The sequence below is a fragment of the Coprococcus eutactus genome, assembly GCF_001404675.1.
GTDB classification, from domain to species: domain Bacteria; phylum Bacillota; class Clostridia; order Lachnospirales; family Lachnospiraceae; genus Coprococcus; species Coprococcus aceti.
Map to the genome: position 1 here is coordinate 173,014 of NZ_CYXU01000004.1, position 57,671 is coordinate 230,684.

Here is a 57,671-nt window from a genome sequence, read left to right on the forward strand (position 1 = left end):
ATTATGTGAAGTATATGTCCGGAGAGACTGTGTCGCTGGAGGCACAGCAATCCGAGGGAACGGTATCCAACAACTAGATATAAAATATATAAGTGGACGGAGGATAGAATCCCCCGTCCACTTTATTTTTTATTTTACTGTAACTTTGCATCTGGCAGATATATTGCCGGAAGTATATGTCTTTTTCTCAGTGCTGTTTGAAGGTGTGAAAGTTTATTTCTGCACGGCAAGGGACAAGGATTTTTACGCGCAGCTCATGCGTGATGGAAATGTTGCGGTGACGGGCATGAACAGAGAATATCAGATGATAAGGCTGAGCGGAAAGGCGCACAGACTGGATGATCAGAAGCTGTGGATCGACAGGATATTTGCGGAGAATCCATCTATGAACAGTGTGTACCCGGATGACAGCAGATATGTGCTTGAGCCGTTCTATTGATACAGGATGAATACCTGACACAGGTAAATGATGAGAAAGGCATAGTAAACGCTGCAAACAGCGGTATGACTGGATGTTATGTGCCATGCCACAATTGTATCGATAACTGTATCCACGCTGTCCTGTCTGCGGGGGTTCTATGGACATGAACCTCCGCAAGGATGGTTATTTTGTTCAGGACAGCGCCTGGTATGAGGCAGAGCGGTGCTTCGGTGATTTTGTCTCCAGATCCCTGGACAGGAAGCTTGTGCTCCTTGAGCTGGGGGTTGGATTTAACACGCCAACCATAATCCGATTTCCTTTTGAAAAGCTGACACGAGAACACGATAACATAACCCTTGTCAGGTTAAATCTCGATCAGGCTGTGATTCCGGAAAGTCTTGGAAACAGAGCTATAGGGATAAATGCGGATATGGCGGAGAGTATAAGTGATATACTCAACGTTTCAGTATCGCATCCATATCCTGCTCAGGAGCAGTGATCGGGTTTAGCTTATAATTTTCCACCAGATATTTAATCACGGTCTCAGACATGAACGCAGGCAGTGTCGGGCCGATATACATGTTGCGCACGCCCAGCGACAGCAGGGTGAGAAGTATGCAGACAGCCTTCTGCTCATACCATGACAGGACAAGGGTGAGTGGGAGGTCGTTTATGCTGCAATTAAATGCATCAGCCAGAGCCAAAGCAACCTTGATGGCACTGTAGGAGTCATTGCACTGACCCATGTCGAGTATTCTAGGAATCCCGTCAATTTCGCCGAGGTCGAGATCGTTGAAACGGTATTTGCCGCAGGCGAGGGTGAGGACAAGGGTGTCCATCGGAGTCTGCTTTACGAATTCGGTGTAATAGTTGCGTCCCGGATGTGCGCCGTCGCAGCCGCCAACGAGGAAAATGTGTTTGATATGACCAGCCTTGATTGCATCTATGATCTTGCCAGCCTGTGACAGAACTGCGTTGTGGCCAAATCCGGTCGTCAGCATATGGCCGCCGTTTATGCCGCTCATGCTCCTGTCGTGTTCATAGCCGCCAAGCTTCTGTGCGTGCTTGATCAGAGGGGTAAAATCTTTCTTCCCTGCTCTTGTACCTGAGATGTGAACCATGCCGTCATAACCCACGACTGATGTGGTGTAGATCCTGTCCTTGTAGCTCGGCCTTGGCGGCATGAGACAGTTGGTGGTAAAGAGCACCGGCGCGGGTATATTTTCGAATTCTGTCTGCTGGCTCTGCCATGCGGTTCCGAAATTGCCCGCCAGATTATGGTATTTGTTAAGCTCCGGATAGCCGTGCGCAGGCAGCATCTCGCAGTGGGTATATACATTTACTCATGTCTTTTCAGTCTGCTCAAGGAGCTGTGACAGGTCGTTCAGGTCGTGACCGGAGACCACGATAAATGGCCCTTTTTTGATGTCAACATTTACTCTCGTAGGCACAGGATTGCCAAATGATTCAGTGTTGGCTTTGTCCAGCAGCTCCATGCATTTGAAATTGACCTGGCCAAATTCCATGATGAGTTCTATCCATTCGGTGACGTTGTGCTCCCTGTTAACCTCGCACAGTCCCTTGTAGAACCACTTCAGAACCTCATTATCTGTGTAGCCGAGATTCATGGCGTGATGGGCGTATGCCGCCATACCCTTGAGTCCAAACAGCAGGGTGGAACGCAAGGACACTATATCGGTGTCACCATCCCATAGGTCGATCACCTGTATCTTTTCAGCCTCAGATCTGCTGACCTTGTTCTGCTCGTTTTTAACCCTTCCCATAAATTCTTTTATTGCATTGTCGTCAAAGTTTACATTTGTCAGGGTTGTGAAAAGACCGTCTATGATAAGTCTGTCGGCGACCGCGCTGTGTTTATTCTCATTTTTTGAGAGTTCTGCAAGTTTTATAAGCTCACACACAAGCTCGTCCTGTAGATTAGATGTGGATGGCTGCTTGCCGCACACTCCAGTATTGATACATGCGGATCCCCCCGCTGTTTGCTGACACTGAAAACAAAACATATTTGACATGTACTGTATACCTCCTGAAATTATGAATCTATCTGAAAAAACTGGTGACTGCCTGGCAGTCTGTGGATTTTCTTCTAAATAGAGTATGGACAGTGAACAGGAGTTTTATACTCAAATTTGCTAAAGTATATCTGTGAAATAACATTTAGGGGGATAAAAAGCTTTCGTTGCTCAGATAGAGGCGCCCTGAGAAAAAATGGAGACAGAGGTGGGGACGGAGGTACCTGTCCCCTCCGTCCCCGCCTTCATTTGTGGGATGCGGAGTCGCCGGTTATGTTATATTGAGCAGATAAGTGCCGTCTTGCACGCATTTGACTGAAATTTTACACGGCGCTGATAGTGGACAGATGTGAAAATGTTTTATAGTAAATCAAATAATAGTTGATCTGGACGGGGATAAAGGAGAAATCACGGATGAAAAAGGAACACGGGGACAGACTGGCCCGCGCACTTGAATTTGCAAATGAATCAGCTGAGTATCATGTCAGAAACTATGCGGGTGGGACGCTTATGCCCGGAGATGCATATGCCGATCTGCCGATAGATGAGAGAGACCGGGTGTATCTTGGACCGGATGCCGGAGCGCCTAACATGTATTCCAGAATATACCGCAGTCAAAGAGAGAAAGAGATGCGGGAGCAAGGGATGACAAATGAGCAGATAAAGCTGAGGTGGGAAGCGCTTGATGCCATGTGGCGCCGGGAGATAGAGGAGAGGCTCTACGGGGAAACCAGACAGAATGACCGGTCAGAGGATGTTATATCAAGATACGAGAATGAAGGATTGCCCAGTGATTTTCAGAGAAGAAGCGATCAGGCGGATGCGAAGAGAAGGGCAAAATGGCTCGGGATCCGAATAGTGCTCATAACCGTAGTAGTGGCGATCATAGCGTTCACGATACTTAACGAGGCCGGGCTGATAGACGGTATAAGTATAACTGAGCAGATATTTGACAGGATAGAGCAGATATTTGGCGGTATGGACAGCATATCGTCAGGCAGTGCGGGAACTGGTGTTGGAACAGATTCAGAAAATCCCGGCGGGCTGGTGATCGTATACGGGGTAGTTATCTTCCTTATATTCAGATGGGTGAATAAGAGCAAAAAGAAAAAGGTGGATATTCCAAATTCCGGTGTGATTTACACGGAGCTGATCCCACAGATTATCAGGAGACGTTATGGGGAGGACAGCGTATACAGACATCAGGGCGGACTTCCTGATGAACAGATGAGGAGACTGAACTGTTTCGGTGGCAGACCATTTACACTTGATGGACAGCCTTTGCCGGTTATCGGACGTGACATGGTGGAGGGAACATACAGAGGTGTCCATTTCAGGTGCAGTTATGAGTACATGGAGTACGAGTATTATTACGAGGACAGCGATGGTGACAGAGAGAAAAAGATCGACAAATTATTTGGCGGGCTGGTTGTTGAGATACCATATAGAAAAAGTTCATCGGCTTTGCTGGGAGTCATGGGAAACTCCGAACTGGAGATGAAGAATATATTGAAGTGCGGTCTGGAGCGTGGCGCAGTGGGAAGAATAGAAAAGACAGAAAACGAGAACTTTAATCTGCTGTTCACTATAAACTGCAATGACGAGGAGAATATATTTTATATGCTTACACCGGATGTCATGGAGAGGCTGGCGGCACTTTATCCAAAGGAGAAGGCCTCTCTCCATGTGACATTCGATGGGGACAGATTGTACATGTGTATAAGCAAGAGTGATAAATACATGGTATTTGACGAGGAGAAAAATATAAAAAGTATGAGTGATGTGGAGGCTTATCTGGACAAATACCTGCGCATGCTGCAGGAGACGATGGATGCGGCTCTGTTACTATAGAAGAGAAATTGTGAAAATGAGCAAAAGTACACGGAGGGAAATGTATGTTTACAATATTATTTAGCAAAGGTGTGTTCGTATTTTGTGTGTTGGTGGTAATAGTTTTGATACTTTTAGCGTATGCGATAAAGACTGCAAATGCTCTGAAAGCAGCGGAAAATAAGGTGAGAGAGCTGGACTCGGATGTGGATATTGCTCTTGCAAAGAGATATGATCTGCTCACAAAACAGTATGCGATGGTAAAGACTTATATGTCGTATGAGAGCGAGAATCTGATAACAGCGATAAAGCTCAGAAAAGGCATGACACCTGATGAGAAGACCGGGGTAGAGAAACTTATGAAAAATGCCTCGGATCAGATAAATGCAGTTGTGGAGGCGTATCCGGAATTGGCGGCGGGCAAGAATATAGAGGTCCTTCAGAACAGCTGCACAAATGCGGAGGAGCACATCCAGGCGGCAAGAAGACTGTACAATGCAGGTGTGACAAATTATAACAATCTGTGCAGCCAGTTTCCTTCTTCGGTGGTTGCGGCCATAACGGGTCACAATATGGTGGAGTATTTCAAGACTGATGCGGATAAGAGATCAGATGTGATATTTTAGCAGGGAATCCAGATGCTTTTGTGCATAAAAAAATCGGTGCGACGGGATTCGAACCCACGACCTCTTCGTCCCGAACGAAGCGCTCTACCAAGCTGAGCCACGCACCGAGTGTGTTTATCAACACTGCCATAATAGTATAAGAAGATTCTGGAAAAAATGCAAGGAGTTTTCTAAATAAATTGTCAAGAAATTCACCCAGGAATATCCGAGAAACTTTTGTGAAACTGATAATCAATCAATGACAGATAACTATCCGTTTATGGGGGGACCGTAGATACATTTTTGGGGTGCCCATAGATACAATTTATATAATATTTAGATTTGTTACAACGAAAATTTATAAGTGTATGGCAGAGTAATAACCAGAAAGTAGTTGATATGAGGATAAGGTGCAGGTGGTGATGGACAGAATGAAAGCCGCCTGAAATAGAAGGAGACGATAGATCATGAAGATACTTATTACTACGGACTGGTATGAACCTGTTATAAATGGAGTTGTGACATCGGTTGTAAATCTGTCAAATGAACTTAAGAAAAGAGGACATGAGGTAAAGATACTTACACTCTCGAGAAATCACCACACATATATAGTTGGAGATGTGATATATGCGGCGTCAGTAGGTGCCGGAAAGATTTATCCGGAGGCGAGGCTTAAGATGCCTGTTATCAAGGCGGTCATAGACAAACTCATAGAATGGAAACCAGATGTCATACATTCCCAATGCGAGTTCTCAACCTTCTTCATGGCGAAGAAGATAGCAGATGAGACAAATGCGCCGATAGTGCACACATACCACACGATATACGAGGATTACACTCATTACTTTTCGCCAAATGCAGCGTGGGGACGCAAAGTTGTGCAGAAACTTACCAGGATGTTATCATCGAGGGTCGATGCCATGATAGCACCAAGCAGGAAGATAGAGGATGTGCTTAAAAAGTATGATGTGTTATGTCCTGTTGAGGTGATCCCCTATGGAATCGACATGAATAAATTCGGAAAATACATTGGAACGGACAGCAGACACAGAATCAGAGAGCAGTACGGACTCAGTGATGACCAGACAGTTCTTCTCTATGTTGGCAGATTGGCGAAGGAGAAGAATATCCAGGAGATACTTAGATGCCAGAAGAGAGTGCACGGGTATGGTACAATCCTCATGATAGTTGGAGACGGACCATATAGGGCGGAGGTAGAGGAACAGGTAAGAGCGCTTGGAATCTCAGAGAGTGTGATATTTACAGGCATGATCGAGCCTGATAAGGTGGCTGAGTATTATCAGGTTGGTGACTTCTTCGTAAGTGCATCCACGAGCGAGACTCAGGGGCTTACATATGTAGAAGCTCTGGCAGCGGGAGTGCCGCTTCTGTGCAGAGAGGATCCGTGCCTTGTAGATGTGGTTGATCCGGGAAAGAATGGCTGGAAATTTACTGATGAGGAAACATTTGAAACTGCGCTGGTGAAGTGGCTTGATATGAGTCCTGCTTTAAGGCATCAGCTCAGACGAAATGCAGTGCAGTCGGCATATGAATTCTCCACATCGACATTTGCAGACAGAGTTGAGAAGCTTTATATGAATGTGTGCGAGCTGCAAGCACTGGTGCTGAGGGCTTGTTAGAAATTTAATTTGTATGAATTCTCTAGTGGCTGTTGGGATAACAAGGGAAAAGATATAAAATTATCTCCAAATAGATGAAAAAGCTCTAAAAAAGAAAAAATTTTAAAAAATTATCCGTAGGACACAGAATAATGTGTTTTATGGATAATTTTTTATCTTTTAAGTGAAAACATTGTATATGAGATAAAATGTAGGTAATAAGCAAAGATGGCGAGATGACCTGATGCATGAGTTACTATCTAGATGACAAAAAACTAAAAAAATATGCTTTATTTAAAAATACAGTTGACAACACCATGATACTAGTGTACTATTCAACTAGTACAGAGGTACAGAAGAGCTAGACAACATACAAGGAGGAGGTGTGTGATGGAATTTAAGACGAATATCCCCATATATCTTCAGGTCATAGAGGATATAAAGCAGAAGATCATAGCGGGCACACTGCCTTTGGGATCTAAGCTTCCGTCATCAAGAGAACTTGCCATAGAATACCAGATAAATCCGAATACTGCAGCGAGGATTTACAGCGAGATGGAGTCTATGGGGTTGTCCTATACCAGACGTGGAATAGGAACATTTGTGACGGAGGATGACAAGGTCATAGACGACCTGAAAAAGGAGAGAATAGAGGAAATCATACAGAGCTTTGATGAACAGCTCACCGGTATGGGGTTTTCACAGGACGAGATCCTTGAACTGCTAAAAGAACACTTTGAGAAGGAAGTAAGAAGTAATAAAAAAGAAGGGAAATGATACAATGTTAAAATGCGAACATCTTGTTAAGAAGTATATCACCACCACAGCGATATCCGACCTGTCGCTGGAGATAGAGCCGGGACACATATATGCGCTGCTCGGTCCAAATGGAAGTGGAAAGTCAACACTTATGAAGATCATAGCCGGCCTGGTCAAGCCGGACTCAGGAACTATCACAATAGATGGAGTGCCTATGACATACAGGTCAAAGAAGGACATAGCTTATATGCCGACGGAGGCGTTCTTCTTCGGATATATGAACTGTAAGGACATAGGAAAGTATTACAAAGATTTCTTTGATGACTTTGACTATGACAAATACATGGGACTGCTTGCTGAGATGGAGCTGAATCCGGATCAGAAGGCGAAGAGCATGTCTTCAGGAATGCTGGCAAAGCTCAAGATAGCGGTTACTCTGTCCAGAGACAGCAGGATCGTTATGCTTGATGAGCCACTGAATGGAATAGACATCATAGCTAGGGAGAAGATCATCAGCACGATTGTCCGGAATATATCGGATGACACAGCCGTGCTCATGTCAAGCCACCTTGTGGATGAGCTTGAGAGGATCGTGGATCACGCATTCTTTATCAAGAATGGCACCTGTGTGCTTCAGGGTGATGCGGAGGAGCTGCGAGTGAGCAGGGGCAAGTCGATAGTTGATATGTATAAGGAAATATATGCTTAGGAGGAACCGCTATGAACGAAGTTCATAATAGGAATCGGTTCCGACGACCTGCCCCGCTCGTGTGAGCGAGAGGAAGCACCATGCACCGAAGGTGCATTTCGCAATGGTGCTGACGACTTGCCTTCGAACGAATGTGAGGAGGCGGTACTAGTAGGGGCGATACATATTGGATAGTTAAATTTGTTGATGAAGGAGAGATAGATATTATGTTAAAGATGATGAAATATGAATACAGACGTGGAGTATTTTCACTTCTGGTGGTTATAACGGCTCTTGCGGCAGCAGAATTGCTGTTCCTGATTGGAATATTTGCAGAAAAAGATCTGCTAACTGGACTTGGTATCACCTTCCTTGTGCTGGGAGGCTGGGCTTCGTTTATGTTCGTCTTGATATATGGTGTGATAATATACAGTCAGGATCTGAAGAACAAGACTGGGTATATGGTGTTTATGACGCCAATTTCAAATTACAAGATTATCGGGGCAAAGCTGCTTTCAATCCTGCTCACCGGTGCGACACTCGTGGCCTTTCTTGGACTGCTTATAGTTGTTGATTATAACCTGCTTAAGTCACATAACGGCGGTGTAGCTGGTGCTGAGATTGTGCTGGATGAAATTCTGGGGACAAGAGGATTATCAATAGGAAGTGTCATTGCAAATGTTGCAGGGCTTATAGCAATAGCACTTATTCAATTCTATACAATGATCACTATAGCGTACCTTGCAGTGTCACTGTCTTCAACAGTACTTCAGAACAAGAAGATAAAGGGTGTTGTCAGCTTTATACTTTTTGTGGCTCTTTATGTGCTGGTGAGCTACATAGCATACAAGCTTCCGCACCTTGGGAAGAACGTGCAGGTGGAGACTATGCTTGACGCGATGTATAAGAACATACCGCAGCTTATTCTCTATGTTGTATGCATGATCGGCAGTTATATAGGAAGTGCGACACTGCTTACTAAGAAGATCAGCTTATAATGTAATGAGAGGAATGCATTAAGATGGCAGTAGATATGAGGAATGGTGATGTGATGAAATGGTTTAGATACCTGGTTACAGGAGTCTGCACAGGAGTCTGCACAGGAGTCATAGTAGTGCTCCTTGTACCTGTGGCTGTGTGTGGGATCTGTGCATATGGTGTGTGGCGGCTGCTCAATATGGTAACAGGCGGAAATAAAGAGCCACGCAGGACGATGATAAAGCAGAATTTATAAATGTATATTTTTAATCAACAAGATAACCCGGAGTGAGAAAATGTCTCACTCCGGGTTATTGACGTTCGGGGAGGAATCATGTAGTATTTTCACTAGAGTTAGACAAGGCTAACCAAACCTATTTGCCACAAGGAGGTTTTGTATGAGTGAAAATACATGGGAGATCATGAAGGGCATGGAGCTCGGTGACGTGGAACTTCAGATGGCACTTCAATGTGCACCGGTGATAACGGGTGTCAAGGTGTCAAATCTGCTGAACATAGAACTCAGCGGATATCGTCAGATGGTGGAGATACTGAAGGACAGTGATATATGTATGTACACACTGGGAGCAACCTGTGGCAGGGTAAATGTATTTATCTACAATGCGGCAAAGCTCAGGGCATTTGTCCGGAGGGATGATGTGCAAAGACTTATGTCTGAGCTGGGATATGAGGACATGGAGCTTTCTGAGATACTTGCGGTGTTTCGTGAAAAATATCAGCAGTACTTAAAGAGCAGAGGAAGATTCACCTCAAAACAACCGGCACATGAAGATCAGGCTTGTGGCGATGGAGCTCTTGGCAAGGAGTGGTTTCCACATGAGATGGGCTTACTGCTTGGATACCCACCGGAGGATGTGGAGGGATTTATTCTGCAGAACGGAAGAAATGCACTTTGCTCCGGTTATTGGAAGGTATATGAGAATGCTGAATCAAAGCGGAGAACATTTCATATATTTGAATGTGCGGAAGAGAGACTTATTCAATTTCTTTCAAATGGACTGCATATGAGGGATATCATGGGGATGTACACGGCGAGCAGAAACGCGGCGTAGAAGTATATGGAAAGATGCAGATAAACACAGTTTACAAGGATGTATAGGGAAAGCCCCCTTTTACATATAATTTCATAAGGAGGATTATTATGAGCAAAATTAATATCGTATTCTGGACACAGGGCGGAAATACACAGATGATGGCGGAGGCTATTGCGGATGGCGTGAGAGATGCCGGAAAGGAAGCGGAGGTAGTATTTGTAAGCAGCATCACACCGGATGCACTCAAGGATGAACCAGTATTTGCACTTGGATGCCCGGCTATGGGAGCTGAGGTGCTTGAGGAGGCTGAGATGGAGCCATTTGTTGCTGAGGTTGAGGGATTTGCTTCAGGCAAGAAGATCGCACTCTTCGGTTCATACGGCTGGGGAGATGGCGAGTGGATGCGCGACTGGGAGGCGAGAATGCAGTCAGCAGGCGCAGAACTCGTAGGCGGCGCCGGACTTATGTGCCATGAGACACCTGACGCAGAAGGCCTTGAGGAGTGTAAGGAGCTTGGACGCCAGCTGGCAAATGCCTAATTGACGGACGGCACGGACGATAAAAAATAATCATATATATGCAGTCACGTTCGGCTTCCATTGATTCGACCAGTTACATATGCATGCGGCTACGCAAACGATAAGGGCGTTGTTTGCTTCGCCTTAGCAGGTAACTGATCGAACCAATGGAGCCTTCACTACCGACTGGCATATATATGGTTATTTTTTATCTGCGTGCCTGGTCGTGGGGAAAAACACTTTAGTGTCCTGCGTACTGGGCTTTGTGGCTGCCGTGGCGCTTTATGTGCGCTATTATGTATGGAGCTATTGTAACATGTTTGTCCATGGCGTTTCCAACTATGGCGATTCCCTTGCCCATGGTGAATGCAGCAAGAACTGTTCCGATTCCCAGGCCGTAGATATGACCGAGGATAAAACCTGTCATGGCAGCTGTCGTTGCAAGGCAGATCACATCAAACGAAATCTTAACCTTGGAATATTTTGCCGATATAATCTCAGACAGCTCTCTTGGGAAAAGGTCTGTCGGGATGATCGGAAGTCCACATCTGTTGGACAGTGCGATTCCGATACATATCAAAATGTAACTTATCACAAAGTAAAGGATTCTCCATGGGAGGGCAGTTGGCAAAGCCCCGATCCACATCTCATGGATATCCAGCATCTTGCCAAATACGAAACCAACTATGAAACTGCACAGGTACTGGGGGACAAATTTCCTTCTCATGATCATGAGAGTGAGAATAAGTACGCCCTGAAATATGTATGTCCAGGTTCCGAGAGTCAGTCTTGGAAGAACCAGCGAGAATGCGTATGGCACGCTGGATATTGCCGATATTCCTGCTGCAGAATAGAGCATGAGAACCACTCCGAAACTGTTGATGGTGACTGCTGTTATCAGGGCGATCTCGCCCCACATGTTATGCAGATGTGCATTTCCTGATTGAGTATTCATTTTCTGCTTTTCCTCATTTCTTTCATATATGATGCGTTTTATAACATATACTTTGATTTCCCCAGCATCAGGGGAGCTTTAATTGTCTAAGACTTCATATATATATCCCTGCGGTTTTTGATTGTAGCACCGACAACATCATATAACAAATAAATAGTTTTTATGGTTTGATAGATTTTGTCTATAAAAAATATTCGGATTGTATTAAAATATGAATAGGATCATGTATAAATAATGAAAAGGGGGAGTTATAAGTGAACCTGTCATATATTAGATATTTTGTTGAACTGGCCCATGTTCAGCATTATACAAATGCGGCCAGAAATCTGAATATAACGCAGCCAAGCCTCAGTCACGCAATATCCCAGCTTGAGGAAGAACTTGGGGTAATGCTTTTTGAAAAGAATGGGCGCAATACGGAGCTCACTGCATTTGGCAGAGAATTCCTTGCATGTGCAGAGCGTTCGCTTGGCACGCTTGATGCGGGGGTGGAGTCCATACAAAAGGAGGCTGCCGGGGATGGCGTGATACGGCTTGGTCTCATAAGACCTCTTGGAATGGAATTTGTACCGCGTCTGGCAGCGGAGTATTTGAAGAAAGCTGAAAACAGAAATGTGTCGTTTACATTTCATACAGGGACCACAGGGCAATTGCTTGATGATCTTGCGGCCAGAAAATATGACATGGTTTTCTGTTCAAGACCGCCTGAGACGATGGGATTTTCCGCCGTTCCTGTCGGCAGACAGGATCTTGTTGTCATAGCACCGTCGGGACATTATTTGGCAGATAGGGATTCGGTGACACTTGAGGATACACTTGGATATAAACACGTATATTTTTCGAAGGGATCTGGAATGAGAAGCCTGGTGGATGAGATGTTTGAAGGACTTGGCAAAGCTCCTGAGATAGCATGCGAAACGGAGGAGGATGAGGTCATAGCCGGACTTGTGGCAGCAGGGTTTGGAATAGCGGTAGTCCCTTACATGGATATACTCAAAAGGCTTGATGTGAAGGTTCTTAGCATAAAACATCAGCTGGTTGACAGGCTTTATTATGTTGTTCATGACAGCCGGACATATATGTCCCCTGTGGCGACAAAATTCCATAAATATGTGTTATCTAGTAATTGACAAATTAAGGTATGATATATAGAATGGTTCTCATATGAACTTATAAAATTGAGAAAATGTTGCACAAATCAAATTGTACAATTACTACAATAAATCGCCAGGAAGTTTAAGGGGGCGCATAGTTAGTGGATAGGACTGCTGTATTTAATATAGCATTTGAAATGTGGGGAATATTAATCTGTCTGTTTGCATTTGTGGTTATATTCCTTCAGAAGAATAATAATAGAGATAAAAAGAATGTGAGTCTATGTATGGAGGCTGCATGTATCATCCTGCTGGCTGCAGATATGTTGTCATGGTATTATCAGGGAAAAACAGGACAGACAGCCTATTACATGCTGAAGATAAGCAATTTTGCCGTGTTCTTTATCAACTATTTATATATGACTTTGTTTACGTTTTATCTTCTTGTCATTCTCAACAGAGGAGAGACGAAGATGCCAGCGAAAGCAAGGGGCGTGGTAGTTCTGAGTGCTGCTGGGATAGTCCTGCTCATTATATCCCAGTTCAGTGACAAGCTGTTCTATTATATAGATGATAACAACTTCTATAACAGGAGCAGCGGTTATCTGTTGTCGCAGCTTATTGCAGCAGCAGGACTTGTTCTAAGTTTTTCGATACTTTTGCAGTATAAAAAAAGACTGGAAAAAAGAGTTTTCTGGTCAAGTGTTTTGTATTTTATCCTGCCATGTATATCCACGGTTGTTGTCATATTCTATTATGGGATTTCATTCCAGACGATATCTGTGGTGGCTTCTACACAGATCATGTTTGCAGTTGATATGGTCGAGATGGACAGATCACTTGCGAGATCCAGACAGGAGGTTGAGCGTACAAAGTACGAGGCTGAGCATGATCTTCTGACCGGCATGTACAACAAGACAGCCGGAATGCAGAGGATAAGAGAGTATATAGATAACATGACTGACGAAGATAGTGCTTCTCTTGTATTTGTGGATATAGATGATTTCAAGAGTGTAAATGATACATATGGTCACGCAGTTGGTGATTACTGGATTGAGAAGGTGGCAAAGTTTCTCCGGAGTGACTGCTATGAAGAGGACGTTGCCTGCAGGTATGGTGGAGACGAGTATGTTGTGCTTCACAAGGGCTTATCGGATATATCTGTTCTGGAGTCAAAGGTGATAAGATTTGCCAGAAAACTTCAGCGCAAGACAATGGAGAGAGGGCAGAATGTCCATTGCAGTGCTGGTATATGTCAGATCAATGGTTCAGGATTCAGCACAGAAGAGTGTATGAATGTCGCGGACACTGCGCTGTATGAAGCAAAAAAGAAGGGCAAGAATGTCAGCGTGATCCACAGCATCAACAGGGATGGTACGGACAGAGTGACCGTACTTGACAAGATAGAGTCTGATATAAAAAAGGCTCAATCCAGGGTAGAGGCAAGGATCGCATATATGTATACTGATATTATATATGTTAATTATGAGAACGATAAATACTGTGTTATAAAAGGCGATTCTGAGCTGAACAATGCTGTATCTTGTGCGAATAACTACGATGAAGTAATTGGATTGATAAGTAACCGGTTTGACTCGGATCGGTCAAGAAAAATAGTCAGAGATTTTCTCAGCCGTGAGCGCATGGAGAGTTACACAGGCGGCAATACGGAATATCAGACAGAAAATTTCCTCAGAGGGGTTTTGTCAGTCAGCTGTGCAAACAACCATGGGGGTGCAAGCCTTATACATGCTATCCCAGTGGAAGAGGATGGTGACAGAGGCTACTTTGTGGTCGTACAGGATCTTGACATATATGCTGGTTGAAGTATAAAATCATACATAATAATTTTAACGAAAACAAGTTGGTGGATTTTTCCGGATCAGGTCATCTTTTCGCCCCACAACCGCAAGGTTGTGGGGCTTTATTTATGCCATCCGGGGATGGAGGTTTTATGAACGAGAATTTTATGAAAGAAAAGCCGGTGTTCCCACTTTTGATGTCCATGGCACTGCCTATGGTTATATCGATGATGGTGAATGCTTTGTACAATATAGTTGACAGTTTCTTTGTGGCTAAGATAAGTGAGGATGCGATGACAGCACTTTCGTATGTATTTCCACTGCAGAATTTTGTAAATGCTGTGGCGATCGGATTTGGTGTTGGAATAAACGCGGTGATAGCCATATATCTTGGAGCCAAGGACAATGAGCGGGCAGATCGTGCAGCTAGTTGGGGGATGTTTCTTGCTGTTATACAGGGAATAGTGATGACAGTCGTGTGTATTGCCATTATTCCATCGTTTCTCAGAGCCTTCAAGGCAAGTGGAGACGTCCTTGACCTTGGCTGTCGTTATGCTGACATAGTATTTGGATTTTCTATAATTATTTCGGTTGATCTTGCATTTGAGAAGGTGTTCCAGTCGGTTGGACGCATGATAGTTACAATGGTTGGACTGATGGGCGGCTGCATTGTGAATATAGTGCTTGATCCGCTGCTGATATTTGGTGCGGGACCATTTTCTGAAATGGGTATAGAAGGCGCTGCACTGGCAACTGGCCTGGGACAGGTGTTTACACTGATCATTTATTTTATTGTGTACTTTGGAAGACCGATAAATGTGAAGTTCGGCATAAGGCATTTGCATGAGGGCGGTCTGATGGTGAAGAAGCTGTATGCCATAGGCATACCTGCTATACTCAATATGGCACTGCCTTCTCTGCTCACAAGCGCACTCAACGCCATACTCAGCATGTATTCGGCAACTTATGTCATGATCCTAGGCGTGTACTACAAACTTCAGACATTCCTGTATATGCCGGCAAATGGAATCATTCAGGGAATGCGTCCTATCATAGGCTATAACTATGGTGCCGGAGAGCATGCCAGGGTGAAGAAGATATTCACCATAACGCTTGCATTAAATGTTGGAATCATGCTGGCTGGAACAGTTGTGTGCCTACTCATCCCGGAAAGGCTTATAGGTATGTTCACAGAGAATGTGTCTACAATAAATGCGGGTGGGACAGCACTGCGCATCATATGCGCCGGATTTGTAGTGTCGGCTGTGTCGGTAACTGCATCGGGGGCACTTGAGGGGTTGGGGAAGGGAACTCCGTCCCTGCTCATATCCCTGCTCAGATATGTGGTTGTCATAATCCCGGCTGCATGGATACTTTCAAGGCTTTGTGGTTTCGGACCTGCTGGTGTGTGGAATGCGTTTTGGGTAGCAGAGCTTATAACGGCTGTGTGTGCGGTGTTTATATATAGAGGGGCTGTGAGAGGACAGAGAGAAGTGGTTTAGATAAATTGAAGATGTAATACAAATAAAGTCACGACGTTGATGCTGAGTGGTATCTGTCCGGGAATCCGGGGATATCAGTGCAGATTAGGTCGTGACTTTGTTGTATTTATCACACACTATTTCTAATTCGTTAAAAGGTAAACAATACTTTCTTATTTTGAAAGGTTCATTGCTAATATACTGGTTATATAATGTTATTGCTTTATTCGCTATTTCTCTAGAGTGATCCTCTTCGTTTACATAATCAGATATAAATTTTAAGTCTCGTTTTCTATTTTTCTCCAAACGAGAGTCATTTTTTCTTATAGAATAATCATCCATTGGTAAAAGTTGTTTTTCTGTAACAGGAATCATATCAATAAAATTTATTCCGCTTACAAAACGTCCGGTTTCGGTAATGACTTTTGTATAACCAGCGTTGTTATGTAGTGTTTTCCTTTTCTGAGGCTTGCCGTCATGTCTTGTTATCGGAATGGCATACATTCTACTATTAATCATAACAATGATGCCAATAAAGTGCCTGTTATCTTTGCCTAATTGAGGGCTTACAGATGGTACATGATCACAAACTTTATGTAGTTCTCGTATGTATTTCATATCTATTCGATATAGATGTAAACGATTTTTTGTCATATATTCCTCTTTAAATGAAAAATTTGGATGTAGGGGCTTACTAATAAATAAAAAAGGCTATGCGCATAATGCACATAGCCAATAATTGTAGTTCCACCTCGGTAGAACTAACGCTTTTCGTATTCCACTTAACGGCAGGAGCCTCCGATTGACTATGATTATAACATATACAAAAGAAATGTCAATTTCCCTATTAGGATTACAGTTTTATAAAAGATATATGTCACTGAGAATACATGAGAGCGGCTTGGAATTCAAGGGACTTGAAAGAGAGTTAATGAAAGCTTTAGAAAAGTATACAAAACGGAGAATTTGAGCTACAAATTGAGCTATTGCCCATCAAACATTTAGTATGTTAGAATAGTTGTGGTTATCCTATAAAAACACTAGGATAACCACGATTGTTTTGTTGGAGGAAAAATCGTGGGAAATATATTCAGAAAGGCATTCATCAAATCAATCCCAATCATGTGCAGCTATTTGTTCGTCAGCATGGCATATGGGATCATGATGGAGAATGCCGGATTCAAATGGTATTATTCATTGCTGGTCAGTTTGACGGTGTACACGGGGGCGTACCAGTTTGTGCTTGTGACACTGCTTTCAAGCGGAGCCTCCATACTCACCATGGCGCTCACTGCATTTCTGATGAACAGCAGGCAGAGCTTCTATGCGCTGACATTTGTGGATGAGTTCAACCGCATGGGAAAGCGGAAATTATATATGATACATACAATGACGGATGAGACTTATGCTGTGAACTGCACCTTGCCGGACACTGGTAAGGAGAAACAGAGCATCATGTTCTGGGTGGCTTTTTTGTCGAGGTGTTACTGGATGATCGGTGCGGTTGCCGGGGGAATCCTGGGGCAGATCATTCCGTTTGATATGACGGGGATTGATTTCTGTATGACGGCGCTGTTTGTCATCATATTTATCGATCAGTGGGAGAAGGCGGAGAGCCATATCCCGGCGATTGCGGGAATTGTGATAGCGGCAGTGTGTCTGCTGGTAGTTGGACCGCAGTATTTCCTTCTGCCGTCACTCATCATAGCGTCAGCGGTGCTTGTGGTGTGGAATATGAGGAGAAAGTAGGAAAATATCATGAATACGAAATATATATTGATAGGAATTGCGGTGTCGGCAGTTGTGACATTTGCACTGAGGGCACTTCCATTTGTCATATTTAATGGAAAAAGACAGATGCCGGAGATGCTGGTAAAGCTTGGGAAGGTGCTTCCGGCGACCATCATGGCGGTGCTCATAGTGTACTGTCTGAAGGGGGCGGTGGCGGCTCCGGTGGCAACTGGAATACCAAGTCTCGTTGGCGTTCTGGTGACAGGCGGTACATACAAATGGAGGCACAATACGCTTCTGAGTATCCTGCTGGGGACTGTGAGTTATATGGTGATGTTGCGTCTGGTATGAGAAAAAGAGGAGTGGAAAAATTCCATTCCTCTGAACCACTGTTTTTAGCAGTAATCTCTGCAATCGGATTGCGGATAATTTGTACGCATAATCCCACTATTGAATGAATGTGCATAATTTGTTAGAATAGCTGTGTGTTTATCGACTTAAGCACATATTATAATATGAAGATATCATCGCGGCAGATTTTGGCTGGGCAGGTGATATTGGGAGATATTATTAGAAAGGATCTGAATAAGTAATGGATAGATCAGATAAACAGAGAATTGAGGGAATCGTGCAGAGGATATTGGATGATTTCGGCGATGACAGAGCCATCAACAAGACGGATCTGTGCAACGAGCCGGATAAGACAGCCATTATCGATGTGATCGACAAACTCATGAAGATTCTGTATCCGGGTTATTACAGCGACAAGCTGTATAAGATATACAGCTTGAAGAATAACATGTCTGTTATCATAGAGGATGTAATATTCCATCTGAAGAAACAGATCATGATAGTTCTCAGGTATTGCAAAAAGTTTCCTGAGCTCACAGATGCTGAGCTTGAGGATAAGGCGATGGATATAACATATGAATTCATGGATAAGATACCTCAGATAAGAGACTATCTTGAGACTGATATCCAGGCGGCATTTGACGGAGATCCTGCTGCGGGCAGCAAGGATGAGGTCATACTTTCATACCCTGGACTGTATGCCATATCTGTATACCGTATGGCACATGAGCTTTGTCTGCTGGATGTGCCGATGATACCAAGGATCATGACTGAGCACGCCCACAGCGTGACCGGAATAGATATTCATCCGGGGGCCACCATAGGAAAGTATTTCTTTATTGACCATGGTACTGGAATCGTTATCGGCGAGACGACTGTTATCGGCGAGCATGTGAAGATATATCAGGGCGTGACACTTGGAGGACTCTCTACACAGGGAGGTCAGAAACTCAAGGGAGCCAAGAGGCATCCAACCATCGGTGACAATGTAACCATCTATTCAGGCGCGTCCATCCTTGGAGGAGAGACTATCATCGAGGACAACGTTGTTGTGGGTGGTAATACATTTATCACCAACTCAGTAGAGAAGGATACAAGGGTTACTGCCAAGAAGCAGGAGCTTCAGTATAAAAATAATTAGAGGACATACAAATGAGTGACATACGAAAGATAGCGGTTCTGACCAGCGGAGGAGATGCTCCGGGCATGAATTCAGCTGTGAGGGCTGTGGTTGTATCAGCCATCAACAGTGGAATAGAGATAGTCGGTGTGATGCGTGGTTACGAGGGACTTATTGACTGGGAGACACAGCCGCTTGGCCTGGCGGACGTCAGGAACATAAACAATCAGGGTGGAACGATACTTTTCACCAGCAGAAGCGAGCGATTCCTACAGAAAAAATACCGCGAGCAGGCGGCAAAGAATCTGCGAGATCACGATGTAGATGCGCTTGTTGCCATCGGTGGGGATGGAACACTCCGTGGAGCCATAGCATTTCAGAATGAGGGTATCAATACCATCTGCATCCCTGGAACAATAGACAGAGATGTTGCATGTTCTGAGTATACGCTGGGATTTGACACAGCGGCGAATACAGCCATGGAGGCCATTGACAGGATAAGAGATTCATCGGTTTCCCACGGACGATGCAGCGTCGTGGAGGTCATGGGACGAAAGAGAGGCTATATAGCGCTCTGGGCAGGCATGGCGACATCAGCTGATGCCATCATAATTCCTGAAAAATGGGATGGTGACTATGACAGTATCATAGATACGATAAAGGCAAAGCATGCTGACGGAAGAAACAGCTATCTGGTGGTTGTGGCCGAGGGTGTTACAGATGCTCCAGAGCTTGCACAGATGATTCTTGATAAGACTGGTATAGAGTCGAGGGTATCGGTGCTTGGCTATATACAGAGAGGCGGACAGCCAACGGCAAAGGACAGGATGTATGGCTCACTCATGGGTGCGTATGCCGTTGATGTACTCAAGAAGGACAAGGCAAATCGTATGATAGCTATCAAGAACGATATACTTATAGACTATGATATAAAAGAGGCAATTGATATACAGAACAATCAGATCGATTCCTTCCAGTATGAGCTGAGTAAGCTGCTGGCCGAGTAATCGGTGAGGCTGGCAGTGGGTAAAAAATAAGCTGACTGATTATAAAAAGATATATAAATGACAGGTATAAAAGATACAATATAAAGGAGAAGGTTATGAAACAGGTAATATTAACAGGCGACCGTCCTACGGGCCGTCTTCATGTGGGACATTATGTAGGATCACTTAAGAGAAGAGTCGATCTTCAGAATTCAGGAAAGTATGATGAGATTTACATCATGGTGGCTGATGCGCAGGCGCTTACAGACAACGCAGAGCATCCTGAGAAGGTCAGACAGAACATTATGCAGGTTGCTTTGGATTATCTTGCCTGTGGCATAGATCCTGAGAAGTCTACTATATTCATCCAGTCAATGGTACCAGAGCTCACAGAGCTCACATTCTACTATATGAACCTTGTAACAGTGGCAAGAGTCCAGAGAAATCCTACCGTTAAGGCAGAGATCAAGATGAGAAACTTCGAGGCAAGTATCCCTGTTGGATTCTTCTGTTATCCTATCAGCCAGGCTGCAGATATCACAGCATTCAAGGCCACAGAGGTTCCTGTTGGAGAGGATCAGATGCCTATGATCGAGCAGTGTAAGGAGATCGTTCACAAGTTCAATTCGGTATACGGTGAGACACTTGTTGATCCAAAGATCGTTCTTCCTGACAATGAGGCATGTCTCAGACTTCCAGGTACAGATGGTAAGGCCAAGATGAGTAAGTCACTTGGAAACTGTATCTACCTGTCAGAGGATCCTGCAGATATCAAGAAGAAGGTTATGTCCATGTACACAGATCCAAACCACATCCGTGTAGAGGATCCTGGTCAGATCGAGGGCAATTCAGTATTTACATATCTTGATGCATTCAGCAAGCCAGAGTACTTTGAGGAGTTCCTTCCAGACTACAGTGGTATGGATGAGCTCAAGGAGCACTACACCAGAGGTGGCCTCGGTGATGTAAAGGTCAAGAAGTTCCTGAACAATGTTCTTCAGGCTGAGCTTGCGCCTATCAGAGAGCGCCGTCAGATGTGGGAGAAGAGACCACAGGATGTATACGACATCTTAAAGAGTGGCAGTGAGGTTGCCAGAGCAAAGGCAGCAGAGACGCTTGCAGATGTGCGCCGTGCTATGAAGATTGACTATTTTGAGAACGACAATCTTTTCAAGTAAGAAATATTATAACTTTTAGCATGATTACATGTGTAAAAAGGATAAAATTCTCGCCAAATGTCCTGAAAAGTGATATTTGGGACAAAGCAAGGGAATTTTATCCTTTTTTCATGCAAATAATCATTTTAGAGATATTTTTGTGCTAATGACGAGCAAATTATCTCAAAATAAGAAAATCCTAGGGAGGTGACATATCACCCGAATGTGGAGTTAAATAACGCTGTCAATCACATATTATATCCTCACAACCACAGCTTCATACGGATACAGTCCTGTCAGTGAAATTACACAGTGCAGATGGGCGTAAATTGCAACAGTCAAAAACAGTAATTACCTGAGTCGTTAACTATATAAATAATCCGGATTTCTCCTTGCTGTGCTCCAGCTTGTCAAGAAGCTTTGCGCAAGGCTTTGCGAGCAGTAGTCCGATGACCGCTGAGATCGCAACATATATCAGCAGGGTGGCAAGACATTTGCCGTAGGTGTGTTGATACATTCCGGCGACACATTCCCTGAGGGCGTTCATGCAGTATGAGAACGGCATGAATTTGTAAAGGTACTGGTACACTGATGGGAGCACTTCCACCGGGAAAGTACCGCCTGCTCCGGCAACCTGTATGACCATGATGACAACTGCGATGGCCTCACCGATATTGCCAAATGCCACGGTGAGAGAGTAGATCAGGAATGTAAATACAAAGCTCGTCATCATGGCAGCAAGTGCAAATGCTATCGGATGTTTGCACTGTATTCCCACGTAGAACAGATCGCCCATAACGGTTATGATTGTCTGGACCTGTCCGATGACGAAGAAGTTAAGATATCTTCCGAAGAACTTCTGGTAAGGCTTCACGCCCTCAAGCTCTTCATTGTCCTTGACCTTAACGTGTATGAGTGCCACAAGTATGAGAGCACCGACCCACAGTGCCAGGACCGTGTAGAATGGTGCCATGGCTGATCCGTAGTTGGATATCTCGTATACAGCAACTGTGTTTATCTGTACCGGTGATGAGATGAAATTCACTATCACCTGTGGATTGTCCTTGATGGCATTTATGAAATCCTGGTAGCTGCTGTTAGACGTGATCGTCTGTATGTCGGCCTTGATCTTGTCTATGCTTTCTTTGAGATCCTTCAGACATTTGATCGTTCCCGCGATGTCTGAGGTTCCGTCCTTCAGAATGTCCTGATACTCGGTCAGGGACTTGCTGATATCGTTGAAGTTTCCCGGAACATTTGCCAGCACGGTCTGTGCCTGCGCCAGAGATGACTGGATATTCTCTAACGAAGATTTCAGTTCAGGCGAAAGTTCGTTATTTATGAGATCCTTCACTGAAGCAATGTCATTTGTACACTTCTTTATGTCGGACGATACCGCTTTTTTCAGTGATGCAAATTCTTCGTCCGACAGGCTTGTGTCGGATACAAGCTTTGCTAAGTCTTCGTTCAGATTTTCAAACTGAAGTTTGGCATCCGATACTATAGGTGACTGGGCTTCGATCAATCGGTTTATTGTGTCCAGAACATTGGTGCCAAGGGAACCATTGAGGTCAGTTTCGATTGACACTGATCCGATATCGTGGGTTCTTGAGAGGCTGTCCACGGTTTTACCAAGCTCTGTAAGCCTGTCAGAGATCATGTCGAGACCTGTGTTCAGCAGTGATATCGAGGTGTCTGCAACGTCGCTGCTTATGCCTGCGCTGTCACTCAGATTTCCAAGACTGCTTGAGCCGCTCTGTGCCATGCTGTCTATGCTTGGAAACAGAAGCTGAGTGGTATCGATGGCATCTGATGCAGACTCTGTGAGCAGTGAAAATGTATTCAGCATATAGACGTAATTGTCCAGCGTGGATGAGATCTGTTCCAGTTTGCTCTCAAGACCGGCAACGAGGTCTGAACCGTCTATGTTATTTCCGGAAATGAAATCTCCGGCATTTGCAAATACCTCGGTCAGCGTGCTTATGATCTTTGTGTTTATCTCGTTTTGGACGGTCGTCTTGACCTTGCCGGTTATCTTGGTGGCAATGGCGTTCTTCTTGCTGTTCTCGTAGTATTCGATATTGGGATTGACGATGTTGCCATTTAGTATGCTGAGCATGTTCGCCGTGAAGTCCTTTGGTATGATTATTCCGGCATAACATTCCCCGCTGGCGATGAGTTCAAGTGCCTCATCTTTATTATCGGCAAATGTCCAGTCGATAGTGTTGTTGTTTTCAAGACTTTCGATCACCATGTCTCCGATGGTCAGATTTATTCCGCTCATCTCGATTCCCTCATCCTCAGAGTAGACGGAGATCTTCATGAGTGAGGTGGCGGACTCTCCATACGGATCCCAGTTTGACAGGATGTTGAACCACGCATACAGGGAAGGAATTATGCACAGACCCATGACTATGGACAGTGCGACAACATTTGTGGTGATCCTGCGCAGATCAGATATGTATACACGCCAAATGTTTTTCATGATAATTCCTCCTTGTCAGCTTCTGTGTTTTCTGTGGCTTCATCCTGTTCATCCGTCTGAACCGAGTCGCCATGTTCATCCGTCTGAACCGAGTCGCCATGTTCATCCGTCTGAACCGAGTCGCCATGTTCATCTGTCTGAACTGTCTCGTTTTGCTCATCAGACTGCACAGACACACTCTGATCATTCTGCACAGCCTCAGCCATCTCAGCCACCTTGTCCTGCACGGCGGTGATCTGTGTCTGAATGTCTGTTTTTACATTTGTTATTATGTCGTCCAGCTTCTTCTTCGGTGCAGCGACTTTTGTATATATGCTGTTGATGTCGATGAGACCGTCAATATTATCTTCCGTATCCTGAAGCGAGTTAACCATCTCCTGTACCTTGTAATCCGAGTATTCCACATGTATCAGATACGCCGCGATTATGAACAGGCTGGCGATCCACAGAACAAGAAATATGATCTTGGAGCTGCCGGTCAGAAAGAGCAGGATAAGGAAGCATGCGGGAACAGTGAATATACACTTAATACCCGCCTTCAGCTTTTTTACATTTGCTGCATGGGCATTGTCTCTGAATGCAAGCACCCGGGACTTTATGTCAGATGGCTCGGTGCTGGTTGTATTTGAATTTGTATCTTCGTTCATGGGTGTTCCTCCTTATTTGCATTACATCATATCCGTATCTTCCATACGTTTCTCGATGAAGTGCATGATATGGATAAATGGTTTTCTGATTATAAGTCCTATGACCAGTGCAACCACAATGAAAATTGACAATTCAAGCAGATATTTGAACAGGTCTGCGTGATACATTCCGCCAATACATTCACGCATTGCATTTATCGCATATGGGAATGGGAAGAATATGTACACCTGTCTGAAGAAGTTCGGAAGAGCCTCTATAGGGTAGGTTCCACCGCTCCCCGCTATCTGCAGCACCATGATCACAACAGCGAGGGCCTTGCCTATGTCGCCAAATGATATGGTGAGTGAATATATCAATATTGAAAATGTCAGCCCTGCGAGTGCCGCAGTTGCCCAGAATGCAAATGGGTGCAGACACTGTATCTTCAGCAGGAACAGATCTCCAAGCACTATGACCAGAACCTGAAGCTGAGACAGCAGGAAGAAAATAAGGTATCTTCCAAAGAACAACTGGTGTGGTCTGGCATCCTTCAGATAGTCCGCATCCTTCACATGCACCTTCATGAGGGAGACGAGAATTGTCATTCCGACCCAGATGGCAAGCACTGAGTAAAATGGTGCCATGGACGAGCCGTAGTTGGCAATGCTGTAGTAGTAATGTTCCTCGACAGCAACAGGCTTTGACAGGAATGACGCCAGCGCCTCTGAGTCTCCGTTGAGGAAGGCTATGATCATGTCGGTCACCTCGCTGTCGGCGGCCTTGTTGATCTCGTCTGTGGCGGTCTGGATCTTGTCACGTATACCACTTATGAGATCGGAGAGGTCTGTGAGACTGGTGTTCATTGATGCAATAGTCACCTTATAATTGTCAAATACAGAGCTTGCACTGCTGATGGTAGAATTCAGGGTATTTAACAGATCCTGAGCGTTTTTCAGTGCATTTTTGATGTTCAGGATAATGTTGTCCATGTCAGGAATGACCTGGCTGGTAAATGTGTCATCTATGTCTGAGACAGAGTCGATGATCTGGTCGAGCTTATCTGATACGGCATTTTCTGCATTTGTGATCGCAGATATATCCAGACTATCGATGGTGTCGGCGGTGAGAGAGGAAATCTTCTTAACCTCTGTTTTTAGCTTGTCAAGCTTGTTGAGTGCATCTGAAACCTCATTCGTGTTGCTTATGTCAAGAGATTTGATATATTCGTCGACTGCATCGATCTTTTGCTGAAGTTTGTCTGCATCTGCCTTGATATTCTCAAGATCGGCAGATATGTTCTCTGCATCATCCTTCATATGGATAAGCTTTGCAGAGCTTTTCAGATTCTGTATGTCCTGCGCGATGCTGTCAATCTGATCCTGAAGAGAATTCCTGACAGTGTAGTAGGTTGAGCCCACTGAGTCTATATCAGACATGCTTGAATCAATGGCGGAACCCGCATCGGACAGAAGCTTGCTGCTCTTGTCAGTTGCGTCCTTGAGCTTTGTGCTGGTCTTGAGTTTGTTATTTGCCTTGATTATGGAATCTATGGTTTTCTGGTATCCGGCGAGATTGTCATCGACGGTCTTGAGTGCTGTGATGAAATCCGTTCCCTTGAGATCCTTCGACAGATCTGTGTCGGAGTCGTCAATGGCAGTGATAAGCTTCTGTGATATCGCCTTGACGTAGGTTTCGTTGATGCTTGTCTTGAGCGTTGAGACTGCAGTGTCGGTTATCTTAGGTGCCACGGCATTTTTCTTCTCATTTTCATAGTAGGTGAAGCTTGGATTTACGAAGTTGTCCGTCAGGGCATTGAACATGTTGTAGGAGAAATCCTCATCAATGACGACGGCGGCATAGTAGGTGCCTGATTTCACACCGCCGATGGCGGACTTTTCAGATTCCGGAAATACCCAGCCGATACTGGTCTGGCTTTTCAGCTTATCGACCACTGACTGGCCCATGTTCATCTCGTTGCCGTCCGCATCTGTGTAGCCCTTGTCCAGGTTGACGACGGCGATATTGATATTGCCGGTATTGGCATATGGATCCCAGTTTGCAAATATGTTGAACCATGCATACAGCGCAGGCAGTATGCACAGTCCAACGGCGAGAACTATTGTGAGTATACTTTTTTTGATACCGATCAGGTCGTTTTTGAATATTTTCAGTATTGTTTTCATTTTTATGTAATTCCTATTTATATAGTAAATGCATCAGCGAGGACTGATGTACATGAGAGAGTCCCCGCTGATGATCGTTTATTATTCTACAGGTCTTTGAAATGGAACTGCTTCTTTCCGGTTGCGTAGTCATCAACTATCTGTCCATGTCCGTAAAGCTTGTATTTGTAGGTTACAAGTCCCTCAAGTCCTACAGGGCCTCTTGCATGGATCTTGCTTGTGCTGATTCCGACCTCTGCGCCAAATCCGTATCTGAATCCATCGGCAAATCTTGTGGAGCAGTTCTGGTATACTCCGGCCGAATCGACAAGCTGCATGAAGAGGGCGGCGGTCTCGTTATTCTCAGTCACGATACAGTCAGTGTGATGTGAACCAAAGTGGTTGATGTGTGAGATCGCCTCCTGCACATCGTTCACGATCTTGACTGAGAGCACCAGGTCAAGATACTCGGTATTGAAATCATCGTCTCCTATGATCTCAATACCGTTCGGGCTGCTCATATTGCGTTCAGCCTGATTGATGATCTCCGCTGCCTCGGCGGTTCCGCGGAGCTTTACACCGTGTTTCTTAAGTGCTTTTGCCATGACCGGAAGCATTTCTTTTGCCACATCTCTGTGGACGAGAAGTGTCTCCGTTGCATTGCAGGCGGCGGTGTACTGTGTCTTGGCGTCTATGATGATAGGGATTGCCTTTTCAATATCCGCATCCTTGTCTATGTATGTGTGGCAGATTCCGTCTGCGTGTCCCATGACAGGGATCTTGGTGTTGTTCATTATATACTGCACAAATGCATTTGAGCCTCTAGGTATGAGCAGGTCAACGGACTTGTTGCATGACAGAAGCTCATCGATCTCGTTGTGCTGGCTTGCCTGGAGCATGCAGCCCTCTGGTGCTCCGTTTGCAACGGCTGTGCCGTAGATCACATCGAAGAGAGCCTTGTTGGTGTTGGCAGTTTCCTTGCCACCCTTGAGTACTGCGCAGTTGCCGCTCTTGATGCACAATGATGATATCTGGACCAGCGCATCCGGTCTTGCCTCGAATATGATTCCGATGACACCGATAGGGCAGGAGACTCTCTGAAGGACCAGCCCCTCGTCAAGCTCTCTCTTGAGCTGGATCTGTCCAACCGGGTCAGGGAGCTTTATGAGCTCATCGATTCCATTTGTCACGTCAGCGAGCTTGTGCTCGTCGAACTTCAGTCTCTTCTTGACTGATGCTGCGATCCCGTTCTCCTCGGCAGCAGCCATGTCCTTTGCATTTGCCGCAAATATCTCATCCTTATGTGCGATGAGTGCGTCCTTTACATGTACTAGTATATTGTTTCTTGTATCTTCTGAAAGTGCAGCCATTTTGTAGCTGTCAGCCTTCATGATGCTTGTAGCTTCCTGCATGTTCATAATATTGTTCTCCTTTATAATCCGGTATGTCATGTGCATTTATTCTGTCGTGGCACATGAGCATATAATCCATTAAATATTACCACAAGTTTGGGGAGATGACCACAGGGAAGAAGATAAAAAGAGGCCATCACATAATATGTGCAATCCACATTTGGAATTAAATCCGTATGGATGATTGCCATATTATGTGATGACCTTTTTATATGATTATTGAGTTGTTATATATTGCTTCAAATTAGCAGCTTATCACAACAAAGCTCTGTGCCGGAAGAGTGATAACTCCGTCAGCGATACCTGGCTGTGTGCCGTTTATTGCTATAGAATAGATAACCTTTGCGTCACCTGTCAGCTCAGCAAGCTTTCTTGACTGGGTGTCCGTATTCTTAGGGTTCACTGCAAGGAGTAGATTCCCTCTCTTGTATACCAGTGGCTTTCTGCTGATGATCTCAAGGTTGCTCTTGTCCAGCAGATCGGCCTGTGAATGTCTGAGAGAAGTGAGGGTCTTCACTGTATTGAGCAGTGAGTTCTGATCTGCCTCGGAAGCCTCAACATTTGCGGCATTTTCTGCAGGATCAACCGGCAGATAGAGCTTGTCGGCAGGCGCTGATGAGAAGCCCATGTTGTCACCGCTTGTCCACTGCATAGGAGTTCTTGAGCCGGTTCTGGTGAATCCCCCCTCCTTGCTTGCCATGCTTCTGAAGCTCATGGCGATCTCATCGCCGTAGTAGATGAATGGATTGCCGGGCATTGTCAGGAAGAATGCGTAGGCAAGCTTTAACTCATCCTCAGAGAGTCCGTAGCTGATACGTGTAGTGTCGTGATTTCCTGTGATGAGGGCTATAGCACCCTTGTCCTTTATCTGCTCGTATCTTCCCATGTATTCATCAATGAAGTGGTCGCAGGTTCCCTTGCTGTCAGCCTTGAAGAAGCTGTTGTTCTCCATGCTGTCGTCAAGAGACTCAGGAAGAGATGCAAATGCATTCAGGTGAGCTTCGTAATCTCTTACCAGAGAGTTATATCCGTTGCCCATCCAGTCGAGATAGAAATCCATATCGAAGCCGGCCTTGATTGACTGTTCAGCCTTTCCCCACTCAGATACAAATGCTGACTCAGGGTACTCAGCGTGTATATCGCCGAGAATGTCCTGCCATACGGCAACTGTTCCGCTCTTGTTCGCATCATCATGCTTTACAAGTGAATCTGCCATATCTACACGGAAGCCGTCACAGCCCTTGTCGAGCCAGAAGCGGCATACGTCCTTCATAGCCTCCCTGGTTGCGATACATGCAGGATCGTACATGCTCTTGTGCCACTTTTCTGTTGGATTAAGCACTCCATAGTTGAGAGCCGGCTGGCACTTGAAGAAGTTGACGATGTAGGCACCGTTTCTTGGTGATTCTCCTGCGATGTAGTTGAGACCTGCACCGCCACAGAGCCATCCGTCAGTCCACATATATCTATCTGAGTATTCATTTTGCTCAGCTTTTTTGCTCTCGGTAAACCATGCATGCTCCTCAGATGTGTGGCCTGGAACCAGGTCGAGGAGAATGTGCATGTCCCTCTTGTGAGCCTCAGCGAAGAGGTTCTCTATGTCCTCCATTGTTCCGTATCTTTCGGCAACCTTCTTGTAATCCCTTACATCGTAGCCTGCATCGGAAAATGGTGAATCAAAGCAAGGATTCATCCAGATAGCGTTGCATCCAAGAGACTTGATATAGTCAAGCTTTGCAGTGATTCCGTTGAAATCACCGATTCCGTCGCCGTTGGTATCATAAAAACTCTGTGGGTATATCTCATAAAAAATTGCGTCTTTAAGCCATGTAGCCATAATAAATGTCCTCCTTATAAAAATGCAGCATGCGCATATAAATGCACTTCGCGCGGCGCATGCGTTACTATTCGTTCCTCCATAATATGAGCAGCGCACTTGCAGCTATGCGCTGGTGGTTTAAGGTATAAGGTACTGCAAACCCACACAGAAATCTGCCTCAAAATACGGAGAACGGTCTTATTAGTATTAAGAACATTCTACTCATTATAATAAAATATAATATGGAAAAATGTAATCCTTTATATGTAAATTAATAGATTTATTTTGCAGGAAAATATACTCGTTGAAAACGCGCAGCAAACATAAAAATACCTGTATTTTATCTGGCTCAAATACGGAAAAAAATTTGCTTTATACTGTAAAAGTTTAAACACACAAATGCTGTAATGTATGTTACAATCACAGGGTATGTGTCAGCAGAGATGGAAAATACATAATGTAATGGCTTGAAGTAGATGTTTGACACAGACAAAGGGCGTATCAGGTTTTGAAAATCGACACATAGTGCCAGCCTGATAATCCTGATAATATATAATAGAAGGAGGCAGGTGCCATTTTTACAGACATCTGCAAAAGAAGATTGTATGAGTAAAGAAAGTAACAACGGCGACAGAGAAAAGTTCGCCTCCAGACTGGGGTTCATCCTCGTATCGGCGGGATGTGCTATTGGCCTTGGAAATGTATGGAAGTTCCCGTATATATGCGGGCAGAATGGCGGAGCGATATTTATCGTGATATATCTGCTGTGTCTGCTGCTTCTGGGATATCCTATCCTTACCTGTGAGTTTGCGATAGGCAGAGGGAGTGGCAAGAGCGTTGGTTCAGCGCTTAAGGAGCTTGCGCCGAAGGGCGGCAACTGGCATAAATTCAGCTGGTATGCCTATGCCGGCAACTATCTGCTGATGATGTTCTATACTATGGTAGCGGGCTGGATGGTATACTATGTGTACGTCATGGGATCAGGACGGCTTCATGGTGGGTCGGTAGAAGCAATAGAAGACAAATTTACAGGGATGCTTGCATCACCGGGACTTATGGTCGCGATCACACTTGCGGTCATCGTGTGCTGTATAGGTATATGTTCACTGGGACTTCAGAACGGAGTGGAGAGGGTGACAAAGGTAATGATGCTGGCACTCATCGTTCTGATGATAGTCATGGCGGTGAACTCACTCATGCTCTCGGGCAACGAAGAAGGACTTAAGTTCTATCTTGTTCCAAGTATCGAGCGTGCAAATGCCAGAGGCTGGGGCAATGTACTATTTGACGCCATGACCCAGGCGTTCTTTACACTCAGTGTAGGTATGGGATCCATGGAGATATTTGGAAGTTATATAGGCAAGGAGAGAAAATTGTCTGGCGAGGCGAAGAGTGTTATGTACCTTGATACATTTGTGGCACTCATGGCCGGAGTCATCATATTGCCAGCATGCTTTGCGTACGGGATCAGCCCGGACAAGGGACCATCACTTCTGTTTATGACCCTGCCGAATGTGTTCAACCACATGCCGGGAGGAAGAGTGTGGGGAATTCTGTTCTTCATATTCATGTCATTTGCGGCGCTTTCCACGGTTATCGCGGTGTTTGAGAATATCATATCGATAAGTATAGATATGTTTGGATGGAAGAGAAAGAAGTCACTTATTATAAATCTGATCGGGATATCAGTGCTCTCCCTGCCGGCTGTGCTTGGATTCAATGTGCTTTCAGGAATCACTCCGATGGGAGCGGGTACAAATATCATGGATCTGGAAGATTTTCTCGTATCGGGAAATATCCTCCCACTCGGATCATTACTTTTTGTCCTGTTCTGTACAAGAAAGAATGGATGGGGATTTGAAAACTTTGTCGCTGAGGCAGACAACGGTATCGGTAAGCCGTTTCCGCAGTACCTAAGAAAATACATGTCATACGTGCTGCCACTTATAATTGTGGTAATCTATTTCAAGGGATACTATGATACATTTGCCCCGAAGGGACCAAAACTGCTGTGTATCTGGATGGGAGTTGCAGCATTGTTTGTTCTTTTCATAGGCTATCTGGCGTTTGGACATGGACGGAGCAGAAGAGAGCAGACAAAAGAGTAATTGCGTTTTGGAAATGTCTCAAAAAAATTTATGAATTTAACGCAGACTCATTGTTTTATGAGACAAAATGTGATAATATATAAGTACCAACAGTAAGTCCTTCGATAGTGCGTTTATCTATGTAAGTGTTCTGTGTGAGCATCGCTCGGAGGCAATTGGTATTTTAAATATTTCAAAAAAGGGATTGAAACCGCGATATGGGTCGCAAGGTTCAATCCCTTTTTGATTATGTGAACAACGATCCAAAGTCCGTGTATGCACGGACTTTTAGCCCTAATTTCAATAATTATGGTTTAGTATGTCGAAACATATATTGAGATATGATATACTGTTGTAGTTGCCACCCCTAGATGGGCACAGAAAGGGGGATAGAGCATGATAGATATCATATCTTCTTTGGTTATTTCTATTGTGGCAGGTATAGTGGCTTACTATATTTGCAAGTGGCTGGATAGAGATAAGTAGTGTGGTGATCAGCCCAGGGAATACGTCGCCTTGCCCAAAAGACGGAGAAAACCCCAGAGGGTGCAACCTCTGGGGTTTTCGTCAGCTTAGTGTATAGAGCTGATAGAAATATCTTCTTTAATTTCTGTGGTAATTATATCATATGCACAATGAAAAAACAATATACATAATGAGAAAACAATTTATACTGGAAAAAATCAATATATTGTAAGAACAGAAAATTTGACAATTAATTTATGTCAATTCATAGACTCCTTTAAGTATCCCCAGTTCCCTCATAAGCTCCAGCTCATCAGTATAGTGTCCGGTCTGCAAGTGAGAATAGAACAGATTAGAAAATACATCCGCTATCTGCACAAATTTGTTGCAGGCCGAGTCAAAGTAGCTCACTGAGAAATTACCTGCGACCTGACCTGACAGTGAAAGCTCAGTGTTCAGATAATTTTCAAGGAATGATTTGTTCTCTACCCGCTCATTCCTCTCGTCAAGCTGCAGAAAGCAGTCCTCGTCAGGAAGATATCCATTCTGTATGAAGTAGAGCAGGGCAGATTTGATGGAGAAGTTGAATGTCCTGGAGATGTTGTCGAAGAATCGGTTCGGCAGATTTTCATTCTTCATCATGATATAGTACACGTCAAAGTGATGCTTCCTGGAGAAGTAATCCACAAATATGTGCTTCATGTCTCTGTCAAACTGTGCACCTTTTAGTTCACGGAATTTGCCGTCCCGGAACATTCTCCCGCCGTGCTTGGTGATCTTGCCGGTCATGTCATCGACCTTATCACTGTCCAGATCAAGAAGCATCTCATAGTTGGAAGAAATAAATCTCTTGTAAGCACGCTCAAGGGCGACGGGATCGAGGACATGGATCATAGACACCACGAAATACTGATCGTTTGTGGCATATTTATTGATAGAACCTGATTCGTCTATGTAAATGTTCACGATTCCCGCCTCCTTATATAATCGGATCACACTGTCCGTCCAATTGGGTGGGACAGACCGTCGGAACTGACGTCAAGTGTGAAAAGGTTCCTTCTAACATAAGTATCGTTACTATTAGTCCACTGACACAAGCTCTATCTTGAAGTTGAGCTCTTTGCCGGCCATCTCATGGTTTGCATCAAATGTGATGGATTCGTCATCTTTTTCAATGACCTTTACAAGGAACTGCTGTCCCATGGAATTGGCAAGGTATACCTGATTGCCGACCTCAAGATTCTCAGCGCCAGGCATATCTGCAAGAGGAGCCTTGATGATGGCCTCCGGGTCAGGCATTCCGTATGCGTCCTCAGGACGAAGATGTACATCGATGATATCGCCAACGTTCATGCCCTCAACTGCCTGATCAAATCCCGGAATCATCTGTCCTGCACCGCAAACGAACTCGATAGGCTCGCCTCTGTCATATGAAGAATCGAACTTTGTTCCGTCGTTGAATGTTCCTGTGTAGTGAACCTTACAGGTTCTTCCTGTGTTACTCATAAAAATTTGTCCTCCAATTGGGTAATATGTCATTAATTGTAACATGAAATAGAGGGAATGGATATAGGAAAAATTATGGCGTTCCAACCTCGATAAGATTGCCGTCAGGATCATAGAATCTGATGACTTTTTGTCCCCATGAATGAGTCATGAGACGATTGACATATTCAATGTCGTATGGCGACTCATCAAGTTTTTGTGCAAACTCCTCGATATTATTTTCTTCAAAATATAACTCCGAAGCATTGTTATGTGGAATTACAAGATTTTCAATGAATTCAGCCCAAATAGTTGCATCCTGAAGGACCAGCCCTCCCGTCAGGATCACATTTCCCTCGTTGTCCAAGATAACCTCAAGCCCGAAGATATCTTTGTAAAATTTTTTTGATCGTTCAATGTCATTTACGACGATTAGTACATTTTTTAATTGCATAGCGGTTTTCTCCCAAGTGTATAATATAAATTGGTTTCTGGTATTTAGTTTACCAAATGATTTGCGAACAGTCTACATAATATATGGTAAAATTAGAAAAAGCTATTTATTGATTGCAGCGGCAGCGTATTGTGCAGTCGGCGAGGATATAGTAAACTGAAACCAGTTTAGAATGAATGGAGATAAATTATGTTGAAATTAGGATGTCATGTGGGTATGTCGGGCAAGGAGATGATGCTAGGCTCAGTGAAGGATGCTGTGGCATTTGGCGCAAATACATTTATGCTCTACACAGGCGCACCACAGAATACGAGACGCAAAGATATATCGGAGCTTAGGATACAGGAGGCACATGAACTCATGGTTCAGAACGGCATAGAGGAGTTCGTGGTCCATGCGCCGTATATAATCAACCTTGCAAATACTGTGAATCCTGCAATCTATGAGATCGCAGTGGAATTTCTTGCAAAGGAGATTGACAGGGCGACAGCGATGGGATCACAGACCATAGTCCTTCATTCGGGCTCACATGTAGGAGAGGGCGTGGACAAGGGAATTGCAAGCATAGTAAAGGGCCTGAATGAAGTCCTGACCGCGGACACCGCATGTCACATAGCTCTGGAGACCATGGCGGGAAAGGGCAGTGAGATTGGAAGAAACTTTGAGGAGCTTGCGCGAATCTATGATGGAGTGAATCATAATGACAAGCTTCGTGTGTGCTTTGACACTTGTCACACCAGCGATGCGGGCTACGACATCATACATGATTTCGATGGAGTCGTGGAGAAGTTCGACAGACTCATCGGCAAAGATCAGATAGCCGTGTTCCATATGAACGACAGCAAGAACGAACCGGGAGCGGCTAAAGACAGACACGAGAACTTGGGGTTTGGCAAGATCGGCTTTGAGCCACTCATGTACATCATGAACCATCCGGATTTCATGGAAGTCCCAAAGATCCTGGAATCCCCATACATCAAAGACCCGGAAAACAGCAAGAAAAGCTATGAGCCGTTCAAACGGGAGATAGCAATGATCCGAAATGGAAAATTCGATCCGAAGATGAGGGAGAAAGTGGTGGAAGATAACAGATAAAAAAGGAGTTCTACTTAGTAGAACTCCCTGAATGTTTTCTTTCGGCATCTCTGCCTATCCGGGTTTTGGTAAACAAACAACCCTTATGAAGCTCAGCCATGCACTGTTTCCCGGAACATCACACGCATCATCACTCTACAGCCTGATACGACTATTAAGTTTACGTCAGTCTGATAGGCAACTCCTGTCACCTGCATAACAGAGCTTTCGCCCCGTTTCTACTATTCATTATAAGCTGAGCCGCAAGAAAGGCAATAAACCTGTGGTTTATCCATTGCATATATAATGTTCAGTCAAAACACAGGTAATCAGCCATTCATCTGCTTCAAAAACTATAATAAAAGAGATGTATGTTGTGTATGGGCTATCGGTAGTGAAGACTGCCGAGCTTCAGGATTTTCCTGCCGAGCTGAAGACCGCAACGCCCTTATCGCGGTCGTAAGCGAGTGCAAATGGAAAATTCTGAAGCGACAGCAGTCGAACGTGATAGCACATACACAACATACATCTCTTTTTTCATGAACTGAATACAGATGAAGGACTGATTACCGTCCGTCCCTTACTTCTCCGGATGCTCCGTCAGCCAATGCTCGATAACCTGCGCATCAGAGTGACACTGCACAAAAGTTCCATTGATCCTCTGGGTGCTCTCGATACCCTTTCCAGTCGTGATGACAAGCTCGCCAGGCTGAGCCTCGTCGAGGGCTCTTGTGAGAGCCTGCTCCCTGTCAACGATTATATAGCAAGGCTTTGTGATGTACTGCTTGATCTCCTTGCAGATCTCCTCACAGGACTCAAAGCCCGGATCCTCCATGGTGAGAACAACCTTGTCGGCATACTGCTCAGCAAGTCTTCCCATATCCTCACGGCGCTTCTTGTAACGCTCACCGCCACAGCCGAATACAACGGTTATAGACTTTGGCTTCATGGTCTTTTTAACCATCTCATACAGTCTGTACATGCTTATATAGTTGTGTGCGTAGTCGATCATAAATGTGCGATCCTTCCAGTGATATACCTGTAGTCTTCCCGGAACATATACATCTCTGATGCTGCTTCTGATCTGATCATTTGGAATGCCGATGAGAAGAGATGAGATGATGGCGGCAACAATATTTTCAACATTGTAATCACCGATCAGGTTGGTGTTGTATGCTCTGTTCTCTCCTCCGTATATAAGCTCAAAGTAGCTGTTATGGTCTGTGAGATCTTCATTGTGGATGCTGGCGAAGTCAGTATCCTTTTCAAAGAAATCGTCATCCCTTGACATGAGCTTTTCAATTGATTCCTTGCTTCCGTATACAACAACGTGCTTGTCTCTTACTTCATTATATATTGTCTCAAAATATCTTGTGTCACTGTACAGCACAACGTTGTCGCACTGCTTCAGGAAGGATACCTTGCATCCGAGATAGTCCTCCATGGAGGCGTGCTCTGTCGGGCTGATGTGATCGTAGTCGATATTGGTAAATACTCCGACCTTGTAGTGCTCTCCGTAGATACGGTTCATCTTCATGGCCTGGGAAGAAACTTCCATTATACAGTGTGTACAGCCTTCATCTACAGCCATGTCGAAGTATGTCTGGAGTTCAATAGGCTCAGGTGTGGTGAGAGTGGTCTCAAAAACCTTTGTTCCAACATCAATCTCATGGGTTGAGAATGCTGAGCATCTGTTGTCGGTGTATTTGTCCAGTATATCCTTCATGACAAATGTAACTGTGGTCTTTCCCTTTGTTCCGGTGATTCCGACCTTGGTCATGTTATCGCCTGGATTGCCGAAGAACCATCTGGCAGCAAGAGCCATGGCCTTTCTTATATCATTTACAATAATATAAGGAATGTCCACGTCGTCGTACTTTTGCTGTGACAAATATACGATGGCGCCCTGTGCGATGGCTGATTTCAGGTAATCCTCCTTAAATGAGGCACCCTTGCACACGAAGAATGTACCTGGGACCACATCCTTGGAATTGATGGTTATATGGGAAGGAGTGATGTCTTTGCAATCCTCCGAATATTCAGTTATAAGATCCTGCCTGCTTAAAATATCCAATAAAGCTGTAAATTGTAAATTCTCTTTCATACTTTTCCCCTTGGAATGTGTCTTTTATTGTATTTGTACGGACTTATGATCCGTACGACTAAATGTATCACTTATTATGCTTTCTATAAATAATTATGTCAAATAAAAAATACTCAGATCATTCGTTCTGTTCTCTTCATATTTATCTCCATTTGCATACAAATATATCCAAGCTGGTACAACCATGCCTATTATAGCATAACCTCAGATATTATAGCACTTAAATTGTCGAAATGCGAAGCATTTTGGCCCGGTATTGATAACTTCTATCATATGCAAAAACTTGTGTTGACAAAGTACGCCTGTTCAATTAAATTGTAGTCGCAATTTAAAAAAAATGAACTAATGAAGAGGTTATACGAATATAGTATAGACAGAATACATATTATAAAGAGGTGATGAAATGTCAGAGTTCATAACATTATTTATACCATTTGCCGGAACAACACTGGGAGCGGCCATGGTTTTCTTTATGAAAGATAAGATATCCCCGCTTGTGGAGAAGGCTCTGCTCGGGTTTGCGGCGGGGGTCATGATCGCGGCGTCCATATGGTCACTGCTCATTCCGTCCATAGACATGGCGGAGGCACAGGGAAGGATAGCGTGGCTGCCGGCACTTATCGGATTTGCTCTTGGAATCATATTCCTGCTTGTTCTTGACACGGTGATACCTCACCTTCATCTGGAAAGTGACAAACCGGAGGGCGTCAGGTCAAAGCTTCAGAAGACGACCATGATGATATTTGCAGTCACGCTCCACAATATCCCCGAGGGCATGGCAGTGGGCGTTGTGTACGCCGGCGCAGCCATGGGCAATATGGGCGTGTCCATCACAGGTGCATTTGCACTTTCCATAGGAATCGCTATACAGAACTTCCCGGAAGGTGCAATTGTGTCCATGCCGCTTGTTGGCGAGGGCATGAGCAAGAAGAAGGCATTTCTGTATGGAACGCTGTCCGGAGCTGTGGAGCCGGTCGGAGGTTTCCTCACGGCACTGCTGGCTGTCCAGGTCACACCACTTCTTCCGTATTTCCTTGCATTTGCGGCGGGAGCCATGCTCTATGTGGTCATAGAGGAGCTGATACCTGAGTCTCAGGCGGGCGAGCATACCAATATAGGAACCATCGGTGCGGCGGTGGGCTTCGCTCTTATGATGGTGCTGGATGTGGCACTCGGATAATGACGAAAAATGCTAAATGATAAAATATGAGCAACTACTCATGTTGATTTTAAATGCAAGTTAGTTTAAACTAACATCGTAGATCATGTGAGCTCCTGTACCCTCTGTAAACTGCTGAATCGGAGGGACAGCAGGGGTTATACTCGCGCGAAAGAGGAGGTGCCATGTGCCCTGTGGGCACATATCGGAATGCACCGACGAACTGCCGCCGACCGTAAGGGAGGGGGCGATACAAGAAAGAGGAGGTGCCATGTGCCCTGTGGGCACATATCGGAATGCACCGACGAACTGCCGCCGACCGTAAGGGAGGGGGCGATACAAGAAAGGAGAAATATAAAAATGATGAATTATCTTGAGATCGAAAAGGTAATAGGAAGAGAGATCCTTGATTCAAGAGGAAATCCAACAGTTGAGGCGGAGGTGTATCTGGCAGATGGAACAGTAGGTCGTGGTGCGGCGCCAAGTGGAGCTTCCACAGGTGAGTTTGAGGCACTTGAGCTTCGTGATGGAGACAAGTCAAGATACCTCGGCAAGGGTGTTCAGAAAGCAGTAGAGAATATAAATACTACTATAAATGACGTACTTACAGGAATGGATGCGTCTGATATATATGCAGTTGATGCAGCAATGATCAAGGCTGATGGAACAAAGGACAAGTCAAACCTTGGAGCAAATGCTGTCCTTGCAGTTTCAATCGCAGCAGCAAGAGCAGCTTCAATCTCACTTGACATTCCTCTTTATAGATTCCTCGGTGGAATCTCAGGAAACAAGCTTCCAGTTCCAATGATGAACATCGTAAACGGTGGATGTCATGCTCTGTCATCAGGACTTGACGTTCAGGAGTTCATGATCATGCCAGTTGGCGCTCCATCATTCAAGGAGTGTCTGAGATGGTGTGCAGAGGTATTCCACGCACTTGCAGGAATCCTCAAGGAGAGAGGCCTTGCTACATCAGTAGGTGATGAGGGTGGATTTGCCCCGGCACTTAAGTCTGACGAGGAAGCTATCGAGACAATTCTCGAGGCTGTAAAGAAGGCTGGGTATGAGCCGGGTAAGGACTTCAAGATCGCTATGGATGCTGCTTCATCAGAGTGGAAGAGCGAGAAGGGCAAGGGCTGGTACAAGCTTCCAAAGGCTGGGACAGAGTATACAGCAGAGCAGCTCATCGAGCACTGGGCAAAGCTTGTTGAGAAGTATCCTATCATCTCAATCGAGGATGGTCTCGATGAGGAGGATTGGGAAGGATGGCAGAAGCTCACAGCAAGACTTGGCGACAAGGTCCAGCTTGTCGGTGATGATCTGTTTGTTACAAATACAGAGAGACTTGCAAAGGGTATCGAGATGGGATGCGCAAACTGTATCCTTATCAAGCTCAACCAGATCGGCTCAGTATCAGAGACACTTGAGGCTATCAAGATGGCTCATAAGGCTGGATACACAGCAATATCATCACACAGATCAGGTGAGACAGCGGATACAACTATCGCAGATCTCGCAGTAGCACTCAACACATGCCAGATCAAGACAGGTGCTCCTTCAAGATCAGAGAGAGTTGCAAAGTACAACCAGCTCCTCAGAATCGAAGAGCAGCTTGGCGACTCAGCTGTATATCCTGGAATCAAAGCTTTCAACGTAAAGCAGTAGGATAATAGCATTAGCCATACGAATGCATCTCCACTGGTGGAATCATCGGTGGAGGTGCTTTTTTATACTTTAATTAAATAAAAAAATGACTAAAAATTGCCAGATAATATGTGTGTATTTTAACATTAAAAATATGGAATCACTTGACAGATAGTGTTAAACTATACATAGGCTTATCGGGAGGTAGGAATCATGGCTTCAAAAAGAGATTATTATGAAGTTCTCGGCGTATCAAAGACAGCCACAGACGCTGAGATAAAAAGAGCATATAGAACCCTGGCGAAGAAATACCACCCGGACACGAATCCTGGCGATGCGACGGCTGCAGAGAAGTTTAAGGAGGCCTCTGAGGCCTACGCGGTACTGTCTGATGCCGAGAAGAGGAAGATGTATGATCAGTTTGGAATGGCTGCATTCGATGGCTCCGGTGGAGCTGCCGGTGGTGATCCATTCGGAGGCGGAGGCTTCCACTTTGAGGGTGGAGACTTCGGTGATATGTTTGGCGATATATTTGGCTCGTTCTTTGGCGGCGGTGGCCGCTCACAGAGAGGTGGATTTGGCGGATTCGGTCAGGGAAGCTTCAATGCGCGGGGCAGGGATATGGAGGCAAGCGTTACGGTAGATTTTGATGACGCGGTATACGGCTGTGACAAGACTCTGTCGTTCAATGATGGACGTGGAGGAAGCTCCCAGTTCACTGTTCATATACCAGCAGGCATAGACAACGGCGGTGTGATAAGACTGGCTGGCAAGGGATATCCCGGAACCGGCAAGGGGCAGCCCGGAGATATGCTGCTGAAGGTCAATGTAAGAGACAAGGCAGGTTATGAGAGAAAGGGTCTGGATATATACACCACGGCTCTTGTACCATTTGACACGGCAGTTCTTGGTGGAGAAATATTGGTACACACCATGTTCGGCGATGTGAAGTGCAAGATAGCACCGGGTACACAGTCGGGAAGCAAGATAAGGCTTCGTGGCAAGGGTGTCCAGGCAAGGGGCGGCAATACCCATGGAGATCACTATGTGACCGTGAGAATTGCAGTTCCAAGGAATATTTCACCTGAGGCACAGGAAGCTCTTAAGAAGTTCACAGAGCTTGTGAACAAGGGCTGATAATATTATGTTCACATAGAAACCAGGGCGGAAAGCTCACTTTATGAGCGGTCTGCCCTGGTTTTCTCAGCTAAAGCGGGAGCTTCTTGACTTTGCAGACAAAAATACATATAAGGATTACTTCAAACCATTGATTTCAGGAGGAAAAATGTTATTAGATAAAGATATACGAGAACCCCTGTTTGATTTCCTTGAGGAGCGATATGGCAAGGTGCGTATCCTTGAGGAGAAGACCGTCGGAAACTCCCGTGCGGATGTGGTAATGGTCATTCCAGACAAGATAGTGGGAATCGAGATAAAAAGTGATGCGGATACATACACGCGGCTGGAGAGTCAGGTAGCAGACTATGATCTATATTTTGACCAGAATATCGTGGTGGTGGGAAGTACACATGCAGGTCATGTGGCAGAGCATGTACCAGACTACTGGGGGATCATATCTGTTGAAGAATATGATACAGGCATCAAGTCAGATACAGGTGGCAAGCCAGATGCAGAAGGCCTGGAGGATGGAGTGTCAGACAAGCTGACTCACAAGATCGATTTCTATGTGGTAAGGGAAATGCAGCCAAATCCGAAGGCTGATTTACTGCGCACGATCCGTGTGCTGTGGAGACCGGAGCTTGCACATATTCAGGAGACCTACAGCCTTCCGATGTATAAGGGAAAGAGCAAGGATTTCGTCAGGACACTTATAGTTGACAGACTTCCGGCGGAGATCGTGCATCATGAGATAAGTGAGATCCTGTTCGAGAGGGATTATGCCGCCATGATCGAGCAGATACAGGAATTCAGAAAGGCACAGGCGGCAAAGCGCGGCAAGATGGTCAGGAGAAAGAAAAAGAGATACAGAAGAAAAAAGAGAGATGCATAGAGGTGACAGAATGATAAAGAAGTATACATACGGAAATCCATTTCAGACAGAATCAGTAGTGGTAGATATCGCAGCAGAAAAAGGACAGCCAGATCACGGCAATATAGACTTAACAGCCGGATTTTCGTACACATTTGGTCTTGAGGACAGTGATATAGTGTATGGCCTTGGCGAGGCGAACAGAGGAATCAACAAGAGAGGCTACAAGTACATAAGCAACAATGCAGACAATCCGCATCATCACGAGGATGTATACTCACTGTATGCATCACACAACTTTATTATAGTTTCAGGTGCGCAGACATTTGGCCTGTATTTTGACTATCCATCCACGATCACATTTGACGTGGGATACACGAAGTGCGATGAGCTGCATATTTTCTGTGACAGCGCAGATCTGGATATCTATGTGATAACAGGTGACAGCCCATATGATATCACGAAGCAGTTTAGGAAGATGATCGGAAGAAGTTATATCCCGCCAAAGTTTGCATTTGGCTTTGGTCAGAGCAGATGGGGCTATAAGACGCCGGAGGACTTTGAGACGGTGGCGAGAAAATACAGAGAGAACCACATCCCGATCGATATGGTCTACATGGATATAGATTATATGGACAGCTATAAGGATTTCACCATAAATGACGACTTTGGCGATTTTTCGGAGTATGTGGAGAATCTGAAAAAGGATAATATACGCCTGATCCCGATCATCGATGCCGGAGTAAAGATTGAGGAAGGTTACGATGTGTATGAGGAGGGCGTGGCAAATAACTACTTCTGTAAGAGAGCAGATGGAAGTGATTTCGTTGCGGCGGTATGGCCGGGATATACACATTTCCCTGATGTGCTGAACCCTGAGGCGAGACGCTGGTTCGGTGCAAAGTACAAGATTCTGACGGATGCAGGTATAGAGGGCTTCTGGAATGACATGAATGAGCCGGCGATCTTCTTCACCCCGGAGGGCGTGAGCGAGCTGAAGAAAGCTATGAAGAAGTTCATTGAGAAGGACGAGACTGTGGACGATGTCTGGGGCATCTCGGGTATGGCGGCAGGTGTTGCCAACAATCCGAAGGATTACGCATCTATGTATCACAATGTGGATGGGGAGATGGTGCGTCACGACAAGGTTCACAACCTCTTTGGATATAACATGACAAGGGCGGCAGGCGAGGCGCTTCGCGAGATCTCACCAGATGAGAGACGACTTTTGTTCTCCAGATCGTCTTATATAGGGATGCATCGTTATGGCGGCGTCTGGATGGGTGATAACAAATCGTGGTGGTCACACATCCTGCTCAACATCAAGATGCTTCCGTCCATGAATATGTGCGGTTTCCTGTATACGGGCGCGGATCTCGGCGGATTTGGATGCGACACATCCAGAGACCTTCTTCTCAGATGGCTCGCACTCGGCGTGTTCACTCCGCTCATGCGTGACCATTCCTGTGAAGGCACAAGAAATCAGGAGTGCTATCAGTTTGAGCATATAGAGGATTTCAGGAATGTGATCGGTGTCCGTTACCGATTGCTTCCATATATATACAGTGAGTACATGAAGGCGGCATTGACTGACGACATGATGTTCAAGCCTCTGGCATTTGAATATCCGGATGATAGGATCGCGGCTCATGTTGAGGATCAGCTCATGCTTGGAAATGAGATCATGATCGCACCGGTTTACACGCAGAATGCCATCGGAAGATATGTGTATCTGCCAGAGGATATGCTGCTTGTAAGGTTTACGGCAGATGGCTCAGTGGAGCAGACGGAGATGCCTGCGGGACATCATTTCGTGGAGGTTCCGGAAAATGAGGTCATCCTGTTTGTAAGAAGTGGCAAATGTATCCCTGTCGTGGATGTGGCGGAGTGCGTTGCTGATATCGACAAGACTACAATGCAGCTGATTGGCTATAAGAACAGCAGCTATATGCTGTACGATGATGACGGATATACCAGAGAGTATGATCTGGAGAAGAATTGTGTCACCTTGAATAAAAAGTAAGATGCGAAGAGCAGCCCTTAGTTGGATCGAGAGAACAGCGGGGCAGGGATAAGCCGGTAGTGGCATGGTTAGTATATAATAGATATCATAGAATATTCACAAGGAAGAAAAACATGAAAAACGTAAAATTAATAGCATCAGATATGGATCACACATTGTTGATGGAAAATGGAAAACTCCCGGATGGCTTTTTTGACTACATTGACAGGCTGGATGAGAAAGGAATCAGATTTGTTGTAGCCAGCGGGAGACCTATGTACACCCTGAGAAACATGTTTGGAGACAAGATGGATAAGCTTGTGGTTATCGGCGATAATGGTGCTGCCATATCAAACTGCGGTGAGATCATATATAAGAGCCTGATGGATGTGGAAGAGTACCAGAAGATGATACGATTTGTGGAGGACGAGACCGATGGAGTCGCAGTGCTCTGCGCCCTTTCCGGGGCTTATGTCCTGAAGAAATACGAGAAATATGCGAAGTTTTTCCGTGCATTCTTAAGCAATCTCACATTTGTCGACGATATGAGGAGCCTTGATGTCGAGGCCAATAAGTTTACGATATTTGCTCCTGATGGGGATGCTGCCGTGAAGTACAAAGAGATCTATACGCCTCGTTTTGGCGATAACTTCTCAGTCACTGTGGGCGGAAGAGAATGGATAGACATCATGAACAAAGGTGTTGACAAGGGCATGGCTATGCGAAAGATCGGAGAACTCCTTGATGTTGATACCAGTGAGATGATGGCATTTGGAGACAACTTCAATGATGCGGAGATGCTTAAGACGGTATATTACAGCTATATCGTGGCAAATGCGCAGCCCGGCATGGAGAAATTTGCAAGATTCCGCGCCCCATCCAATGAGGAGCGCGGTGTGCTGCAGGTTATGGAACAGGTGCTGACATCATAACAAGAATATTCCAGCATTACGAGACTGAAATGATATGTACCCTCTTTACTGGACAACCAGTAAGGAGGGTATTTTTATATGTGTGAGTACAAGTCGAGAATGGAATTACAGTTTAAAGGTAAGTGTAAATATGCTTCCATGTGGTATGTTGTCACATACGGTGAGGTCGGCACTGTGTAGATCTGCTATACTTTTGGCAATGCTGAGACCAAGACCGAAATGGGTCCGGTGATCATTGCGCCCTGAGTAAAATGTCTCAAATATGTGAGGCTTGTCCTCATCGCTTATCCCATCACCCGTATCAGATATCTGGTAACACAATCTCTGGTCTCTCATAGATACTGACATAGATATGGCCCCTTTGGAGGTACACGATATGGCGTTGTCGACCAGAATTGACATGCACTGGAGCATTCTGTCCCTGTCCATGGAGAAAAGCGGCAGCGGGTCGTCCGGTATGGACACAACCAGATCTACATTTTTCTGAATGGCAATGGGTTCAAAGCGATCATAACAATCTATTATTATATCTTCCGGGTGAACCTCATCAAAATTATCTCTGCCAGACTTCTTGATATCGGCAAATGTCAGAAGATTGTTCACCATATCAGTCATCCTGTCACATTCCCTCTGGGCTGTTAAAATATAATCATTGTCAGTCTCGTTCGGCTTACTGCCGGATAGTCCGTTGAGGCATGATTTGATGATGGTTATAGGTGTTTTCAGCTCATGGGACGCCACAGCTATGAACATATCCTGCTTCTGATATGCCTTATTTACAGGGACAAGTATCCTGACCGTGAAAATGCATGAGAAGATGGACAGAAGTATGATCGCGGCGGAAGTTATGAGCAGAAATAAAATAATTATCTTTGTCTTGTATGCGGATAATACAGCATTGTTGAATACTGTGTGTATGGTATAGAAAGTGCCACCTATATTTATGATGCTGTAGCTGTTCCAGTAGTCTATATGATTATACCTGACAGTATAAAATCTTCTGTTGGTTTCCCCTTGATTTACCGCATTGTAATAATCATCCCAGTACATAGGCTGAGAGTATGGAGAGGCAGCTTCCAGAACTGCTGCACTCTCTGCAAAGCTGTTTGTCGACATGACTGTGTTGCTGTTTCGCAGCACATCTATATTGAGATTTTTCTCGCTGTATTCGGTTAGAATCGGAATGTCCAGGATGCTCACCTGTTCGAGATATGAGTATAAAAGATTTACATCCCTTGAGTACGATACATGAGTGCTGTTTGTGTACTCCTTTATCACAGTGTGGAGCAGCAGTATGGACATGGCGGCCAGAATGACCGCAATGACGGAGGACAGAAATGTGGAAAGTCTTTTTTTTAGCTGCGCTATCATGTAGATGTGTCCCCCTCTCCACAGACGAGCATATATCCATTGCCGTATACTGCCTTTATCACAAGATGGCTATGGATTGTCTTAAGTCTGTTTCTCAGAAAATAAATGTAATTCAGTATATTTCCATTTCCCACATTTGAGGTCAGTCCCCATATGGATTCTATGATCTCGTCCTGACTGACGATCTTTCCTGCTGATCTCAGCAACAGTTCAAATAGCTGGGATTCTCTGTTGGTGAGCCGCACCGACTGGTCACCACATTGAAGTGTCCGGCTGTCAATCAGATAAGTGACATCCCCATATGAATAGTCAAATGTATGAATCTGGTGAGATCTTCGGTATAGTGCATTTACACGGGCCAACAGCTCGTCAAATTCAAAAGGTTTGACGATGTAATCATCGGCGCCACGGGAAAATGCTGCAGTTTTGTTCTCAAGTGTTCCGAGGGCTGTGAGCATTATCACGGGTATTGATATTCTGTCAAAATATAATTGGTTCAGAATGTCCAGGCCGGACATGTCGGGGAGCATCCAGTCAAGCACCATGATGTCGATGTCCGCACCGGAATATATGAGCTCCGTACCCTGCTTTCCGGTTGTACACAGTGTCACGGTTATTCCGTGATCTTCCATTTGCCTTTTCAGTATTTTCCCAAGATTGAGGTCATCCTCTACAAGAAGCAGATTCATACATATCCCCTTTTCGTTATTGTGATATGGAATGTAGACCATATGTAGTTCGTAGTTCATTCCTACTTTATAGTAATTCATTTGAGGAGCGTTTGAAAGCGGTATACTCAATTTAGATGTTTTTTAGATAATCCATGAGACTGTGGATGCTACAATCTGTATATGAAGACCTGGGAAGAGGGAGAATACCAATTGGGAAAAGGAGGTAATTATGAGACGTATAAATATATTTTTACTGCTTGCCGCCGTTATAATAATGTGTTGTGGCTGCGCTGGTACATCAGAAAATGAAGAAAATGTGAAGGGAATGTCTGAATACCAGAAGGCACAGTTAGATGTGGCGGAGGTGTATGGATTTGGAAAGACTCATGATGGCTATGTATGCATAGGAGAAAATCCTGACGGGGATGCTGTAAAGATGACGCTCACATCACTTGATGGTGAGCCCCGGGAGGAAAAGCTTGACTTAGATTCTATAATATCAGCGGATGAGAAGATATCGGCAGCATATGTTGATGGGGATGGGAGTGTCTATATAGCTTTGAGCAGTGTCACAGGAGATGGTGACATAGAGAGCAGGATCGCCTTAATAACAGGGAATGGAGAAGTCAGACAGTTATCCGAGGGCATTGAGGGAAATGTGACAGCTGTCAGACTGCTTGCTGACGGTTCCGGCTATATCTCAGGCTGCCCGGGCGGTGAGATAAGGTGCTTTTCCATGGACGGCGAAGAGAGATTTGCCATCAAAAATATGGATTACACAGATATATGTGTGGCGGGAGATCGGCTTATGGTTTTAACAGAGAGAAGTCTGTTGTCATATGACATATCCGATGGAAGTGAGGCTGAGACCACCACGTCATTTGATGAGGGAATGGCGGATGGGCTTGCCGAGACATTCAGCGGCAAGGGGATGGATGCGGTGAGCTGCAGAAATGTCATGAAGTATGATGACGCTACTGACTCACTGTATCTCATGCTGAGCACAGGGTTATATGAGTATAAGCTGGAGGATAGGCTGGGGATAAGACTTGCGACATTCAGGGATTCGGATATCGAGTACGACTATGTGGTTGAAAGCAGCGATACATTTGTTGCGATAGCTGGTGACAGGAGCGGAAGAAAGAATGTGGTGGTGTATTCATCTGATCCAAGCTATGCATCAACCGTGGTAGATGAGGAGCCGGATGATAAGACGGTCACACTATATTCGCTCTATTATGCGGAGAGCTATGAAACCTTGATCTCGTGGTATGAGGCATACCATTCGGATATGACTGTGAAGTATGTGTGGGGCGTGGATGACGAGAATGGAATATCTGAGAGCGATGCCATAAGTGCGCTCAATACACAGCTCCTGGCAGGTGAGGGACCAGATGTCATCATCATGGATGGGCTGAATGTTGGAAGCTATGAGGATACCGGAGTTCTCATGGAATTGTCCAAGGTGTATGACGATATACTGCAGGAAAATCCAGATTGCCTGGAAAATGTGTTAAATGCATACAGAAATAGTGATGGTTCGATATACGCAATTCCGGCTATGGAGACATTTACTGCCATTATCGGACCGGAGAATGAGGTCAAGAACGTGACGGATGCCCGGTCGCTTGCAGCATATATAAGCAGTCAGGACAGACCGGAATATGGAAATGACTTGTCATTCTATTACTGGGAGTGCTATTTCGATACGCTGTATCCGGTATATGCATCGGAGATTGTGGATAGTGATGGAAATTACGATGCTGAGATGCTCAGAAAATTTCTGGAGGACTTAAAGCTTCTGTATGACACGGAAATGGAGCGGACGACCCAGGATCAGATCGATGAGTGGACTGCCGAGTGGGGAAGCTACAGCGATCAGGTAAAAAGAGCCATAAACAGTGAATATATGAGTCCGCTGTTTAACAGATCATGGTCTGGCAGAAAGTCAGCATTTGTGAATATGAAAACTATGGGAGAGTCCTGGCGTTTTTATAGTATAAAAGAGGACTATGGGGTGGGAGCAGGCGAGAGCGGAGAAAACACAGATTACGCATACGAAATATGGGGAAATGACAGTGGGAAAGTATTTGTGCCAAACACAGTCATAGCGGTAAATGCCGGTTCAAAGAGCCTGGACAATGCGGTCAGTTTTATGAAGGCTTTGTTCAGCACGGATGTACAGAAAATATATTACGGAGTTGATTGTGGCAATCCGGTAAATATGGAGGGCGTGCGGGAATGGAACAGAGAGGCACAGTCCATGGGAACTCCGGGCGGAAAGATCACGCTGGGCGGAAGTGATTACATGGACTGGTCGTATTGGCGTAAGGAAGAGTATCTTGATGAGTATATAAGAAAACTTAGAGAGCTGGATACTCCGTCAAATCCTGACGCGAGGGTCCGCAGTGTGATAAGGGATAACGCTGCAGACTATCTTGAAAATGGTGAGAGTCTGGACAGTATAGTAGATTCCATCGATAAACTTTTAGGGGTATATCTGAGTGAATAAATTGGTTAGCAGAAGAACAAATGAAACGGTTGGATTTGTGATTCCGGGCTTTGTGGGTGTCCTGATCTTCGTGGTAATTCCGCTGATGGATGTATTCATATCATCCTTTCGTCATGCGGGGCAGGGCGGATTTGCAGGACTGCAGAACTACAGAGCCGTCTGGAGCAATACGGCATTCAGACTGGCGGCGGGCAATTCCCTGAGGTTTGAACTGGTGAGTGTTCCACTGCTCATGGTGATATCGCTGATAGTTGCGATAGAGGTATACGGAATGAAAAGCAACATAGTCAGGTTTGCATTTCTCATTCCACTTGCCATACCGTCAAATTCGTTGGCAGTGGTATGGAAGATATTATTCGCCGATCTCCTTTCGGGAAAGGCTGTCTTCTGGCTTTTTGTAGGTACATTTATATTTAAGAATACAGGATACAACATGCTAATCTGGCTGTCTGGATTGTCAGCGATACCGGAGACTGTGTATGATGCTGCCCGGGTTGACGGAGCCGGAAGATTTACACAGATATTCAGGATCACACTTCCGAATATGAAGAGATCTTTTTTTATCGTAGCCATGTTGTCAGTGGTGAACTCCCTCAAAATATTCAGGGAGCAGTATCTGATGGCGGGTAGTTATCCCGATATGAGTATATACCAGATACAGCACACATTTAACAACTGGTTTGAGAAGCTGGAGATCAGCAAGCTCACAGCGGGAGCGGTTATGACGGCTGTTGTATTTTTCGGGATCATACTTGCCATACGTGCCTTATGTCTGATCGACTGGCATGGGATCTCGGCGAAGTATAACAGAAAAATTTTCCAGAGAGGACGTGGGGGCAAATGAGATATATGGCAGAGGGGATACATTTGTTATTGAAGGTGTTCGTCATAATTGGTGCGGTACTTGCGGTGCTTCCGTTATTGTTTCTGGTAAGTGGTGTATTTATGGGTGAGACAGAGCTTGGGCAGTTATTGTTTTCGGGAACTGACGGCGGAGCTGGATACACTGCGTGGCATATGATACCGCTTTATCCGACATTTCAAAATATCGTGGAGCTGCTGTTTGACACTCCGGAATACTATGTGCTTTTCTGGAACTCGGTGAAGATTGTCGGGGTGGTAATAGCCGGACAGCTTGTGTTCGCTGTGCCGGCGGCATGGGGATTGTCCCGGAGCGGCAGCAGGTGGGCAAAGCTGATATTTGGCCTGTATATGTTCTGCATGATACTTCCATTTCAGGTGACGATGCTGTCACAGTACATAGTGCTAAACAGTCTCAACATGATAAATACCCATTGGGCTATCATTTTGCCGCTGATGTTCTCAACATTTCCGATATTCATTATGTACAGTGCCTTTGAGCAGGTTCCTGATTCTGTGGTTGAGGCGGCGAGGCTGGACGGTGCTGGCAGCTTCAGGATATTTATATATATGGCTGTTCCCATAGCAAAGAGGGGGATCATAGCGGCGGTGATATTGGGATTCCTTGAATATTGGAATGTCGTGGAGCAGCCGGTTGTATTCCTCAAGGACAAATATCTGTGGCCGCTGTCTGTATATCTGCCAAATGTGACCGAGGGAAGCGCGGGGAGAGCGTTTACATTTGCCTTGTTCAGCTGTGTTCCCTCACTGATCGTGTTCTATGTAGGCAGGGTAATTCTGGCGGAGGGAATATCCATAGGCTCTGCCGAGGATTGATGAAGGCTGGTTGTAGGAGAAAAACAGGAGAAGAGTTATGAGGCGATTTTCAGGAAAGCGATTTGAAACAAAGCTATGGGCAGAATGCGGGGTAAAGGCTGTTGGAATATTTATGGCGGTGGTTATTGCCGGCACATTTATGTCGAGATTTGCGAGCAGTGCCCTGACACCGAGGGTCGAGACGGAATATGCGGTGTCTGGGACGGTATCCACGGAGATTTTGCAGGATGTGGTGATAGATGGAGACAAGAAGACGCCGGTGTACGTCTATCCAGGACTTTTGGCCCAGGAGATATATGTGAGTGTCGGGAAAAAGATAGAGCAGGGAGATCCCCTTATGAGGGTGGATGTGGCAGCTGTCAGATCTGAGTATCTTGAGAAGAAGCTCGAACAGAAAAAACTGAAGGAACAATACTGGTACACATGGGGAGACGAGATGGCGGTTATGGATGACAAGATCGCCGTGGTGGATGAACAGATCTCATATCTGGGGAAACTCATGGATGACAATGGTGTTGTCTGTTCGGAGCTTAATGGGCTCATATCGGAGTCCAGAGTTGGAATCGGAAATAAGACTACTGAAGAGGCAGCTTTTGTGATAACAGAGAAGTCGGACAGCTACACCATAAAAATGTCAGTGACTGAGGAGCAGAGACGGTACATAGAAAAGGGGGATAAAGTTACAGTCCAGATGGATGACAGCGGTGTGAATACCGAGGTATCTGCAGTGTACAGTAATGTTGAAAATGGTCAAGGCTATATAGTGGAGGCTGTTGTTCCGGGCGATACATTCGATGTGGGGGACAGCGTGCTGGCAGAGATCTCACATCAGTCTGAAAAGTACGGATCTGTAGTTTCCATGTCAGCAATACACGCTGATGTGTCTGGTTCATACGTGCTTGTCGAGAGACCGAAGGATACTCTTCTGGGGACGGAGTATGTTGCAGAAAAGGTATACGTGACCGTCGGGGATACAAATAATTATGATGCCGGTCTTAAGAAGAGCCCATTCACCGGTGATGATAAGATCATTGTAAGTTCTGACAAGAAAGTGGAAGCCGGTGATACTGTACGTGAAAAATAGGTGGCTTTGTATGAGGAAATTTGTGATCGGTATATTTGTCGGAATTGCGTTGTTGTGGCTGTTTATATGGAATGTAGTAAATGAAATATATATGAGTGGCGGGTATGGTGTCGACAGAAATTATGCATTTGTCACCACAGGGCAGACCATGTACACCAGAATGAAGGATGAGGATTATGTGAAGGGCACGTACAGGATATATCCGGGCGAGACGGTTGGCGGAGATGCTGTATATAAAAAGGTGCAGTCAGATATAGTTGTGGTTGATTTTGCGGTGGAGGATATGTTTTGGGGAGCTGGAGCTCTGAGAAGAAATGATGCAGCTGGATGTATCATAAGCGGGGAGCTTTCGTATACACTGTTTGGAAGTCGCCATACCACCGGTTCCGTCGTGACCGTGCTTGAAAAAGAGTATGTCATCCGTTCTGTCATTGACTCGGAGGAAAGTTTCATGATCGTTCAGGCAGAGCAGGGGCATGGCGGTGACTGGGAGTTTGCCGACAGTAAAATTATAGATGGCATGGTGCTCGATATATCAGATGAAAATTACAGAGGGGAATATGCCGAGGAGGCTGCCGTTCATCATGGTTATGGCAGCAGCTTTTACTATGCCTCGGATTATCTGGATATTCTGCCGGACATAAATCTGCCGTCAAAATGGTCAGATTTTGATTTCTGGAGTGATGCCTCAGATGAACTTGAGGCTATACATGAGCGAAGATTGTATTCTGACAAGGATGTGCTGGAGATATTTTATCACAGATGTGGGCAGCAGCTGAATATGTACAGGCAGCGCAGCGCAATATCCGCACTGTTACTATCTGGCTGGTGCGTGATGGTTCTTGTTAATATCAGAAAAAATTCTAAAAAATCTGCTTAGGGAATTGATGCTTTATGAAACTTGTGTTAAAAATACTAGCAGAAGTTCCCTAAGGAGATGTCATATGATTTACACATATCCGGATTATTATAAGAAATTCAATTGCATAGCGGACAAATATTACACGTACCGAATTATTTTCATCTATAAGATCATCTAATGATGAAGTAACCATTCTTGTCTGGTTTCTATCAATTCCAACAATATATGCCATAATCTATCCTTCTAGATTCAATATCTTGCACTTTAATAATACCATTTATTTGAATTGTTTGACAGTCTGGCGTACGGTGCTGTGAGAGGACGGCGGTTAATTACTGCCGCCTACTCGATTATTGATAATGTAAGCAGTGACCACTAAAACTTAATATTAAACGTAATAAGATTGTAAGATGTGGATGTTAGAATAAAATCGTCAAATAGATCAGACGGCAAATAGATCAGATAAAGAAATGACAGAAAATGAAAAAGAAATGAAAAGGAAGATGTATCATGAATATATTATCAACCCACAATCTTACAAAGACATACGGAACAGGAGACAATGTCGTGCATGCGCTTACAGATGTGTCACTTGATATTGAAGAGGGAAAATTTGTATCTATCATAGGCAGTTCAGGAAGTGGAAAGTCAACACTTCTAAATCTCTTAGGAGGACTCGACAGGCCAACATCGGGGGATGTTATACTGGACGGCAAAGCTATTTTTGAAATGGACGATGAGGCACTTACTATATTCAGAAGACGAAAGATAGGATTTGTCTTCCAGAATTACAATCTGGTGCCAATATTAAATGTGTACGAGAATATAGTGCTTCCGATCGAGCTGGATGGAACGAAGATAGACACTGCGTATGTAGATAAAATTATGGATGTGCTCGGGTTATCGGAAAAGAAATTTTCCATGCCTAACCAGCTGTCAGGAGGCCAGCAGCAGAGGGTTGCGATAGCCAGAGCGCTGGCAGCAAAACCTTCTATCATATTGGCTGATGAACCGACAGGCAATCTGGACAGCAAGACCAGCATGGATGTCATTGCACTGTTAAAGCTGACTGGTAAAGAGTTTGCACAGACGATAGTGATGATCACTCATAATGAAGAGATAGCAACCATGGCAGACCAGATGATACGGATCGAAGATGGCAGGATCTTCTCAGCAGGAGTACCAGATGGGGCAAATGGGGGTGAGAAGGATGCTTAGAAACAATAACCAGGCGGCGGTGAGCAGGATATATCACCGCATGTTAAAGCAGAATAAAGTGCGAAATGTAATTGTTATTTTGGCGATCGTTCTCACAACATTTATGTTCACGGCTGTATTTACATTGGGATTTTCCATAGCTAAAAATCTTAACCAGATGCAGCTCAGACTTCAGGGAACAAGATCTTCTATATATATGGAGCATCCATCTGAAGGTCAGATAAATGATATAAAGTCCTGTCCGTCACTTCTTGCGGCGGGAATACAGATTGATGCACAGACGGTAAGCACGGAGTCAGGCAAGTACAGTTATCTGCTTCAATATTATGATGATACGGAATTTAATGAGAATCTGAAGCCGGCCATAACCAATGTAAATGGCAGCTATCCGAAGGACGAGAATGAGATAATGCTCACAAAGCAGATACTTGACAATATGGGTATTACGTCGCCAAAGGTAGGTCAGAACGTTACTTTGGTGATGGATGGTGAGAGGAAAAATTTTGTGCTCTCAGGCTGGTACACAGGATTTGCCAAGAGCAGCATATGCCTGGTGTCAAAGAAATATGTGGATTCCCAGGGAATAGATATGCAGAAAGATGGACGTGTCAGTATCTCCGCAAAGGAGGGCAAGGGTGACAAACTCCAAGATGAACTTGAGAAAAATGTTACTTTGAGGCAGGACCAGAAGTTTGACGTGAAATATGATGTTCAGTCTGAAAATGGTTCAAACCGTGTTTTTATAGCTATAAGTATAGGCATTATAGCTCTTATGATACTCCTTAGTGGATATCTTCTTATATATAATGTAATGTATATATCTGTTACAAAGGATATAAGATTCTATGGAATGTTGAAGACCATCGGAGCCACGATGTCCCAGATACAGAAGATAGTGAAAAAACAGGCACTATATCTGGCTTGTATAGGAATTCCGATAGGGGTACTCCTTGGAACGGCGGTGTCATTTGGAGTTGTTCCTCTTGCTATGAACATGCTGTCGATAGACAGGGAATCTGCACTTTCATCGGCGGTCAGTTTCAATCCGGGAATATATGTATTCTCCGTGGTATTTGCATTTGCAACTGTATTTATAAGTGCAAGGAAACCGGCAAAATATGCTGGGAAGATATCTGCAATCGATGCTATGAAGTATGCTGGAAATATATCGGGAACAAGATATAAGTCCACCAGTGGAGGAAGACCCTGGAAGATGGCATGGAGGAATGTGTTTCGTGAAAAGAAGAGAAGTATACTTGTGTTTGCATCAATATTCATGGGTTCAGTTACATTTCTGTGTGTGAATACATTTATATCATGCATGGATGCGGACAGTTATATAGAGCACTATATTCACAATGATTATGTGCTATATGGCGACGGAGAATCAGATAACTCTAAGCTTCGGGCGACCATGGCAGACATCGCGGATCAGATGCGAAACATTCCGGGTATGGGTACTGTAGAGGCGAACAGAAGTGCAAAGGTAAGGCTGCCATTTGACGCTGAACTTTATGCACCGTTTATTGAGACCGAGGATGACCCGGAATCTCTTGCGACATTTTATGAGACAACGACCAACAGTGAGGCACAGTATGGGGCACCGCTGATATCTGTCAATTCAGATATGATAAAGCTCTACAACAAAACTGCCAGACAGAAGATTGATATAGATGCATTCGAAAAAGGAGAGGTGTGTCTGATAGGTTATGTAGATTCCATATCAGCGTCGGAGCGGATGACGGATAAGACTCTGACACTTGTAAATGACCAGACGGGCAGGAAGAGACAGATCACAGTTGGTGCAGCCATGATGAGAACAGAGCAGTCAGCAATCACCGCCGGATATTATTGGACACTTGGTGGAGCTCCGGAGGCGATATTTGTGAGTGATGCGGTGATGGGTGATCTGTTCCCGGATGCAGATATCTCATGCATCATTGCGGATGCGGAGAAAGGAAAAGAATCAGAAGTGACACCATATGTACAGCGCATCGTAAAGGAAAATCCAGTCATAGCCGGGAGTGATATCAAGTCGGTGGAGGGTTCGGAATTCAAGAAGTCCATGCTGTCGCTTGAAGTGATAGGCGGCGGAATATCGATCATATTGATACTTATCGGAGTGGTGAATTATATCAATGTCATGATCACCGGTGTATATACGAGAAAACTGGAACTGGCAGTGCTTGAGAGTGTTGGAATGACAAAGAGGCAGATACGTAATATGCTTATGTACGAGGGCATGTTTTATGGTATTATAACAACAGTACTTATTGTGACGCTTGGAAGTCTTATGATGTATGGAGCTGGCCGGCTATGTGTGAATATAGCCGATTATGCAGTATTTCATTATCCGCATGCTCTTGTTGCCGGAGTCGTTGTTGTGCTGTTTGCTATATGCATTGTGGTTCCGGCGATGGTGTTCAGACTTGTGACAAAAGATACGGTGACAAGCCGGCTGAGAGAAGCATCATAGATATTTGGCAGACCGGGAATCATGAAAATGATATGGAATCAGCATGTAATTTGGCAGACCGGGAATCATGAAAATAATATGGAATCAATATGTAATTGATAGGAGAAAGTATGAAACGTATTTTGGTCGTGGAGGATGATGTAATCATATGTGGAGGTGTAAAGCTATTCCTTGAAAAGAGGGGATACGAAGTTGAAACTGCGTACTCATGCAAGGAGGCGGATGGCTGTCTGGAACATGGTTTCGATCTGATATTGCTTGACAGAAACCTTCCCGATGGAAGGGGCCTTGACTATTGCAGAGAACTGAGAAAAAGTACACAGGTCCCGATCATCTTCCTCACGGCAAGAGATACGGAGGCTGATATGATAGAGGGGTTCCGGGCCGGCTGCGATGACTATATAGCGAAGCCGTTTTCCGTGGAACTTCTGTATCAGCGGATAGAGGCAGTCCTTCGAAGAAGTGAAAATGCACTGGATGGGGTAAAGCACGAACGTTTTCATTATGGGGATATGAGTGTTGACTTTGAGCGGATGCAGGTGTACATATCGGATGAACCTGTAAAGCTGTCCGTTACGGAATACAGGATACTCGAACTGCTGATAAAAAATAAGGGGCGCGTTCTCACAAGGGATATGATCATACAGAAGATTTGGGATGACAATGAAAATTATGTGGATGAGAATACGCTGAAT

At 44.8% G+C, this 57,671-nt stretch carries 50 protein-coding genes, 1 tRNA gene and 1 pseudogene (2 of these 52 only partly in view); 36 read left to right on the forward strand and 16 right to left on the reverse strand.

Annotated elements, in window-relative coordinates; all coding sequences use genetic code 11:
- The 3 genes from ARA78_RS09770 to ARA78_RS09780 form a co-directional block, all read left to right on the forward strand.
- Positions 1-77 carry the 3' portion of a hypothetical protein gene (locus tag ARA78_RS09770; RefSeq protein ID WP_055273132.1) on the forward strand. 940 nt of this gene lie to the left of the window's left edge, so the window shows 77 of its 1,017 coding nt (coding positions 941-1,017); its start codon lies beyond the left edge, outside the window; it ends in the stop codon at positions 75-77.
- Positions 78-205: 128 nt separating this feature from the next.
- A complete protein-coding gene (locus tag ARA78_RS09775; RefSeq protein WP_156327902.1) occupies positions 206-439 on the forward strand; it encodes a hypothetical protein in 234 nt (77 codons plus the stop codon).
- A 139-nt stretch (positions 440-578) separates the two neighbouring features.
- Positions 579-920 carry a hypothetical protein gene (locus tag ARA78_RS09780; RefSeq protein WP_055273130.1) on the forward strand — a complete coding sequence of 114 codons (342 nt, stop codon included), beginning with the start codon at positions 579-581 and terminating at the stop codon, positions 918-920.
- Here ARA78_RS09780 and hcp read toward each other — a convergent pair.
- Positions 877-2,445 (reverse strand): annotated as a pseudogene (hcp, locus tag ARA78_RS09785) (hydroxylamine reductase). The gene ARA78_RS09780 and the pseudogene hcp sit on opposite strands and share 44 nt — an antisense overlap.
- Before the next feature lie 423 nt (positions 2,446-2,868).
- On the opposite strand from hcp, the gene ARA78_RS09790 reads away from it, so the two are divergent.
- Together ARA78_RS09790 and ARA78_RS09795 are read left to right on the forward strand one after the other, a co-directional pair.
- The gene (locus ARA78_RS09790) at positions 2,869-4,305 is read left to right on the forward strand and encodes a DUF3137 domain-containing protein (protein ID WP_055146648.1); all 1,437 of its coding nucleotides are present in this window, start codon (positions 2,869-2,871) and stop codon (positions 4,303-4,305) included.
- Positions 4,306-4,349: 44 nt separating this feature from the next.
- Entirely contained in the window at positions 4,350-4,910 is a 561-nt protein-coding gene (locus ARA78_RS09795) for a LemA family protein (protein WP_055146645.1), read from the forward strand.
- Between the two features lie 33 nt (positions 4,911-4,943).
- On the opposite strand, the gene ARA78_RS09800 is transcribed toward ARA78_RS09795, so the two are convergent.
- Positions 4,944-5,017, reverse strand: a tRNA-Pro gene (locus tag ARA78_RS09800).
- A 339-nt stretch (positions 5,018-5,356) separates the two neighbouring features.
- Here ARA78_RS09800 and ARA78_RS09805 point away from each other — a divergent pair.
- The 7 genes from ARA78_RS09805 to ARA78_RS09835 all read left to right on the forward strand — a co-directional run bounded on the left by ARA78_RS09805 (position 5,357) and on the right by ARA78_RS09835 (position 10,527).
- The gene (locus tag ARA78_RS09805; protein ID WP_055146641.1) at positions 5,357-6,529 is read left to right on the forward strand and encodes a glycosyltransferase family 4 protein; all 1,173 of its coding nucleotides are present in this window, start codon (positions 5,357-5,359) and stop codon (positions 6,527-6,529) included.
- A 369-nt stretch (positions 6,530-6,898) separates the two neighbouring features.
- The gene (locus tag ARA78_RS09810; protein WP_055146638.1) at positions 6,899-7,285 is read left to right on the forward strand and encodes a GntR family transcriptional regulator; all 387 of its coding nucleotides are present in this window, start codon (positions 6,899-6,901) and stop codon (positions 7,283-7,285) included.
- Between the two features lie 4 nt (positions 7,286-7,289).
- Positions 7,290-7,976, forward strand: a complete 687-nt coding sequence (locus tag ARA78_RS09815) for an ABC transporter ATP-binding protein (protein WP_004849959.1) — start codon at positions 7,290-7,292, stop codon at positions 7,974-7,976.
- Positions 7,977-8,182: 206 nt separating this feature from the next.
- Positions 8,183-8,953, forward strand: coding sequence for a hypothetical protein (locus tag ARA78_RS09820; protein ID WP_055280456.1), 771 nt, complete (start codon positions 8,183-8,185; stop codon positions 8,951-8,953).
- Positions 8,954-8,976: 23 nt separating this feature from the next.
- The gene (locus ARA78_RS09825; protein ID WP_055280457.1) at positions 8,977-9,189 is read left to right on the forward strand and encodes a hypothetical protein; all 213 of its coding nucleotides are present in this window, start codon (positions 8,977-8,979) and stop codon (positions 9,187-9,189) included.
- Between the two features lie 142 nt (positions 9,190-9,331).
- Entirely contained in the window at positions 9,332-10,006 is a 675-nt protein-coding gene (locus ARA78_RS09830; protein WP_055280458.1) for a DUF3793 family protein, read from the forward strand.
- A gap of 89 nt (positions 10,007-10,095) precedes the next feature.
- Complete coding sequence (locus tag ARA78_RS09835) at positions 10,096-10,527, forward strand: flavodoxin (RefSeq protein WP_055146627.1); 432 nt, start codon at positions 10,096-10,098, stop codon at positions 10,525-10,527.
- Positions 10,528-10,747: 220 nt separating this feature from the next.
- Here ARA78_RS09835 and ARA78_RS09840 read toward each other — a convergent pair whose 3' ends face one another.
- Entirely contained in the window at positions 10,748-11,461 is a 714-nt protein-coding gene (locus tag ARA78_RS09840; protein ID WP_055146624.1) for a DUF6198 family protein, read from the reverse strand.
- A gap of 254 nt (positions 11,462-11,715) precedes the next feature.
- Between ARA78_RS09840 and ARA78_RS09845 the strand changes: the two genes are divergently transcribed.
- The 3 genes from ARA78_RS09845 (at position 11,716) to ARA78_RS09855 (ending at position 15,859) form a co-directional block, all read left to right on the forward strand.
- Positions 11,716-12,591: a LysR family transcriptional regulator gene (locus tag ARA78_RS09845; RefSeq protein WP_055146621.1), complete on the forward strand. Its 876-nt coding sequence runs from the start codon at positions 11,716-11,718 to the stop codon at positions 12,589-12,591.
- 161 nt (positions 12,592-12,752) lie between these two features.
- Positions 12,753-14,381, forward strand: a complete 1,629-nt coding sequence (locus ARA78_RS09850; protein WP_207641798.1) for a GGDEF domain-containing protein — start codon at positions 12,753-12,755, stop codon at positions 14,379-14,381.
- Positions 14,382-14,509: 128 nt separating this feature from the next.
- Positions 14,510-15,859, forward strand: coding sequence for an MATE family efflux transporter (locus ARA78_RS09855; protein WP_055146616.1), 1,350 nt, complete (start codon positions 14,510-14,512; stop codon positions 15,857-15,859).
- Between the two features lie 84 nt (positions 15,860-15,943).
- Here ARA78_RS09855 and ARA78_RS09860 read toward each other — a convergent pair whose 3' ends face one another.
- Complete coding sequence (locus ARA78_RS09860) at positions 15,944-16,492, reverse strand: type III toxin-antitoxin system ToxN/AbiQ family toxin (protein ID WP_055146613.1); 549 nt, start codon at positions 16,490-16,492, stop codon at positions 15,944-15,946.
- A gap of 423 nt (positions 16,493-16,915) precedes the next feature.
- On the opposite strand from ARA78_RS09860, the gene ARA78_RS09865 reads away from it, so the two are divergent.
- The 5 genes from ARA78_RS09865 to trpS all read left to right on the forward strand — a co-directional run bounded on the left by ARA78_RS09865 (position 16,916) and on the right by trpS (position 21,204).
- A complete protein-coding gene (locus ARA78_RS09865; RefSeq protein ID WP_242849709.1) occupies positions 16,916-17,587 on the forward strand; it encodes an AzlC family ABC transporter permease in 672 nt (223 codons plus the stop codon).
- Between the two features lie 9 nt (positions 17,588-17,596).
- Positions 17,597-17,920, forward strand: a complete 324-nt coding sequence (locus ARA78_RS09870; protein WP_022217304.1) for a branched-chain amino acid transporter permease — start codon at positions 17,597-17,599, stop codon at positions 17,918-17,920.
- Between the two features lie 241 nt (positions 17,921-18,161).
- Positions 18,162-19,061, forward strand: a complete 900-nt coding sequence (locus tag ARA78_RS09875; RefSeq protein ID WP_022217305.1) for a serine O-acetyltransferase — start codon at positions 18,162-18,164, stop codon at positions 19,059-19,061.
- Positions 19,062-19,072: 11 nt separating this feature from the next.
- Positions 19,073-20,047, forward strand: a complete 975-nt coding sequence (locus ARA78_RS09880; protein WP_022217306.1) for an ATP-dependent 6-phosphofructokinase — start codon at positions 19,073-19,075, stop codon at positions 20,045-20,047.
- A gap of 95 nt (positions 20,048-20,142) precedes the next feature.
- On the forward strand, positions 20,143-21,204 hold the full coding sequence (gene trpS / locus ARA78_RS09885; RefSeq protein ID WP_015533736.1) for a tryptophan--tRNA ligase: 1,062 nt from the start codon (positions 20,143-20,145) through the stop codon (positions 21,202-21,204).
- 346 nt (positions 21,205-21,550) lie between these two features.
- Here trpS and ARA78_RS09890 read toward each other — a convergent pair whose 3' ends face one another.
- The 5 genes from ARA78_RS09890 to ARA78_RS09910 form a co-directional block, all read right to left on the reverse strand.
- A complete protein-coding gene (locus ARA78_RS09890; RefSeq protein WP_055280460.1) occupies positions 21,551-23,668 on the reverse strand; it encodes a YhgE/Pip domain-containing protein in 2,118 nt (705 codons plus the stop codon).
- Positions 23,665-24,315 carry a hypothetical protein gene (locus ARA78_RS09895; RefSeq protein WP_055280461.1) on the reverse strand — a complete coding sequence of 217 codons (651 nt, stop codon included), beginning with the start codon at positions 24,313-24,315 and terminating at the stop codon, positions 23,665-23,667. Before ARA78_RS09895 ends, ARA78_RS09890 begins: the two co-directional genes overlap by 4 nt.
- Before the next feature lie 21 nt (positions 24,316-24,336).
- Positions 24,337-26,478: a YhgE/Pip domain-containing protein gene (locus ARA78_RS09900; protein WP_015533739.1), complete on the reverse strand. Its 2,142-nt coding sequence runs from the start codon at positions 26,476-26,478 to the stop codon at positions 24,337-24,339.
- An 86-nt stretch (positions 26,479-26,564) separates the two neighbouring features.
- On the reverse strand, positions 26,565-27,875 hold the full coding sequence (locus ARA78_RS09905) for a glutamate-5-semialdehyde dehydrogenase (protein WP_055280462.1): 1,311 nt from the start codon (positions 27,873-27,875) through the stop codon (positions 26,565-26,567).
- 238 nt (positions 27,876-28,113) lie between these two features.
- Positions 28,114-29,706, reverse strand: a complete 1,593-nt coding sequence (locus tag ARA78_RS09910; protein ID WP_055280463.1) for an alpha-amylase family glycosyl hydrolase — start codon at positions 29,704-29,706, stop codon at positions 28,114-28,116.
- Between the two features lie 587 nt (positions 29,707-30,293).
- Between ARA78_RS09910 and ARA78_RS09915 the strand changes: the two genes are divergently transcribed.
- Complete coding sequence (locus ARA78_RS09915; RefSeq protein ID WP_055280464.1) at positions 30,294-31,796, forward strand: sodium-dependent transporter; 1,503 nt, start codon at positions 30,294-30,296, stop codon at positions 31,794-31,796.
- A 699-nt stretch (positions 31,797-32,495) separates the two neighbouring features.
- Here the strand turns inward: ARA78_RS09915 and ARA78_RS09920 are convergent.
- From ARA78_RS09920 to ARA78_RS09930, 3 genes are all read right to left on the reverse strand, one after another.
- Positions 32,496-33,206, reverse strand: a complete 711-nt coding sequence (locus tag ARA78_RS09920) for a DUF3800 domain-containing protein (RefSeq protein WP_022217312.1) — start codon at positions 33,204-33,206, stop codon at positions 32,496-32,498.
- A 114-nt stretch (positions 33,207-33,320) separates the two neighbouring features.
- A complete protein-coding gene (locus ARA78_RS09925; protein WP_004850005.1) occupies positions 33,321-33,746 on the reverse strand; it encodes an FKBP-type peptidyl-prolyl cis-trans isomerase in 426 nt (141 codons plus the stop codon).
- Positions 33,747-33,819: 73 nt separating this feature from the next.
- Positions 33,820-34,179 (reverse strand): VOC family protein, encoded by a 360-nt coding sequence (locus ARA78_RS09930; RefSeq protein ID WP_015533742.1) that lies wholly within the window; start codon positions 34,177-34,179, stop codon positions 33,820-33,822.
- A gap of 192 nt (positions 34,180-34,371) precedes the next feature.
- Here ARA78_RS09930 and ARA78_RS09935 point away from each other — a divergent pair, with 192 nt between their 5' ends.
- A complete protein-coding gene (locus ARA78_RS09935; RefSeq protein ID WP_055280475.1) occupies positions 34,372-35,274 on the forward strand; it encodes a deoxyribonuclease IV in 903 nt (300 codons plus the stop codon).
- Between the two features lie 559 nt (positions 35,275-35,833).
- Here ARA78_RS09935 and ARA78_RS09940 read toward each other — a convergent pair.
- Entirely contained in the window at positions 35,834-37,357 is a 1,524-nt protein-coding gene (locus tag ARA78_RS09940; protein ID WP_015533743.1) for a Mur ligase family protein, read from the reverse strand.
- Between the two features lie 403 nt (positions 37,358-37,760).
- Between ARA78_RS09940 and ARA78_RS09945 the strand changes: the two genes are divergently transcribed.
- The 6 genes from ARA78_RS09945 to ARA78_RS09970 all read left to right on the forward strand — a co-directional run bounded on the left by ARA78_RS09945 (position 37,761) and on the right by ARA78_RS09970 (position 45,084).
- On the forward strand, positions 37,761-38,537 hold the full coding sequence (locus ARA78_RS09945; RefSeq protein WP_055280465.1) for a ZIP family metal transporter: 777 nt from the start codon (positions 37,761-37,763) through the stop codon (positions 38,535-38,537).
- A gap of 342 nt (positions 38,538-38,879) precedes the next feature.
- Positions 38,880-40,181 (forward strand): phosphopyruvate hydratase, encoded by a 1,302-nt coding sequence (eno, locus tag ARA78_RS09950; protein WP_055146761.1) that lies wholly within the window; start codon positions 38,880-38,882, stop codon positions 40,179-40,181.
- A gap of 192 nt (positions 40,182-40,373) precedes the next feature.
- Positions 40,374-41,297: a DnaJ C-terminal domain-containing protein gene (locus ARA78_RS09955; protein ID WP_055280466.1), complete on the forward strand. Its 924-nt coding sequence runs from the start codon at positions 40,374-40,376 to the stop codon at positions 41,295-41,297.
- A gap of 148 nt (positions 41,298-41,445) precedes the next feature.
- Positions 41,446-42,171, forward strand: a complete 726-nt coding sequence (locus ARA78_RS09960) for a sce7726 family protein (RefSeq protein ID WP_055280467.1) — start codon at positions 41,446-41,448, stop codon at positions 42,169-42,171.
- A gap of 10 nt (positions 42,172-42,181) precedes the next feature.
- Complete coding sequence (locus ARA78_RS09965; protein WP_055280476.1) at positions 42,182-44,173, forward strand: TIM-barrel domain-containing protein; 1,992 nt, start codon at positions 42,182-42,184, stop codon at positions 44,171-44,173.
- 113 nt (positions 44,174-44,286) lie between these two features.
- Positions 44,287-45,084 (forward strand): HAD family hydrolase, encoded by a 798-nt coding sequence (locus ARA78_RS09970; protein ID WP_015533749.1) that lies wholly within the window; start codon positions 44,287-44,289, stop codon positions 45,082-45,084.
- A gap of 105 nt (positions 45,085-45,189) precedes the next feature.
- Here ARA78_RS09970 and ARA78_RS09975 read toward each other — a convergent pair whose 3' ends face one another.
- Both ARA78_RS09975 and ARA78_RS09980 read right to left on the reverse strand, forming a co-directional pair.
- Positions 45,190-46,455, reverse strand: coding sequence for a sensor histidine kinase (locus ARA78_RS09975; protein WP_015533750.1), 1,266 nt, complete (start codon positions 46,453-46,455; stop codon positions 45,190-45,192).
- The gene (locus ARA78_RS09980; protein ID WP_022217320.1) at positions 46,452-47,225 is read right to left on the reverse strand and encodes a response regulator transcription factor; all 774 of its coding nucleotides are present in this window, start codon (positions 47,223-47,225) and stop codon (positions 46,452-46,454) included. Before ARA78_RS09980 ends, ARA78_RS09975 begins: the two co-directional genes overlap by 4 nt.
- A gap of 130 nt (positions 47,226-47,355) precedes the next feature.
- On the opposite strand from ARA78_RS09980, the gene ARA78_RS09985 reads away from it, so the two are divergent.
- Genes ARA78_RS09985 through ARA78_RS10005 form a run of 5 tightly spaced genes read left to right on the forward strand, consistent with a single transcriptional unit; the run spans position 47,356 to position 53,300 of the window.
- Entirely contained in the window at positions 47,356-49,638 is a 2,283-nt protein-coding gene (locus ARA78_RS09985; RefSeq protein WP_015533752.1) for an ABC transporter substrate-binding protein, read from the forward strand.
- A complete protein-coding gene (locus ARA78_RS09990) occupies positions 49,631-50,482 on the forward strand; it encodes a carbohydrate ABC transporter permease (RefSeq protein ID WP_055146586.1) in 852 nt (283 codons plus the stop codon). Before ARA78_RS09985 ends, ARA78_RS09990 begins: the two co-directional genes overlap by 8 nt.
- Positions 50,479-51,336 carry a carbohydrate ABC transporter permease gene (locus ARA78_RS09995; protein ID WP_015533753.1) on the forward strand — a complete coding sequence of 286 codons (858 nt, stop codon included), beginning with the start codon at positions 50,479-50,481 and terminating at the stop codon, positions 51,334-51,336. The genes ARA78_RS09990 and ARA78_RS09995 overlap by 4 nt, the downstream gene beginning before the upstream one ends.
- A gap of 37 nt (positions 51,337-51,373) precedes the next feature.
- On the forward strand, positions 51,374-52,420 hold the full coding sequence (locus tag ARA78_RS10000) for a hypothetical protein (RefSeq protein WP_022217322.1): 1,047 nt from the start codon (positions 51,374-51,376) through the stop codon (positions 52,418-52,420).
- 10 nt (positions 52,421-52,430) lie between these two features.
- Positions 52,431-53,300, forward strand: coding sequence for a hypothetical protein (locus ARA78_RS10005; RefSeq protein ID WP_015533755.1), 870 nt, complete (start codon positions 52,431-52,433; stop codon positions 53,298-53,300).
- A gap of 49 nt (positions 53,301-53,349) precedes the next feature.
- Here ARA78_RS10005 and ARA78_RS13910 read toward each other — a convergent pair whose 3' ends face one another.
- Positions 53,350-53,514: a hypothetical protein gene (locus ARA78_RS13910; protein WP_015533756.1), complete on the reverse strand. Its 165-nt coding sequence runs from the start codon at positions 53,512-53,514 to the stop codon at positions 53,350-53,352.
- Positions 53,515-53,792: 278 nt separating this feature from the next.
- Between ARA78_RS13910 and ARA78_RS10010 the strand changes: the two genes are divergently transcribed.
- The 3 genes from ARA78_RS10010 to ARA78_RS10020 all read left to right on the forward strand — a co-directional run.
- Positions 53,793-54,500 carry an ABC transporter ATP-binding protein gene (locus ARA78_RS10010; protein WP_015533757.1) on the forward strand — a complete coding sequence of 236 codons (708 nt, stop codon included), beginning with the start codon at positions 53,793-53,795 and terminating at the stop codon, positions 54,498-54,500.
- The gene (locus tag ARA78_RS10015) at positions 54,439-56,976 is read left to right on the forward strand and encodes an ABC transporter permease (RefSeq protein ID WP_242849710.1); all 2,538 of its coding nucleotides are present in this window, start codon (positions 54,439-54,441) and stop codon (positions 56,974-56,976) included. The genes ARA78_RS10010 and ARA78_RS10015 overlap by 62 nt, the downstream gene beginning before the upstream one ends.
- A gap of 110 nt (positions 56,977-57,086) precedes the next feature.
- Positions 57,087-57,671, forward strand: partial view of a response regulator transcription factor gene (locus tag ARA78_RS10020; protein ID WP_055146577.1) — the 5' portion only. It continues 102 nt past the right edge of the window; only the first 585 of its 687 coding nucleotides appear in the window; the start codon lies at positions 57,087-57,089; its stop codon lies off the right edge, out of view.

What these genes read in the sequence shown, in the direction of transcription:
- ARA78_RS13910 (WP_015533756.1), bottom strand. Translation starts at nt 53,514, where the DNA reads ATGGCATATATTGTTGGAATTGATAGAAACCAGACAAGAATGGTTACT.
- ARA78_RS09960 (WP_055280467.1), top strand. Translation starts at nt 41,446, where the DNA reads ATGTTATTAGATAAAGATATACGAGAACCCCTGTTTGATTTCCTTGAG.
- ARA78_RS09915 (WP_055280464.1), top strand. Translation starts at nt 30,294, where the DNA reads ATGAGTAAAGAAAGTAACAACGGCGACAGAGAAAAGTTCGCCTCCAGA.
- ARA78_RS10015 (WP_242849710.1), top strand. Translation starts at nt 54,439, where the DNA reads ATGGCAGGATCTTCTCAGCAGGAGTACCAGATGGGGCAAATGGGGGTG.
- eno (WP_055146761.1), top strand. Translation starts at nt 38,880, where the DNA reads ATGAATTATCTTGAGATCGAAAAGGTAATAGGAAGAGAGATCCTTGAT.
- ARA78_RS09780 (WP_055273130.1), top strand. Translation starts at nt 579, where the DNA reads ATGGACATGAACCTCCGCAAGGATGGTTATTTTGTTCAGGACAGCGCC.
- ARA78_RS09975 (WP_015533750.1), bottom strand. Translation starts at nt 46,455, where the DNA reads ATGATAGCGCAGCTAAAAAAAAGACTTTCCACATTTCTGTCCTCCGTC.
- trpS (WP_015533736.1), top strand. Translation starts at nt 20,143, where the DNA reads ATGAAACAGGTAATATTAACAGGCGACCGTCCTACGGGCCGTCTTCAT.
- ARA78_RS09955 (WP_055280466.1), top strand. Translation starts at nt 40,374, where the DNA reads ATGGCTTCAAAAAGAGATTATTATGAAGTTCTCGGCGTATCAAAGACA.
- ARA78_RS09985 (WP_015533752.1), top strand. Translation starts at nt 47,356, where the DNA reads ATGAGACGTATAAATATATTTTTACTGCTTGCCGCCGTTATAATAATG.
- ARA78_RS09995 (WP_015533753.1), top strand. Translation starts at nt 50,479, where the DNA reads ATGAGATATATGGCAGAGGGGATACATTTGTTATTGAAGGTGTTCGTC.
- ARA78_RS09840 (WP_055146624.1), bottom strand. Translation starts at nt 11,461, where the DNA reads ATGAATACTCAATCAGGAAATGCACATCTGCATAACATGTGGGGCGAG.
- ARA78_RS09880 (WP_022217306.1), top strand. Translation starts at nt 19,073, where the DNA reads ATGAGTGACATACGAAAGATAGCGGTTCTGACCAGCGGAGGAGATGCT.
- ARA78_RS09855 (WP_055146616.1), top strand. Translation starts at nt 14,510, where the DNA reads ATGAACGAGAATTTTATGAAAGAAAAGCCGGTGTTCCCACTTTTGATG.
- ARA78_RS09980 (WP_022217320.1), bottom strand. Translation starts at nt 47,225, where the DNA reads ATGAATTACTATAAAGTAGGAATGAACTACGAACTACATATGGTCTAC.
- ARA78_RS09860 (WP_055146613.1), bottom strand. Translation starts at nt 16,492, where the DNA reads ATGACAAAAAATCGTTTACATCTATATCGAATAGATATGAAATACATA.
- ARA78_RS09820 (WP_055280456.1), top strand. Translation starts at nt 8,183, where the DNA reads ATGTTAAAGATGATGAAATATGAATACAGACGTGGAGTATTTTCACTT.
- ARA78_RS09850 (WP_207641798.1), top strand. Translation starts at nt 12,753, where the DNA reads ATGTGGGGAATATTAATCTGTCTGTTTGCATTTGTGGTTATATTCCTT.
- ARA78_RS09790 (WP_055146648.1), top strand. Translation starts at nt 2,869, where the DNA reads ATGAAAAAGGAACACGGGGACAGACTGGCCCGCGCACTTGAATTTGCA.
- ARA78_RS09895 (WP_055280461.1), bottom strand. Translation starts at nt 24,315, where the DNA reads ATGAACGAAGATACAAATTCAAATACAACCAGCACCGAGCCATCTGAC.
- ARA78_RS10005 (WP_015533755.1), top strand. Translation starts at nt 52,431, where the DNA reads ATGAGGAAATTTGTGATCGGTATATTTGTCGGAATTGCGTTGTTGTGG.
- ARA78_RS09890 (WP_055280460.1), bottom strand. Translation starts at nt 23,668, where the DNA reads ATGAAAAACATTTGGCGTGTATACATATCTGATCTGCGCAGGATCACC.
- ARA78_RS09825 (WP_055280457.1), top strand. Translation starts at nt 8,977, where the DNA reads ATGGCAGTAGATATGAGGAATGGTGATGTGATGAAATGGTTTAGATAC.
- ARA78_RS09930 (WP_015533742.1), bottom strand. Translation starts at nt 34,179, where the DNA reads ATGCAATTAAAAAATGTACTAATCGTCGTAAATGACATTGAACGATCA.
- ARA78_RS09830 (WP_055280458.1), top strand. Translation starts at nt 9,332, where the DNA reads ATGAGTGAAAATACATGGGAGATCATGAAGGGCATGGAGCTCGGTGAC.
- ARA78_RS09970 (WP_015533749.1), top strand. Translation starts at nt 44,287, where the DNA reads ATGAAAAACGTAAAATTAATAGCATCAGATATGGATCACACATTGTTG.
- ARA78_RS09795 (WP_055146645.1), top strand. Translation starts at nt 4,350, where the DNA reads ATGTTTACAATATTATTTAGCAAAGGTGTGTTCGTATTTTGTGTGTTG.
- ARA78_RS09870 (WP_022217304.1), top strand. Translation starts at nt 17,597, where the DNA reads ATGAATACGAAATATATATTGATAGGAATTGCGGTGTCGGCAGTTGTG.
- ARA78_RS09875 (WP_022217305.1), top strand. Translation starts at nt 18,162, where the DNA reads ATGGATAGATCAGATAAACAGAGAATTGAGGGAATCGTGCAGAGGATA.
- ARA78_RS10000 (WP_022217322.1), top strand. Translation starts at nt 51,374, where the DNA reads ATGAGGCGATTTTCAGGAAAGCGATTTGAAACAAAGCTATGGGCAGAA.
- ARA78_RS09925 (WP_004850005.1), bottom strand. Translation starts at nt 33,746, where the DNA reads ATGAGTAACACAGGAAGAACCTGTAAGGTTCACTACACAGGAACATTC.
- ARA78_RS09810 (WP_055146638.1), top strand. Translation starts at nt 6,899, where the DNA reads ATGGAATTTAAGACGAATATCCCCATATATCTTCAGGTCATAGAGGAT.
- ARA78_RS09900 (WP_015533739.1), bottom strand. Translation starts at nt 26,478, where the DNA reads ATGAAAACAATACTGAAAATATTCAAAAACGACCTGATCGGTATCAAA.
- ARA78_RS09965 (WP_055280476.1), top strand. Translation starts at nt 42,182, where the DNA reads ATGATAAAGAAGTATACATACGGAAATCCATTTCAGACAGAATCAGTA.
- ARA78_RS09835 (WP_055146627.1), top strand. Translation starts at nt 10,096, where the DNA reads ATGAGCAAAATTAATATCGTATTCTGGACACAGGGCGGAAATACACAG.
- ARA78_RS09910 (WP_055280463.1), bottom strand. Translation starts at nt 29,706, where the DNA reads ATGGCTACATGGCTTAAAGACGCAATTTTTTATGAGATATACCCACAG.
- ARA78_RS09905 (WP_055280462.1), bottom strand. Translation starts at nt 27,875, where the DNA reads ATGAACATGCAGGAAGCTACAAGCATCATGAAGGCTGACAGCTACAAA.
- ARA78_RS09940 (WP_015533743.1), bottom strand. Translation starts at nt 37,357, where the DNA reads ATGAAAGAGAATTTACAATTTACAGCTTTATTGGATATTTTAAGCAGG.
- ARA78_RS10010 (WP_015533757.1), top strand. Translation starts at nt 53,793, where the DNA reads ATGAATATATTATCAACCCACAATCTTACAAAGACATACGGAACAGGA.
- ARA78_RS09815 (WP_004849959.1), top strand. Translation starts at nt 7,290, where the DNA reads ATGTTAAAATGCGAACATCTTGTTAAGAAGTATATCACCACCACAGCG.
- ARA78_RS09945 (WP_055280465.1), top strand. Translation starts at nt 37,761, where the DNA reads ATGTCAGAGTTCATAACATTATTTATACCATTTGCCGGAACAACACTG.
- ARA78_RS09805 (WP_055146641.1), top strand. Translation starts at nt 5,357, where the DNA reads ATGAAGATACTTATTACTACGGACTGGTATGAACCTGTTATAAATGGA.